This window comes from Sporolactobacillus sp. STSJ-5 (assembly GCF_024385605.1).
Taxonomy (GTDB): domain Bacteria; phylum Bacillota; class Bacilli; order Bacillales; family Sporolactobacillaceae; genus Sporolactobacillus.
Genome location: NZ_JANFOJ010000023.1, coordinates 1 through 42032, shown reverse-complemented (window position 1 = coordinate 42032; position 42032 = coordinate 1). Strand labels below are relative to the sequence as shown.

The 42032-nt window shown below is 44.9% G+C and carries 38 protein-coding genes and 1 pseudogene; 32 read left to right on the top strand and 7 right to left on the bottom strand.

The features are described 5' to 3' along the window. The first annotated feature begins 233 nt into the window (after positions 1 to 233). Positions 234 to 494, top strand: coding sequence for a type II toxin-antitoxin system death-on-curing family toxin (locus NOM01_RS17330; RefSeq protein WP_370646169.1), 261 nt, complete (start codon positions 234 to 236; stop codon positions 492 to 494). Positions 495 to 1103: 609 nt separating this feature from the next. Here the strand turns inward: NOM01_RS17330 and NOM01_RS15615 are convergent. Further along, on the bottom strand, positions 1104 to 1535 hold the full coding sequence (locus NOM01_RS15615) for a GNAT family N-acetyltransferase (protein WP_255749482.1): 432 nt from the start codon (positions 1533 to 1535) through the stop codon (positions 1104 to 1106). Between the two features lie 12 nt (positions 1536 to 1547). After that, positions 1548 to 2012 carry a GNAT family N-acetyltransferase gene (locus tag NOM01_RS15610; protein ID WP_255749480.1) on the bottom strand — a complete coding sequence of 155 codons (465 nt, stop codon included), beginning with the start codon at positions 2010 to 2012 and terminating at the stop codon, positions 1548 to 1550. A 202-nt stretch (positions 2013 to 2214) separates the two neighbouring features. On the opposite strand from NOM01_RS15610, the gene NOM01_RS17325 reads away from it, so the two are divergent. Then, the gene (locus tag NOM01_RS17325; RefSeq protein WP_255749478.1) at positions 2215 to 3195 is read left to right on the top strand and encodes an L-lactate dehydrogenase; all 981 of its coding nucleotides are present in this window, start codon (positions 2215 to 2217) and stop codon (positions 3193 to 3195) included. Between the two features lie 104 nt (positions 3196 to 3299). Here the strand turns inward: NOM01_RS17325 and NOM01_RS15600 are convergent, their stop codons facing one another. Next, on the bottom strand, positions 3300 to 3863 hold the full coding sequence (locus tag NOM01_RS15600; protein WP_255749476.1) for an HAD-IA family hydrolase: 564 nt from the start codon (positions 3861 to 3863) through the stop codon (positions 3300 to 3302). 353 nt (positions 3864 to 4216) lie between these two features. Between NOM01_RS15600 and NOM01_RS15595 the strand changes: the two genes are divergently transcribed. The 22 genes and pseudogenes from NOM01_RS15595 to NOM01_RS15490 all read left to right on the top strand — a co-directional run bounded on the left by NOM01_RS15595 (position 4217) and on the right by NOM01_RS15490 (position 28226). Then, the gene (locus NOM01_RS15595; RefSeq protein ID WP_255749474.1) at positions 4217 to 4504 is read left to right on the top strand and encodes a YerC/YecD family TrpR-related protein; all 288 of its coding nucleotides are present in this window, start codon (positions 4217 to 4219) and stop codon (positions 4502 to 4504) included. Between the two features lie 146 nt (positions 4505 to 4650). After that, complete coding sequence (gene pcrA / locus NOM01_RS15590) at positions 4651 to 6876, top strand: DNA helicase PcrA (protein ID WP_255749473.1); 2226 nt, start codon at positions 4651 to 4653, stop codon at positions 6874 to 6876. 356 nt (positions 6877 to 7232) lie between these two features. After that, complete coding sequence (gene ligA / locus NOM01_RS15585) at positions 7233 to 9236, top strand: NAD-dependent DNA ligase LigA (RefSeq protein ID WP_255749472.1); 2004 nt, start codon at positions 7233 to 7235, stop codon at positions 9234 to 9236. 12 nt (positions 9237 to 9248) lie between these two features. Continuing rightward, on the top strand, positions 9249 to 10496 hold the full coding sequence (locus tag NOM01_RS15580; protein ID WP_255749471.1) for a CamS family sex pheromone protein: 1248 nt from the start codon (positions 9249 to 9251) through the stop codon (positions 10494 to 10496). A gap of 159 nt (positions 10497 to 10655) precedes the next feature. After that, positions 10656 to 11117: an Lrp/AsnC family transcriptional regulator gene (locus NOM01_RS15575; RefSeq protein ID WP_255749469.1), complete on the top strand. Its 462-nt coding sequence runs from the start codon at positions 10656 to 10658 to the stop codon at positions 11115 to 11117. Between the two features lie 40 nt (positions 11118 to 11157). Continuing rightward, a complete protein-coding gene (locus NOM01_RS15570) occupies positions 11158 to 11748 on the top strand; it encodes a LysE family translocator (protein ID WP_370646166.1) in 591 nt (196 codons plus the stop codon). Between the two features lie 133 nt (positions 11749 to 11881). Then, positions 11882 to 12178: an Asp-tRNA(Asn)/Glu-tRNA(Gln) amidotransferase subunit GatC gene (gatC, locus tag NOM01_RS15565; protein ID WP_255749468.1), complete on the top strand. Its 297-nt coding sequence runs from the start codon at positions 11882 to 11884 to the stop codon at positions 12176 to 12178. A 25-nt stretch (positions 12179 to 12203) separates the two neighbouring features. Next, a complete protein-coding gene (gatA, locus tag NOM01_RS15560) occupies positions 12204 to 13664 on the top strand; it encodes an Asp-tRNA(Asn)/Glu-tRNA(Gln) amidotransferase subunit GatA (protein ID WP_255749467.1) in 1461 nt (486 codons plus the stop codon). Continuing rightward, positions 13661 to 15097 (top strand): Asp-tRNA(Asn)/Glu-tRNA(Gln) amidotransferase subunit GatB, encoded by a 1437-nt coding sequence (gatB, locus tag NOM01_RS15555; protein WP_255749466.1) that lies wholly within the window; start codon positions 13661 to 13663, stop codon positions 15095 to 15097. Before gatA ends, gatB begins: the two co-directional genes overlap by 4 nt. Positions 15098 to 15756: 659 nt before the next feature. Continuing rightward, on the top strand, positions 15757 to 16695 hold the full coding sequence (locus tag NOM01_RS15550; protein ID WP_255749465.1) for a diacylglycerol kinase: 939 nt from the start codon (positions 15757 to 15759) through the stop codon (positions 16693 to 16695). Positions 16696 to 16755: 60 nt separating this feature from the next. Next, positions 16756 to 16926: a hypothetical protein gene (locus tag NOM01_RS15545; protein WP_255749463.1), complete on the top strand. Its 171-nt coding sequence runs from the start codon at positions 16756 to 16758 to the stop codon at positions 16924 to 16926. 24 nt (positions 16927 to 16950) lie between these two features. Beyond that, the gene (rlmD, locus tag NOM01_RS15540; RefSeq protein WP_255749461.1) at positions 16951 to 18330 is read left to right on the top strand and encodes a 23S rRNA (uracil(1939)-C(5))-methyltransferase RlmD; all 1380 of its coding nucleotides are present in this window, start codon (positions 16951 to 16953) and stop codon (positions 18328 to 18330) included. Between the two features lie 393 nt (positions 18331 to 18723). Then, positions 18724 to 18927, top strand: a complete 204-nt coding sequence (locus NOM01_RS15535; protein ID WP_255749485.1) for a helix-turn-helix domain-containing protein — start codon at positions 18724 to 18726, stop codon at positions 18925 to 18927. 251 nt (positions 18928 to 19178) lie between these two features. Next, complete coding sequence (locus NOM01_RS15530; protein WP_255749459.1) at positions 19179 to 20414, top strand: DNA-methyltransferase; 1236 nt, start codon at positions 19179 to 19181, stop codon at positions 20412 to 20414. Further along, positions 20411 to 20962 (top strand): hypothetical protein, encoded by a 552-nt coding sequence (locus NOM01_RS15525; protein WP_255749457.1) that lies wholly within the window; start codon positions 20411 to 20413, stop codon positions 20960 to 20962. The genes NOM01_RS15530 and NOM01_RS15525 overlap by 4 nt, the downstream gene beginning before the upstream one ends. Then, positions 20943 to 23078, top strand: coding sequence for a DEAD/DEAH box helicase family protein (locus tag NOM01_RS15520; protein ID WP_255749455.1), 2136 nt, complete (start codon positions 20943 to 20945; stop codon positions 23076 to 23078). Before NOM01_RS15525 ends, NOM01_RS15520 begins: the two co-directional genes overlap by 20 nt. Beyond that, positions 23053 to 23256 carry a DNA modification system-associated small protein gene (locus NOM01_RS15515; protein ID WP_255749453.1) on the top strand — a complete coding sequence of 68 codons (204 nt, stop codon included), beginning with the start codon at positions 23053 to 23055 and terminating at the stop codon, positions 23254 to 23256. Before NOM01_RS15520 ends, NOM01_RS15515 begins: the two co-directional genes overlap by 26 nt. Continuing rightward, entirely contained in the window at positions 23257 to 25251 is a 1995-nt protein-coding gene (locus NOM01_RS15510) for an AAA family ATPase (RefSeq protein ID WP_255749451.1), read from the top strand. Between the two features lie 12 nt (positions 25252 to 25263). Continuing rightward, positions 25264 to 25641, top strand: a complete 378-nt coding sequence (locus NOM01_RS15505; protein WP_255749449.1) for a hypothetical protein — start codon at positions 25264 to 25266, stop codon at positions 25639 to 25641. 10 nt (positions 25642 to 25651) lie between these two features. Continuing rightward, the gene (locus tag NOM01_RS15500; RefSeq protein ID WP_255749447.1) at positions 25652 to 27355 is read left to right on the top strand and encodes a sigma-70 family RNA polymerase sigma factor; all 1704 of its coding nucleotides are present in this window, start codon (positions 25652 to 25654) and stop codon (positions 27353 to 27355) included. Positions 27356 to 27421: 66 nt separating this feature from the next. Beyond that, positions 27422 to 27712, top strand: a pseudogene (locus NOM01_RS17320) (transposase); the annotation flags it as partial. 22 nt (positions 27713 to 27734) lie between these two features. Then, positions 27735 to 28226: a hypothetical protein gene (locus NOM01_RS15490; RefSeq protein WP_255749444.1), complete on the top strand. Its 492-nt coding sequence runs from the start codon at positions 27735 to 27737 to the stop codon at positions 28224 to 28226. A 106-nt stretch (positions 28227 to 28332) separates the two neighbouring features. Here NOM01_RS15490 and NOM01_RS15485 read toward each other — a convergent pair whose 3' ends face one another. Beyond that, the gene (locus NOM01_RS15485; protein ID WP_255749442.1) at positions 28333 to 29277 is read right to left on the bottom strand and encodes an NAD(P)-dependent oxidoreductase; all 945 of its coding nucleotides are present in this window, start codon (positions 29275 to 29277) and stop codon (positions 28333 to 28335) included. Positions 29278 to 29717: 440 nt separating this feature from the next. Here NOM01_RS15485 and NOM01_RS15480 point away from each other — a divergent pair, with 440 nt between their 5' ends. Together NOM01_RS15480 and NOM01_RS15475 are read left to right on the top strand one after the other, a co-directional pair. Next, positions 29718 to 30068, top strand: coding sequence for a DUF2200 domain-containing protein (locus NOM01_RS15480; RefSeq protein WP_255749440.1), 351 nt, complete (start codon positions 29718 to 29720; stop codon positions 30066 to 30068). Between the two features lie 142 nt (positions 30069 to 30210). After that, on the top strand, positions 30211 to 31170 hold the full coding sequence (locus NOM01_RS15475; RefSeq protein ID WP_255749438.1) for a tRNA dihydrouridine synthase: 960 nt from the start codon (positions 30211 to 30213) through the stop codon (positions 31168 to 31170). A 154-nt stretch (positions 31171 to 31324) separates the two neighbouring features. On the opposite strand, the gene NOM01_RS15470 is transcribed toward NOM01_RS15475, so the two are convergent. The 3 genes from NOM01_RS15470 to NOM01_RS15460 form a co-directional block, all read right to left on the bottom strand. Further along, on the bottom strand, positions 31325 to 31642 hold the full coding sequence (locus NOM01_RS15470) for a type II toxin-antitoxin system RelE/ParE family toxin (protein WP_255749436.1): 318 nt from the start codon (positions 31640 to 31642) through the stop codon (positions 31325 to 31327). After that, the gene (locus NOM01_RS15465) at positions 31639 to 31944 is read right to left on the bottom strand and encodes a type II toxin-antitoxin system RelB/DinJ family antitoxin (protein WP_255749434.1); all 306 of its coding nucleotides are present in this window, start codon (positions 31942 to 31944) and stop codon (positions 31639 to 31641) included. Before NOM01_RS15465 ends, NOM01_RS15470 begins: the two co-directional genes overlap by 4 nt. Positions 31945 to 32285: 341 nt before the next feature. Further along, positions 32286 to 33713 carry an IS5 family transposase gene (locus tag NOM01_RS15460; RefSeq protein ID WP_255749432.1) on the bottom strand — a complete coding sequence of 476 codons (1428 nt, stop codon included), beginning with the start codon at positions 33711 to 33713 and terminating at the stop codon, positions 32286 to 32288. 271 nt (positions 33714 to 33984) lie between these two features. Here NOM01_RS15460 and NOM01_RS15455 point away from each other — a divergent pair, with 271 nt between their 5' ends. The 6 genes from NOM01_RS15455 to NOM01_RS15430 all read left to right on the top strand — a co-directional run bounded on the left by NOM01_RS15455 (position 33985) and on the right by NOM01_RS15430 (position 41949). Further along, positions 33985 to 34428, top strand: coding sequence for a MarR family winged helix-turn-helix transcriptional regulator (locus tag NOM01_RS15455; RefSeq protein WP_255749431.1), 444 nt, complete (start codon positions 33985 to 33987; stop codon positions 34426 to 34428). Positions 34429 to 34442: 14 nt separating this feature from the next. Further along, positions 34443 to 35351 (top strand): cation transporter, encoded by a 909-nt coding sequence (locus NOM01_RS15450; protein ID WP_255749429.1) that lies wholly within the window; start codon positions 34443 to 34445, stop codon positions 35349 to 35351. A gap of 41 nt (positions 35352 to 35392) precedes the next feature. Continuing rightward, positions 35393 to 36340 carry a dimethylarginine dimethylaminohydrolase family protein gene (locus NOM01_RS15445; RefSeq protein WP_255749427.1) on the top strand — a complete coding sequence of 316 codons (948 nt, stop codon included), beginning with the start codon at positions 35393 to 35395 and terminating at the stop codon, positions 36338 to 36340. Positions 36341 to 36676: 336 nt separating this feature from the next. Further along, entirely contained in the window at positions 36677 to 39289 is a 2613-nt protein-coding gene (gene ppsA, locus NOM01_RS15440; RefSeq protein ID WP_255749425.1) for a phosphoenolpyruvate synthase, read from the top strand. A 265-nt stretch (positions 39290 to 39554) separates the two neighbouring features. Then, complete coding sequence (locus NOM01_RS15435) at positions 39555 to 41306, top strand: copper resistance CopC/CopD family protein (RefSeq protein WP_255749423.1); 1752 nt, start codon at positions 39555 to 39557, stop codon at positions 41304 to 41306. Between the two features lie 31 nt (positions 41307 to 41337). Next, complete coding sequence (locus tag NOM01_RS15430) at positions 41338 to 41949, top strand: YcnI family copper-binding membrane protein (RefSeq protein WP_255749421.1); 612 nt, start codon at positions 41338 to 41340, stop codon at positions 41947 to 41949. The last annotated feature ends 83 nt before the right edge of the window (positions 41950 to 42032 follow it).

Sequence of the window (42032 nt, the reverse complement as noted above, 5' to 3'; positions counted from 1 at the left end):
GTAACAACCAATCACCAACGCTTTCCCGAACAAATCGGCACGATCAAACGGATTCATCCTAGTGACTTCTACGAACAACTAAGTAATCCCTAATGCTTTAAAAAGAATCATCCCCTATCTGATTCAGATTAACATATCGTTGATTAAGCGGTATAACCCATTGGAACAACTTGGTGTGATGGAACTTTATTAAACAGTGCAGTAAATCGGCCCAAAATCAGTCTTAGGACAAGATTGCTTGTACAAAAATTTATGAGAAAGTTGCGGGACTCTTTCAAAGTATCGTTCAAAACTATGCGTTCTATAATACAAATAAGCGGACAGACTTTGTAGGCTTAGTAACTTTGCTCAGAAAAAACGCAATTGACTTCTATGCGGAAAAAGATGATATTGGCTTCTTCATGGTTAAAATCTCAGATCAACAGAACAAAATGAGCATTGATGAAATCAGTAAATGGATCGAGAACCACTCTAGACGATCAACGAAGTATTAAAACCATGACAAGAAAAAAATCAAGGTAAAGGTGCGTAGTAACGTTTATTTACTTTTGGTGGATTCGTTATGATTTTTGATTCTTTCGTTACAAGTCCGGACTTCCGCAAACCTTACGGATTATTTCGCAGTATTCGTCTATTACGTAGTAATTACGCACTGCGCAGTATGCAGTGAAGTTAATGAGAAAAGTGGTGAAATACAAAAGTTAAAGCTAATCCGTGAAAAGTGAAAGCTAATGATGGAAAACTTAAAGCCAATCCTCCAAAAGTTAAAGCGAAATTATGAAATTCACAAAATGTATGAGACAATCGCGTTACTCTGCTTCATTCGGTCTAACTTTCACCAGGTTCGGTCTAACTTTTATCGGGTTCGGACTAACCTTTCACGGGTTTGGTCTAATTTTTATCGGATTCGGCCTAACTTTTTGGGCGTTCGGTCTAACTCCTTCTCTTCGGTTGAAATTTCCAGAAATTCGGTTCATCTTTTCGTTCGTTAGGTTGAACTTTAGCTGATTTAAATCAGCCCTTGCTGCACATCTTCCGTCAACCGCGAAGCATCATGATTGCTACATTAAGTGAAAGTTACTCAGATTCACAAACGTACTGTTTCAAATGTTCTTTTCATTGATGCTTAGGTTCCTGTAAATGATGTCCTCACGTTTATTAAAGCCGATCTTTTGCCAAAAGTTATTCCCTGTTTCGTTTGTTGCGAAAACAACAAGGGCGACTTTATTAATATCTTCTTCGCGCAAGGCATTAATGATGGCATCAACCAATTGTTTGCCAACCCCGCGACGACGGTAGTTGCTGTCTACTGCTGTATGATAGATGTAGCCTCTGCGGCCATCGTTTCCACACAGAATGACACCGATAATCTTATGATTTTCTTCAGCGATAAAATTTGTAGTAGGATTCCTTTTCAAAAACTTTTCGATGCCTTTAACGGAATCATCGAGGCTGCGCATGCCCATTCCATTGGTATTCGTCCAGAGTCGGTGTACTTCTGCATAATCCTCTATTTCCATTAAGCGTATTTTCATTTCACATGCTCCTCAACTAGTTCTCCTTAAATCATAATCTAAATAATTATCTTTCTGCTTGAATCCGTAACTTTTATAAAGCAGTTTCCCCATCGCTGACGCAGTAATTGTCACTTTTCCGCAGTGTCTCTGTCGTGCTTCGTCAATCACATGATTCAGTAGTTTTGTCGCGATTCCTTTTCTTCGATAGGCGCTTAAGGTGTGCATGCAAGACAGTGTACCGACATAGCCGGATGGATTTTCATAGTAGGGCGGCCTTCGGCTGAAGGACATACCGCTGGTTGCGATGATCTTATCGTCAACAAGAGCGATCCAAGAGACGAAACTTCCGTCCTCAAGACTGGTCTCAAAATAATTGGTTAACGATTTCGTCAGATCGGTTGTCGGTATTGCGCCTTCCTCAAGCAGTTGCAGTTTTCTCATGTCAACGAATTCCGGAATGTCTTCTTTGGTTAGTTCTCGAAACGCAATGGTCATTAATGTCTCCTCAATTGGAGTTCAGATTATAAAGTAATCCTAGTTTAAGTCGTATAAGTTAAATGTTCAATCATGATATTATTTAATTTGATTTAGTTCAAATAGTCGAAAAAATATTGATTCACCTCTTTGCAAGGTGTAAAATATACGTCACCCATACAGAAAAAAAGGATATATCAGAAGGCAAAAGGAGAGGATTGAAGTGAATGAAACAGTTAGAAAAGTAGGTATTGTCGGGATCGGCAATGTCGGAAAAGCGGCGGCTTCAGCCATTGTTCATGAAAATGTGGCGGATGAACTGTATATTTCCGACATTGATTCCGAACGTGCGAAGGGTGAAGCATGGGATTTTGAGGACAGCATTGAGCTGACACCGTCACGCACGCGCGTTATTGAGGTCCCGCTTGAAGGGTTGGCCGTGTGCGATGTAATTCTTGTCGCCGTAACGGAGAGGTCTCAAATTCCTCAAGGCTCACGCTTGGAACTGCTCAAAGGCACGGCAGCGATCACCTATGATATCGTGCCGAAGCTGCGCGAAGCAGGATTTAAAGGAAAATATGTGATTGCAACCAATCCTTGCGACATTATCACGTATCTGTTCTACAAGCTGTCAGGACTTCCGAAAAACCATGTGATCGGTACGGGTACCGCACTGGACAGCATGCGTCTGCGCCGTCAATTATCTCGTGTGATCGGTGATGTCGATCCGCGCAGTATCAGTGCTTTTATGGTCGGCGAACATGGAGACTCTCAAATTGCCGCATGGTCGCAGGTTACAGTCGGCGGCCAGCCGCTTGATCAATACGAAGAAGATAATTTTGATGAATTCGGCAAAATCGACCGCGATCAAGTGGAAGATACAGCCAGACATTTTGGCTGGGAAATTCATAAACGCAAGGGCAATACGCAATTTGGAATCGGCAACGAGCTGGCATTCTTTGCGAAATCAATCCTCAACAACGCACGTTGTGTCACGGCTGCATCCGTCATTCAGAACGATGAATATGGTCAGCATGACCTTGCGATTGGTGTTCCAATCATTCTAGGAAAAAACGGTGTTGAAAAGATCATTAAATACCGCTTGAACAAAAAAGAACAAGAAGGCTTCAATGCATCGGCTGAACTGATCAAGAGTTATATCAAGCAGACTCTTGAAGAACATGAAGAACCGGCTGCAAACTAAACATAGATAGAGAAAAGCCTTCCGCTCGGAGTCATCAGTGTCTCCGCGGGAGGCTTTTTTGGTTTGAAATCAGCGAAGTGCTCGATAAACGCAAGGCAGCCACTTCACAGGTGCACGCGATCAAAGAATTCATCATAGCTGTCGATATAAAAATCGGCACCGCTGACATGATTTTGAAACAAGCAGGTTTTCTTGCCCAATTTTTTTGCCGGGATGATGTCGAGCGTGCGATCGCCGATGGCAAGATCAAAACCATGGCGTTCATCCAGATAAATATAAGATGCCGGATCCGGCTTTTTAGGAAAGCCGTTATCGCTGGTTACCATATCTGTAAAGTAGCCTTCCAGACCGAATTGACGCAGTACGCGGACAAGATCCTCACGATTATTATGCGTCATAATTACATTTTTGTCCGCTGCGGCAAGCACCTTTTCCACAGAAGGGAACGGCTTGAAACCGTCTGACGGATAGCGGCGGATGAGCTGATGAAAAGTGCTGATCTGCTCAGGTGTCATGCGGAAATATGCATATGCCGTTGAAAATGAGATTTTTATTTGAGCGAAAATATCTTTTTCGTCACGATCTGAATTCAGTACTTGTTTAAAAAGCTTCGTGTATACCGGGTACGTATCACAGATCGTCCCATCGAAATCCCACAGAATGTTCACAATGCCCACGTCCTCGCTAAGTATAATCAACAAACATCTCTAGGCTAACATAATAGCAATGAAAACGTAAACATAAATAACACTATTTATAAAAAACGTTTTTTATTGGATTATATTTGAATTTCATACGGTGAAGGATGAAAACATTTGCTGCTTCGACTTTATCACTGACCGTATTTGAGGTAAGATGTTATAAGTAATGGTTTTGCGAGTTTGAAAGGAACGTACTGTGTTTATTAAAAAAAGAAAAGGTACCTGTATCCGTGTCGTTTAATCAGCACGATAGGGTGATTGTGCATACAGAAAACGTGATGAAGTTACGGATTTAACCGACGAGAAAGGAATGGACAAGGTTGCAAATTGATAAATTAAGAGGCAAAGCTCTTGACCAGCTGTTTGACGCCATCTTGACATTAAAAGATCGCGAGGAATGCTATCGTTTTTTTGACGATCTGTGCACCATGGGCGAAATTCAATCATTATCGCAGCGGCTTCAAGTGGCGAGAATGCTGATGGAGGGGCAGACCTATCATCAGATTGAAGAAGAGACCGGTGCCAGCACGGCGACTATTTCCCGTGTGAAACGATGCATCAATTTTGGTACAGATGGTTATAAGATGACGCTTGATCGACTTGGATAAGAAATCCAAGTTTTCTAATGTGAAGAAACGATGCATTGAGGCGGCGATGTTCTGGGAAGATGATCTATTCAGAATACGCCGACTTTGCATTTTGTGCGTCTTTTTATAGAGCAGATATGGATTCTATTTTTTAGGAAGTGATCATAATGGAACGACTTTCACAGGAATTATTGGAAGGACTTAATCCGGAACAATTAAAAGCAGTGAAGCACCATGAGGGACCGCTGTTGATCATGGCGGGAGCGGGAAGCGGAAAGACGCGTGTACTGACGCATCGTATGGCCTATTTGATGATCGAACGAGATATCGCGCCATGGAATATTTTGGCGATCACGTTTACCAATAAAGCTGCCAAGGAAATGAAGGAGCGGCTGGCAAAATTGGCAGGACCGCTTGTTGAGGACACTTGGGTGTCAACCTTTCATTCGATGTGCGTGCGGATTCTGCGCCGAGACATCGACCGCATGGGTCTCAGTCGCAACTTTACCATTCTGGACAGCACCGATCAGCTGTCGGTCGTGAAGCAGATTCTCAAAGAAAAGAATCTGGATCCGAAGAAATTCACACCGCGCAGTGTATTAGGTGCAATCAGCTCCGCTAAAAATGAATTAAAAACAGCCGCTGATTTTGCGAAAACAGCGCAGGGCCCCTTTGAAGAGGTTGCGCGCGATGTCTATAAAGATTATGAGAAAAAACTGCTGCAGAATCAGTCGCTCGACTTTGACGACTTGATTATGACAACGGTGCATCTGTTCCAGCGCGTCCCTGAAGTGTTGGAATTTTACCAAAAGAAATTCCAATATATTCATGTCGATGAATATCAGGATACGAACAGGTCGCAGTACTTGCTTGTTCACATGCTTGCCGACCGATTTAAAAATTTATGTGTCGTCGGCGACTCCGATCAATCGATCTACGGATGGCGCGGCGCAGACATTCACAACATCCTCTCCTTCGAGGAAGACTATCCGAACGCACAAGTGATCAAGCTGGAGCAGAACTATCGATCAACGAAGAAGATTCTCGATGCGGCAAACCATGTCATTCAGAACAACCACGATCGCAAGCCGAAGAATCTGTGGACGGAAAATGCGGACGGTAAGGAAATTGCCTATTACCGAGCACCAACCGAACGCGAGGAAGGCTATTATGTCGCGGGGAAGATGCGCGAACTGTTCAAGGACGGCTTCAAGTATTCGGATTTTGCCGTACTGTACCGAACGAACGCTCAGTCCCGTGTCATTGAAGAAACGCTTGTCAAATCGAATATCCCGTACCGAATGGTCGGCAGTATCAAATTCTACGATCGTAAGGAAATCAAGGATGTGCTCGCTTATCTGCGTCTGATCGCTAATCCAGAAGATGAGATCAGCCTGGCACGCGTGATCAATGAACCAAAACGGGGCATCGGTGCATCCTCTATGGATAAACTGGCCGATTACGCGATTGCGGCGGATCTCTCACTCATGCAGGCGATTGGTGATGTCGAGCAAACAGGGATTGCCGCACGTACGGCAGGCAAGATGAAGGCCTTCGCTGAGATGATTCTTAATTGGTCCAAAATGCAGGAATTTCTGTCTGTGACCGAGCTTGTCGAAGAGGTACTGGATAAATCCGGTTACCGCGACGCACTCAAGGCTGAGCGAACGATTGAAGCGCAGAGCCGCCTTGAAAACTTGGAAGAATTTCTGTCTGTGACGAAAGAATTTGAAAGCGGGAATGATGATAAATCACTGATCAATTTTCTGACCGAACTTGCGCTTGACGCTGATATTGACGACCAGGACGACCAGGCACCTCAAGACGCGGTGACGCTGATGACGCTCCACTCCGCCAAGGGTCTGGAATTTCCTGTTGTTTTCCTCGTCGGCATGGAAGAGGGGATTTTTCCGCATCTGCGCGCTTTGGATGATGGCGACGAAATGGAAGAGGAACGCCGGCTTGCCTATGTCGGCATCACCCGCGCCAAACAGCAGCTTTTTCTGACCAGTGCACAGGTGCGCATGTTGTTCGGCAAAACGATTGCCAATCCCGCATCGCGTTTTATTAAAGAAATTCCGCAAGAATTAATCACAAGGGAAGATTCGGAAGAGGAACAAATCTCCGGCCGATTCTCAACGAAATCCGGCTCAGGATCGCCTTTTGAAAAACGAGTTGCTTCGACATACACGAAGCCTAAGCCTGTTCTGCAGAAGAATCATAATAATGAAGAATGGCGCTCAGGCGATAAAGTGACGCATAAAAAATGGGGTCAAGGTACGATTGTTGCCACTCGAGGAACGGGTGACAGCGTCGAACTGGATATTGTATTCCCAAGCCCAGTCGGCTTGAAACGGCTTCTTGGAGCATTTGCTCCGATTGAGAAAGTGTGACCGGGTCATAATAGAGGATGTTCAAAAAGTCCGGGAAAAATTGCTGTCGAATCTCTGTGTCAGCTTGTTTCTACGCTCCTCACGTATTACAGGTGATCTTCGACTAATTACACTCACGTCCTGTGAGTAACGTCGAAGTCACTACATCCTGTAGAAGTACGTTCCGGTGCTCGAAACTGCGCTTTCTTGATCTTCGACGCTCAGGATGAGCTAGTGTCAGGCATGCCACAGGACGAGGCATTCTGCCTGGCCTCGGCCCTTTTTGTCCTCCTTTTTGAACTGACTAGAGTAGAAAGAGACTGTGCATTCATTAAATGGAACAATGATTTACTAACGGCTTAAAGGAGTAACGAATCATGGAAGAGCGACTGCCGCAACATATTATTGATTTGCACCGACAACTGAATCAATACAGCTATGAATATTATGTGGAAGACAAACCAAGTGTGCCGGACAGCGAATACGATCGGCTGATGAACGAGCTGCTTGCATTGGAGCAGCAGCATCCTGAGTGGATCACGTCGGATTCGCCGACACAGCGTGTTGGCGGCGAACCGCTCAAAGCGTTCACCAAGGTGACGCATGATCTTCCTATGCTTAGTCTCGGCGATGTGTTCAGCGAAGAGGAACTGCTGGATTTTGACCGCCGCGTCAGGCAGGCAGTCGGCGATGACGTGACCTATGTCTGTGAATTGAAAATCGATGGATTGGCAATCTCGCTCACGTATGAAAAAGGAAAATTCGTGCTGGGCGCGACACGCGGAAATGGAACGATCGGAGAGGACATTACCCACAACTTGAAGACCGTCCGTTCCTTACCGCTCGTTCTCCCGGAACCCATTGATATCGAAGTGCGTGGCGAGGCTTACATGCCGAAGAAATCCTTTGAAAAGCTTAATGAGGAACGCAAAAGAAATGAAGAACCGCTTTTTGCCAATCCGCGTAACGCTGCGGCGGGATCACTCAGACAGCTCGATCCGAAAATATCGGCGAAGCGAAGGCTCTCGGTTTTTCTATATAGTGCCGGCCGGTTTGATCGCGATAAGATCAAAACACACTATGGTCTGCTTGAAGCCATCAAAGCGCTTGGTCTCCCCGTCAATCCGGAATCGCGACGCTGCCGGACGATGCAAGAGGTTTTTGATTATATAAAAGAATATACCGAAAAAAGAGATGCATTGCCTTATGGCATCGACGGTATTGTCGTCAAGGTTGACAATATGGTACAGCAGCAGCAACTGGGCAACACAGTCAAGTCGCCGCGTTGGATGATAGCCTATAAATTTCCCGCGGAAGAAGTCGTATCCACACTGGAAGCGATCGAGGTGAGTGTCGGCCGTACCGGAGCCGTCACACCGACAGCCGTGCTTACCCCGGTATCTGTTGCCGGAACAACGGTCAAAAGAGCCTCCCTTCATAACGAAGACTTAATTCGAGAGAAGGATTTGCGGATCGGTGATCGCGTCGTCATCCGAAAAGCAGGCGACATTATTCCTGAAGTCGTGAATGTGCTCACAGAACAAAGGACAGGCAGAGAATTGCCTTATGCAATGCCGACGCACTGCCCGGAATGCGGCAGCGAGCTCGTGCGGCTTGAAGAAGAGGTCGCACTGCGCTGCATCAATCCGAAATGCCCGGCGCTGATTCGGGAAGGATTGATTCATTTTGTCTCCCGAGGCGCGATGAATATTGACGGTTTAGGCGAAAAGGTCATTACCCAGCTATTTGAAAAGAAGCTGATTGCTGATGTTGCCGATCTCTATAAACTGAATCGCGACGACTTGATTTCCATGGAACGAATGGGCGAGAAATCAACCGACAATCTGTTGAACGCCATTGAACGGTCAAAAGAAAATTCGCTTGAGCATCTGCTCTTTGGGCTCGGCATTCGCTATATCGGATCCAAGGCAGCGAAGCTTTTGGCTCAAGCATTTAAGGACATGGATCACTTGGCATCTGCAGATATGGATGCATTGGTCGCCGTCGATGAAATCGGTGAGAAAATGGCAGACTCGTTGATCACCTATTTTTCAAAACCTGAGGTAAGTGCGCTGATTAATGAATTGAAAAGTGCCGGTGTGAACATGGCCTATCTCGGACCGGATCCGGAGGTTGCCGCTCAATCGGATTCGCCGTTTAACGGGAAAACAGTGGTGCTGACCGGTAAATTGACGTTGATGACACGAAATGAAGCGAAAGAAGAGATCGAGCGGCGCGGCGGTAAAGTAACCGGCAGTGTCAGTGCCAGCACCGATCTCGTCGTTGCCGGAGAGGCAGCAGGATCAAAACTTAAAAAAGCGCAGGAGCTGCAGATCGAAGTCTGGGATGAAGCGCGCTTTGCGGAAACGCTCAAGGAATAGGGGATGCTCCAAATGAAATGGAAAAAAACGGCGGCGGTTTGTTCCGTCATGCTCGCCTTGCAACTAGTGCTTTCCGGATGCTGGTTTAACAATTCGGACAACAGTACGGTTAAGAACAGCAGCGGCAAGACAGAGAATGCGAGCTTGATTCCGAGTACGAATGATTCGGATTATCAAATGCTGCGCCCGAAATCCGGCAGCACAACGCGCGGCTATATTCAATACGGACCGAAAAACCGAGTGGATATGGATCAATTGGAAACCGGTTTGATGGATTTGTCCAAAGATGTATTCAGTCCCAATGATTATGTATTCCAAATGGGACAGTATATGAAAAATACGGATATTAACAGCATACTTTACAGAAACGGATCGGAACCGCAGCGTGCTGCGAATAAAAGTCTTTCAAAAGATCAGCAGAAGACGGTTGTTCCCGGCATTAATCCAGCACTTGGAAAAGGAAAAAATATTGTTGAACAGTCGAAAAACAGTCCGAAGTATATCAATTACGTTCTTGAACAGGACTATATGAAGAAAAACAGCAAGGGACAATACAAGATTGCCGGCATGTCCGTTGCTGTCTCACTGAATTCGGTTTATGCGGATAATATCAATTATAATGGCAAGATCTATCCGATCTCTGAAAAATTGAATCGTGCGAAAGTCGTAGCATGGGCCAAGGCGCATGCCCAGCAAATCGTTCAGCGGATACGAAACATTGGAAAGGACAATAAGGATTCAAATGATAATACCTATGAAGATCTGCAGAATATTCCGATCTTCTTAACCTTATACACTACTGCGGAGCCGCAGTCCTATGTTCCGGGCGATTTTGTTGCAAAGACGGAAATTTCCGCCGGATCCAGTTCCATTGGCAAATGGACGAGTATTGACGAGCATCATGTTCTGTTTCCTTCCGACAACGCTACGAACAGCTATAAAGGTGATCTGGATAAATTTAATCAAATCAAGAACGATGTGCAGAAATACTATCCGAACTATGTGGGAGTCATCGGCAAAGCATTCTATCGGAATAAGGACCTAAGTGATTTGACTTTAACGATTAACTTTAATAAATTCGTCGATGAGTCGGAAATGATCGGCTTTACGAACTACGTGACATCGCTTGTGGATAAACGCTTTCCGTTTGAGCGAAGTATTCCGATTCACATTTATATTACAACAGGCGATATACCTGAGGCACTCATTGAGCGAACGGAATCTATGGATCAACCCTATGTTCATATTTTTCAGCATTAAATCAGTCATGAAGTGAAACTGCTTAGCGGCGGTTTCATTTTTTTGTTTTCAGGAAATTTGCTCCTTTAATAAATTTAAAATAATATGGAAAATATCATAAATACAATGTATATTAATTAATATAAAGATAAAAATTAAAATAATAAAGGAGATGAGCCGTTGGACAAGCTTGATTTAAAGATGCTGCGCATATTGATGACGCAGGGGCGTGCGACATGGTCTGATCTGGCCGGTGAAATTGATATGTCGTCTCCGGCAGTAGCGGAACGTGTTCGCCGATTGGAGGAAAAAGGGGTTATCAAGGCGTATGGGGCGATGATTGATCCGGAGCTTGTAGGCAATACATGCACAGCTTTTGTCGCAGTCACGCTTGAAAAGACTGAGCAGCGCGCAGCATTTCTCGAGTTGATCCATGAGCTCGTTGAAGTGCAAGAATGCCATCATATTGCGGGGGATTACGATTATTTGCTCAAGGTGCGTGCCAAGGATACTAAGGATTTGGATCGCGTCATCAGCAGTGAATTGAAAAAGCTTCCGGGCGTAAAAACACGAACCACGATTGTCATGAATTCGCTAAAAGAAACGGCACAGCTCCCGATTCATGCTGACCGCTTTTCGTAAGTTAATTATGGATTTCTTCTTTTTGTTGAAAGGATTCCTTTTGGGCCTCGCAATCGCGGCTCCGGTCGGTCCGATCGGGATACTCTGCATCCGCAGAACCCTTGTTTTTGGCCGGCTTCATGGTCTATTGTCCGGCATTGGCGCAGCGAGTGCAGATGCCATTTATGGTGCCATCGCCGCCTTTGGACTGACGATTGTTGCTCATTTTTTGCTTGATCAGCAGATTTGGCTGCATGTGATCGGTGGTGTTTTTCTCTGCTTTCTCGGCGCGAAGACGTGGCGGTCAAAGGTATCCGACAAATCGGCGAGCCCTGCAGGCAGCAGGCAGCTCTTCAGTGCCTACACAACCACATTTGCTCTGACACTGACCAATCCGATGACCATTCTCTCGTTTGTCAGCATTTTTGCGGGTATTGGACTTGCTTCCGGCGAGGTACAATCATCACTTTTTCTGGTTATTGGTGTTTTTAGCGGTTCTGCTGCCTGGTGGCTGCTCCTCTGCGTATGTGTCGGTCATTTTCGGGAAAAGATGGACAGAAAGATGCTGATCTGGGTGAATCGTTTCTCTGCCGGCATCACTCTTGGTTTTGGAATCATTTCATTATGGCAGGCCATAGGTGATTTGCCTTAGGTAAACTTTTGCCAAATCGCATCGTTTCAGCGCTGCGGTTATTGCATAGTGTCAATGGTATTTGATATGATTAAGGCATTGTTGGAATTTGCCAAGAGGTGGCAAATAAAGCCGATTGGCGGAGGTGAAAAAGATGAGCAGGATCAACGAAGAACAGGTAAAATACGTGGCAAACTTGGCACGTCTGTCTTTTACTGATCAGGAAATTAAGACATTCACAACGCAGTTGGATGATATCATTGGTTTCGCCGAACAGCTGAATGAGCTGGATACGCAAGGCGTCGAGCCGACGACCCACGTGCTGGATATGTACAATGTAATGCGCGAGGATGTTGTTGAACCATCGCTGCCGCGTGAGGAAGCACTCAAGAACGCACCGGTTCAGGAAGACGGACAAGTTAAAGTGCCGCTGATTATGGAAGCGGATTGATGGAAGCAGAAGGAGGATAACAGAGATGCCACTTTTTGAAGAAGGCCTTGTGTCTTTGTCTCAAAAGTTACATAGCAAGGAAATTAAGGCATCCGATCTTGTCGACGAAGCGTTCGCACGTATTCATGAAGTCGATGGAGACGTGAAGGCGTTTCTGACCTTGAATGAAGAGGCTGCCCGCAGCGAAGCGAAGGCGCTTGACGAGAACGGTACGGCGGAAGAAGCCATTATTTCCGGAATGCCGATCGGAATTAAAGACAACATGGTCACAAAAGGTTTGAAAACAACCTGTGCCAGCCATATTCTTGAAAACTACGATCCGCTCTATGATGCTACCGTAGTTGACAAGGTTAAGGCACAAAAAGCAATTACGATTGGAAAATTAAACATGGACGAGTTTGCGATGGGTTCATCCACCGAAACATCGTCCTTCGCGATCACGAAAAATCCTTGGGATTTGGAACGCGTTCCTGGCGGTTCCAGCGGCGGTTCTGCTGCAGCAGTTGCTGCGGGCGAAGTCCTGTTCGCGCTTGGAACAGATACCGGCGGTTCCATTCGCCAGCCGTCCGCATTTTGCGGCGTGGTCGGCATGAAACCAACCTACGGACGTGTGTCGCGTTACGGCCTAGTGGCGTTTGCTTCGTCACTGGATCAGGCCGGACCGATCACGCGTACCGTTGAAGACAATGCCTATCTGCTTGAAACGATTGCCGGGCTTGACCGCCATGATTCGACGAGCGCTGATGTACCGGTTCCGCACTATGCTGCGGCACTGACCGGCGACATCAAGGGTCTCCGCGTTGCAGTACCAAAAGAATACTTGGGTGCCGGTATTGACGAATCCGTTAAAGAGAAGATTCGTGCGGCAATCAAACAGCTTGAATCACTTGGCGCGGTTGTTGACGAAGTTTCCCTGCCGCATTCGAAGTATGCGGTTCCTGCCTATTATATTATCGCTTCCTCCGAGGCATCGGCAAACCTCGCTCGTTTTGACGGCGTACGCTATGGCGTGCGTGCGGAAACGAATGACTTGATCGACATGTATAAGAAGTCGAGAAGCGAAGGCTTCGGCGATGAAGTGAAACGCCGGATCATGCTCGGAACCTTCGCGCTCAGCTCAGGCTACTATGATGCTTACTATAAAAAAGCGCAGCAAGTGCGCACACTGATCAAGCAAGATTTTGAAAAAGTGTTCCAGAATCATGACATCATTGTCGGACCGACAACGCCGACACCTGCATTTAAGGTCGGCGAAAACATCGATGATCCATTAACGATGTATGCAAACGACCTTCTGACAATCCCGGTTAACCTTGCAGGCATTCCGGCAATCAGTTTGCCATGCGGTCTTGCAGACGGACTTCCGGTCGGTTTGCAGATGATCGGCCGTCCATTCGGTGAAGAGACACTGTATCGCGCCGCGCATGCTTATGAGCAAACAGCCGGATTCACATTAACGCCTGCCAAAGGGGCGATGAATAAATGAGTAATTTTGAGACAGTCATCGGACTTGAAGTCCATGTCGAATTGAAAACGAAAACGAAAGCATTCTGCGGCTGCGCCAACCAGTTCGGCGCTGAACCGAATACGAATACATGCCCGATCTGCCTCGGACATCCGGGCGTGCTGCCGATTCTGAATCATGAAGCGGTTGATTATGCAATTAAGGCCGCACTGGCACTGAATTGCGAGGTTGCCCGAGAGACGAAATTCGATCGGAAAAACTATTTCTACCCGGACAATCCGAAAGCGTACCAGATTTCTCAGTTTGATCAGCCGATCGGACGCAACGGGTACATCGAGATTGAAGTCGAAGGCAAAAAGAAACGGATTGGTGTACACCGTCTGCATCTTGAAGAAGACGCCGGAAAGCTGAGCCACTTGGAAGACGGATCAGGATCTCTCGTCGACTTCAACCGTGTCGGTACACCGCTGATCGAAATCGTGTCGGAAGCAGATATGCGTGATCCTAAAGAAGCGTATGCTTATTTGGAAAAGCTGAAAGCGATCATGCAGTACATTGATGTGTCCGACGTTAAGATGGAGGAAGGCTCACTCCGCTGTGACGCCAACATCTCCATCCGCCCGTTCGGTCAGACAACATTTGGCACAAAGACCGAGCTTAAGAACCTCAACTCGTTCACTTTTGTTGAAAAAGGTCTGGCTTACGAAGAAATGCGTCAGGAACGCGTGCTGCTTTCCGGCGGCGAAGTTGTACAGGAAACGCGTCGTTATAATGACGCGACGAAGACGACGACCGTCATGCGTGGAAAAGAAGGCTCCGACGACTACCGTTACTTCCCAGAACCGGATATTATCAAGCTGAAGATCGACCAGGAGTGGATCGATCGTATTCAAGCGGAAATTCCCGAACTACCGGATGCTCGTCAGAAGCGCTACGTCGAAGAACTTGGCCTGCCGGAATATGACGCAATGGTGCTCACTCAGACGAAGACGATGTCCGACTTCTTCCAGGCTGCAGTTGCTGAAGGCGCTGATGCTAAGCTTGTCTCCAACTGGCTGATGGGCGAAGTATCCGCCTACTTGAACAGCAATTACAAGACCATTGACCAAGTGCCAATGACGGCGCAAGGCTTGGCCAAGCTTGTCCAGCTGATTGAGAAGGGCACGATTTCCAGCAAGATCGCCAAGAAGGTCTTCAAGGATCTGATCGAAAAAGGCGGCGATCCGGAAGAAATCGTTAAAGCCAAGGGACTCGTTCAAATCTCTGATGAAGGCGCGCTGCGCGACATGCTTGCACCGATTCTTGAAGCCAACAAGCAATCCATGATTGACTACAAGAACGGCAAGGACCGCGCACTCGGCTTCCTTGTCGGCCAAGTCATGAAACAAACACACGGCAAAGCCAATCCGAAAATGGTCAACAAGATCATTCTTGATGAAGTTAACAAACTGTAAAAAAAAGTAGTGAAAGCGGGATTCCTGATTGATGGGAATCCCGCTTTTTTTTCAGAGAGACCGCGTCGAATATGTGGTCAAGAACGGATTAAGTCCACTGAAGACCGGAAAAATACTCGATAAATTTGTGAAAGTGCTCGATAAAATCAGAAGTTTATCAAAATCGGTATTTGCCACTGCAAATGCTCTCCGATTTTAATTCCTGAGGCTGTTTGTGTAGGAATTTTTTCACAGGATCGATTTTGATTTTAAAAATCGTTTACAATATAATAAAATAAGAATGCTGAGCGCTGGGTCTTAAGCAGCGCCAGTTTACGTAAACGCATCCAAACACGATCAGACGATGGTTGATTAGTGATCATTTGGATCGGACACAATGAATGAAGAATGATCGTAGATGAGTCAATAGAAATCATTCATACGGCATAAGAACTGAGCCGACATGAGAAGGCCCCTTTTGTACTATAAGTATATAAAATTCAAGGAAAATAGTATAAGCGGTCCGGCAAAACGCCGCGTCCTGCGGCTCACCGGACACTAGGCCATCCATGGCCGTCGCAACTAAGACTTCGCCTTTGTCAGAGGTTTGGCGAAGCCAAGTTTTCTAATGTTTCTGTTCAATGGAAAATCTTCATATAGAGATTGATTGGGTGATAATCATGAAAAAGGCAAGAATCATTTATAATCCTACATCAGGTCGAGAGCTGGCGAAAAAGAACATTGCCTATATCCTTGACCGGCTTGAAGATGCGGGATATGAAGCGTCTGCCTACGCGACCAAACGGGAGGAAGATGCAACCAAGGCTGCGCGTAAAGCGGTCAAACGAAAATTTGATCTCGTTGTCGCGGCTGGCGGCGACGGCACCATTAATGAAGTGATCAGCGGACTTGCGGAAAAGGAATACCGTCCGAAGCTCGGAATCCTGCCCTTGGGAACAACCAACGATTTTGCACGAGCCATCGGTATTCCGCGCGATATCGTCAAAGCCTGCGACGTGCTGTGCAATGGCCATGAAATGCCGATTGATATCGGGAAAGTCAACGATCGCTATTTCGTGAACATCGCCGGCGGCGGCAGGTTGACAGAATTGACCTATGACGTACCGAGCAAACTGAAAACAATGATTGGTCAATTAGCCTATTTTATTAAAGGAATTGAGATGCTTCCATCAATCCGACCGATAAAAGTGAAAATTGATTATGACGACCGGACCTTTGAAGGCGACATCATGCTCTTCCTCGTTTCCAACAGTAATTCAGTCGGCGGATTTGAAAAATTAGCGCCTAATGCCAAGCTGAATGACGGACTCTTTGATCTGATTATTTTGAAGGCGGCGAATCTCGCGGAATTTATCCGCCTTGCATCTATGGCGATTCGCGGCGAGCACATGAAAGATCCGAAAGTTATTTACGCACAGGCAAGCCGAATCAAAATCGAATCAGAAGAAAAGATGCAGCTCAATATCGACGGCGAATACGGCGGCGACCTTCCCGGCGAGATCGTCAATCTTTATCACCATCTCCATTTGATGGTGCCAAAAGAAACTGAGGATGCGCACCTCCTCGAAACTGAGCAGGAAATCAAGCAACTTCAATAAAACAGGAGCCATGAACTGTTCAAGGTTCATGGCATTTTTTAATTTTAAAGCGGTGTTCCTGTGTTTTCCCATAAGGAACTAGGCAAACCAGTCGATAAAACTGCAAAAGTGACCGATAAAATCGGAGAAGTGACCGATAAAATTGCAAAAGTGACCGATAAAATCGGAGAAGTGACCGATAAAATTGCAAAAGTGACTGATAAAATCATAAAACTGACCGATAAACTATAGATCATAACAAGTAGGAGTTTGCAAATGTCCGAATCCAACGTACCAGTAGCGAAAAATCAACAACTTGAGGTAACCTTCACCGACCTAACCCAAGATGGGTCCGGCGTTGCCAAGGTTGACGGTTATACTTTGTTCATTCCCGGCGGATTGCCAGGTGAAAAAGCAAAGATTCAAGTGATCAAAACGAAAAAAGGCTACGGTTACGGCCGATTGCTCGAACTGACCGAGACCAGTGACCGCCGTGCCGAACCACCATGCCCCTATTATGATCAATGCGGCGGCTGTGCGATTCAGCACATCAGCGCGGAAGGCCAGCTCGCTTACAAACGAGAGATCGTCCAGAACGCACTGGAACGGATCGGCGGTTTGAGCGACATCACCGTCGAGCCAACGCTAGGCATGGACGAGCCGTGGAGCTACCGCAACAAGATACAGGTTCCGGTCGCCCAGCAAAATGGGAAATTTGCCTTTGGTTTTTACAAGAAACGCAGCCACGATATCGTCACCATGGATCATTGCATGATCACCGATCCGCTTATCGATGAAATCGTACAAACTGCCCGCCAAGTTGCTGAAGAAAACGGACTTACACCGTATGATGAAGTGAAAAATCGCGGTGTGCTGCGCCACGTGATGGCTCGCGTTGGCAAGAAAACCGGCGAGATCATGGTTGTCTTTGTCACGCGCACGGACGAATTGCCATTCCGCAAACTGTTAATCAAAGCCTTGACCGAGTGTTACCCGCAAATAAAGTCAATTGCGCAGAACATCAATTCAAGGCGTACCAACGCGATTTTTGGCAACACAACCAAAACACTCTGGGGACGCGACGTCATCTATGACCAAATCGGCGACGTCACCTTCGCCATTTCGGCGCGATCATTTTTCCAAGTCAACCCGAGCCAGACCGAAGTGCTCTACGGCAAAGCATTGGAATACGCCGAACTGACCGGAAAAGAAACGGTGATTGATGCCTACTGCGGCATCGGCACGATTTCTCTTTTCCTTGCCAAACAAGCGAAGCATGTCTACGGCGTTGAAATTGTTCCTGAAGCTATCGAAGATGCAAAAAAGAACGCAGAGCTTAATAAGATCACCAACGCCACATTCGAAGTTGGTAAATCGGAAGATGTGATTCCTGCATGGCGCGATCAAGGTATTGAGCCGGATGTTATTGTTGTTGATCCGCCACGCAAAGGCTGCGATGCGTCACTAATCGACACCATGATCGCCATGCAGCCGGAGCGGATCGTCTACGTTTCATGCAACCCTGCGACACTCGCGCGTGATCTTAAGCTGCTCACTGCAGGCGAGTATAAGGTTAAAAAAGTGCAGCCCGTTGATATGTTCCCGCAGACGATGCATGTGGAGTGCGTGGTATTGCTACAACGAGCAGATATGTAGAAATCCTTGATTTCAAGCACGCTTTTTCAAGCATTTTGTCTTTACGGATGAGGGCGATAATATGCGGAATAAAATGATAAAAAACCATATCAAGGTTTCGGCGGTTGTTCCTCTGGAGTGTGGAGAATACAAGAGAATAGAATTTATGAAGAAAAGTACTGATTGAAAGCGATTTCGTCTTCATGTTCAGAAGTGAGCTTCTATTTGAGGAAGTCCCAGGCGACATCCTCGAGCTGGTCGCCATGCCTGTCCGTTTCAAAAATATCAAACATATAAAAATCGAGATTTCTCATCAAAAAATCATGCGTATGTAAAGAAAAAAGTTTATTTACGTCGGATATATATGGTATAATATTATCCGATGCAAACTCTATATGGCAGGAGTAGGTGAAAATGGCGATTAGCTATAAAAAATTATGGAAACTTTTAATTGACAAAGATATGAAAAAAAAGGATCTGCAGAAAGCCGCCGGAATCAGTTCCGCATCGATTACAAAACTCGCAAAAAACGAGAATGTTAACACAGAAATATTACAAAAAATTTGCATGGCTTTGGATTGCGATATAGCGGATATTATGGAGATGATAACTGATTGATATGGAAGATTTAGTAGGGAACACTCTATCCCAAGACTGAAAAAAGGCGTAAGGGGTCTGAATGTTAAACTTACAACGCTGGTTTATGAGCGACTTGAAAAATTTTGTAGTAGTAGGTCAGGAGTATCGAAAACTGTTGCTGCCGAGAAAATCTTCTCGCAGTTTTTTGATACATATTTTGACATGCTAGAGTCCAAACGGAAAATCTTTCAGGATTCCAAGGAAGACTGATAGAAGGGATAATCAGATTTATGGGTGAATTTATTCGCGGAGAATGTTTGGAAGAAATGAAAAAGATGCCGGATGAAAGCATTGATTTCATCTTTACATCTCCGCCGTATGCAGATCAGATAAAAGATTACGGTGCGACAGGGGCAAAAATTAAACCAGAACAGTTTGATAACTGGTTCATTCCACGCGCTAAGGAAATGCTTCGTATCCTGAAGCCGATAGGCGGCTTCGTCTTGAATATAAATGATAAGCTTGACGGCAAGTTCCAGAGTACATTTGTGTTTAAGCTGGTTGTGCTGCTGGTGGAACAGGTGGGTTTTCATCTGGTCAGGGATTATATCTGGTATAATCCTGCTACCCCACCGAACGTATTTTCCAGGGGTACGATGGGGAGGACAAAAAAGTCACATGAGTACTGCCTTTGGTTCAGTAAGTCAGATACGTGGACATTTAATATGGATGCGATCCGTAAGCCATACAGTGATCGTATGATGAATTTATTCCGAGCAGAACCGATGGGTGACAGGAATGCAAATTTCAGGCCGAGTAGACACAGCTTTGATTTAAGTCATACGTGGAAAGACAACGGCGGTGCCGATCCGGGTACAGTTCTGACGATTAGCAATACAAGCAGTAACGATACTTTTCATCGTTTGTGCAAGCAGTTCGGTATCGGTCATCCAGCTCGGTTCCCTGAGGCTTTGGTGGATTTCTTTGTCAAGGCAGGCACAAATGAGGGTGATGTTGTCCTCGATCCATTTGCTGGCTCTGGTACGACTGCTGTCGTTGCAGAAAGACTCGGACGGAATTTCAAGTGTATTGAAATTAATCCGGATTATTGTGATATGGCCAAGAAATGGTATGAGGTAGAATTCTCCTGCGACGATATATACAAGAAAAACATGGAACGTTTCTGTGGTGAGATGTTGCCGAAATGCCATTGGAACCTGTTGCCGTTCGGATTCCTTTATGATTTGTATGAAGCATGGTTCCCTACCGTAGGTTTGTACGAAAAGCCTCAGTCCAAGAAAGCATTTATTGAACGCATCGTTTCGTTTCTGGGGGATAAGGGTGGATGGTCTGTTGAAGATCGATATCTAAATGTCGATGAAAGTAACATGCCGATGCCGGAACCGCTGATTGCAAAGTATCATCTGAAGAGTTGGATGAATAAGGATTATCAGGGTGATAATCTTGATAATATCTGTAGTCCTGTGGTCCAGACCAAGTATAAGGGGATATTAAGGGAGACATGAGTAGACGACTGACGCAACGGGAACTGCATCTGTTGTTTCTGCATGATATCGGTGAATGTGCACGGGATGTTAAGGATAATGGAGGAAAACCGCTCAGCTTGCGGCTTTCCTATCCATTCAACCGGGATTTAAATGTGTATATTTTCAACTGCACCGCTCCGCCGGGGGGAAGATCGATCGATGAGTTCAAGGTCCAACTGATCCTGGATGGACAGAAGCGCGGCGTCCGGGGCAAGTTTGATACTTCCGATGGCAGGACAACCCTGATTGTTGGCTATGCCACCCCGTTCACGGATATGGACGAAGGTATTTGGGTGTTGTTTGAACTGGATAAACACATGGAATTTGCATATTCCACAAACATCCAGGTATATTTAAGGCAGATGCTATGCGCTTTGGAAGAAAATGTATATGTCTGCCAGAAGCATAACAACGAAATTCTGATTCTTTCACAAAGGCAACACCTGATAGAGGCTCTGCAGAAGCGGTTTGATATTGATCTACAAATCATGCTTGAGAAGGCTGAACATGGGATTAAGGGAACATAATTTCAGACCAGATTTCAATAAGAACGACCATGACATTGCGGAGGAGTTCTATCTTCCGGCCATGCGGAGTAGCGTCCGGTATGATCGAATCTCTGGATATTTCGGAAGCACCATTTATATTCTCGCATGGTCGACTTTACAGGAGTTCGTTACAAATGGCGGAAAGATGAGGATTATCTGCTCCCCATGCATTTCGGATGCTGATAAAGAGGCGATGACGGAAGGATATTCTGCAAAGAACGACTCAATTATACAAGAGTCGCTTTCGAAGGAGCTGAACCAACTGTTTGCTTTGGATTCGCTGTCGAAACCAGCAAGAGCTTTAGCTGGGCTTATAGCAGAGGGCATTCTTGATATTAAGATTGCCGTGCCTAAGAGCGGCATGGAGGCGGATTTGGAACGGTTGTTTCATGACAAGGTAGGCATTTTCACAGATGAACAGGGGGATGCTGTCGGTTTTCGGGGCTCCATGAATGAAACGTTCCAGGGGTTGTCTGATGGGGGAAACCTAGAATCAATAGACGTATTTCCAAGCTGGGTTGATTCACGAGACTCGTTTCGTGTACAGAGCGCTTCGGAGTATTTTGAGCGGTTATGGAACGAATCCGAATGTCATGTTTTTGTGTACAAGTTTCCTGAAGCACTCCGAAGGAAGCTGATTGAAAAAAGCAATGGTTATGACTGGAAAATACTGTCAAGCGAAATTTCAACCAGTATTTCTCTTGCCAAGAAATGGTCTCCGAATAAGCGTAATGCGTCGAGGTCTCCGAGGCCGCATCAATTGGAGGCGCTGGAAAATTGGGTAAAGCATAATCGTGTCGGCATTTTGGAGCATGCTACCGGCAGTGGAAAAACATTTACAGCTATCTGTGCTATCCGTGATGCATTAGACAGGGGGAAGTCTGTGCTTGTGCTTGTTCCGTCTAAGGAGTTGCTTTGCCAGTGGAAAACGGAGATTGAGAATTCTATACAGGATATGCATGTGAGTTATCTTCTGTGCGGCGACGGTTTCAATTCCTGGAAGGACAACAATACACTACAGCTATGGACCCGTCCAAGCGACACGCTGAAAAAGATTACTATTGCAATCATAGATACAGCGTGCAACGATCAGTTTGTCCACAGTGTTGTATCGGGAAATCATTTACTTCTGGTAGCTGATGAAGTGCACCGCATAGGAAGCCCGGCCAGACAGAACATATTGAATATCAATGCAAAGGAAAGACTGGGACTTTCCGCAACGCCGATCCGTTCCGGAGATCCAAAAGGCACGTATGCAATTTTTACTTACTTTGGAGGAATTGTGCCGCCAGTGTTTTCACTGGAAGACGCAATAAAATCAAATGTTCTAACAAAATACTACTATCATCCGCTGCAGGTGCATTTGTCTCCGGATGAGCAGAAACACTGGCAGTCACTAACGAAGCAAATCAATAAGATGATAGCTATGTACGGTAAACCGGGGCAGTCTGTAGGAAGTATTATCTCTGCGCATCCCCGCTTGCAGATGAAGATTCTGGAACGAGCGCGTGTTGTGAAGCAGGCTGAAAACAAGATTTCACTTGCAGTAAGGGTGGTCAAACAATATTATGATCCGGGGCAGAGGTGGATTATTTATTGTGATAACCAGGCTCAGCTCGGCAGCGTTCTGTCCGCTCTTCTGTGCCATGGATATGATGCATATGAGTACCATTCCGATATGGACGGTGACCGTACGGAGACACTGAAGTATTTTGGCTTGAACGGAGGAATACTGGTGTCAATCCGATGTCTTGATGAAGGTGTAGATATTCCTTCAACAACACATGCGCTGATACTTGCTTCATCGAAGAACCCGAGGGAATTTATTCAGCGCCGTGGGCGTATCCTCAGAAAATTTCCGGGAAAGCATTTTGCACAGCTTTATGATGCTATCGTTGTGCCGGATAGGTTGTATAATGATAACAGCGGTTCTATTGTGGAGGCAGAACTGTCACGTGCTATTCAGTTCGGTGAATGGGCTGAAAATCCGTCCTGTGTGTCGGATCTTCGGATTATTGCACGCAGGTATGGCATCAATTATCAGAAATTTAAAGACGGAGGAATTGAAGATGACGACGAGACAGAGTCTGAATGAGTTGCTGGCGGTCTTGGAAGAAATACGCAGCAATGATTATCCAGATGTGCCAAAGGAACTGATTGAGAAGATTGCCATGTCTCAGTACGATAATCAAGATGCTCGCAATAAAGCTAGGTCGGAAACGATGTCGATTCTTGCGGATTACGTCAACAGAACTGGCGGATTGGAGGCATAAATGTTACATTTCGATAAGATGACATTGCGGGATTTCGGCCCGTATAAAGGTGAACAGACGATAGACTTTTCTGACAGGAGTGGTGTCAGTATCATTTGGGGCAACAATGGTCGCGGTAAGACGACATTGCTTAATGCGCTCCGCTATGGTTTGTTCGGTGTGATTCAGCGTAGGAACGGTATCCTTAAAAATCTGAGTGAAATGGGAAATAAGGAAGCTGTTCAGGAAGGAAGGTACGGCTTCACGGTTATCCTCGACATGACAAATGACGGGGATACATATAAGCTGACCCGGCAGTTGAAACTTCGTCCCGGGATTGTGAAACCGTCTGGTGAAGAGGATTATGAAAAGGTTCTGTTTCTGGAAAGAGATGGGTCTATCCTCTCCCCGGAAGACCGGAATCATGAGCTGAATGTCATTATGCCTGAGCAGGTAGCAAGATTTTTCCTGTTCGACGCAGAACTCCTGCAGGAGTATGAGGAACTGCTTGAGACGAATACATCCGATGGAGAGCAGATAAAGAATTCGATTGAAAAGATCCTTGGTGTGCCTGTCCTTCAGAACGGTGTAGTAGATGTTGAGGACTGCCTGTCAAACTATGAGAAGCAAAAATCGCGTGCTGCCCGTGCTGATGATAAGACGGTGCAACTTGGTCAGGAAATGGAGAACCTGACTGCAAATATCGAAGAACATCAGAATATCATCAAAGAAAAACAGGCTGAGCTGAGTGACCTAATCCGTAAGAAAAGTGTCTTGGAAGGTCGAATGGCTGATACGGATAAGCTGCGCAACTGGATTGTGCAGAGGAACGAAGCACAGAAGAGTCAGGAAAAACATGAAGATGAACTGGAAACCGTTCAGTCTAAAATCCGGGATTTGATGAAAAATGCATGGAGGGGCATGTTGTTGACAACAGTCAGGGATCTTCGTGAGAAGATTGAAGCTGAAGAATATGCTCTCGATGCAAAGAAACAAAAACGCACTGTTGCAGATCGGTTCATTATGGAGATGAAGAAGGCGATCAGTGAAAGAACATGCCCTATCTGCGGGCAGGAGGTTTCCGGTGATATCGTCGAGCATCTCCGAGCAAAGATCAATGAGTCAACGAATGAGTATGTCGGTCTGTCAGAGGAAGAACGGCAGAGGCTTTATGACCTGCAAAACCAGATGCTTGCTATCCGGCAGCTATCTGCTGATGTCTCTGACGTGAGACAGGGCGTAGCACATCTAGAGAACCGCAGGGATGAGCTGCAGATTGCCATCAGTGAATGCCGTCAGCAGATCGAAGAACTGCATGATAACATCAAGCGTTACGGTGAAGACGCCGAGGAAGCAGATGTCCTTAGTATTTCTAGAGAACACTCTGATGTGGAACAGACAATTCGTGATGTGCGCCGTGGTATTGAGGATGAAAATAAGAAACTCACAGAGCTGAAAATGAATAAAGAGCGGGTTGCTGCGACGATTGATAAAATGGCAGGCGGCACGGATTATCGCTTGGCAAGCAGAAAATACGAGCTGTGTGAGCATGTGTTTCGTATATTTGAAAAGAGCAAAACCCGCTACCGTGAGCGCCTGAAAGAGAACGTTGAAAAGGATGCCACTGCTCTGTTTGTGCAACTGACGGGGGATAAGGATTATATTGGTCTGAAAATCAATGATAATTACGGCCTTGAGATTATCCATAAGTCAGGACGCACCGTTCCAAGCCGATCTTCCGGCTATGAGCATATTGTTGCTTTGTCGCTGATCGGAGCGCTTCATAAGAATGCACCGCTGCGTGGACCGATTATCATGGACTCTCCGTTTGGCCGGCTGGATCCAACTCATAAGGCGAACATCGTCCGGACGCTTCCGGGCATGGCAGAACAGTCCATGTTACTGGCATATATAGGAGAAATTGATGAGCAGGTTGCACGGTTTGAACTTGGTAGCCATCTCATTCACGAGTATAAGCTAGAACGTGTATCTTCCATGCATACAGAGATTGTGTAAGGAGGTAGGAACATGGCAGAAAGTATAAAAACTATAGTTTTATCTGGTCAGGCACAGGCGGTAGCGAAACAGATGAACGACAGCGGGACTTTTCCCGATTCCCTCTCCGCTGCAAAATTCGGTATGGCTTATGCCATCAAATATTATTGGGACGCCGTGAATACTTCAGATAAGCTGAATCATTTGAATGGTGTATATGATTCCAAGGGAAGTACTTACAACATCGGTTCGCTTGATCCAGATAATTATGTTCTGCAATTGATGGAAGCTCTTTATCCCGACAGCGATACTCCGTACACATTCACACGCGTATTGATATGTTTCGGTTTGAACAAACTTGGTGATTTGCTGGAGGAAGGAAGGCTTTTTCCTATAAACAAAGTGATGTGAGGTAAGTAGCATGTCAGAAGTTTCGTACGCTCTGCGCGAGGATTCAAGCTCTATATATCTTTTGGAAGATGCTGGTCGGTGCTACGGGCGCTATTGCCAGGTAACTGTGTTCGGAAGAAACCTTGTGAGGCCAGAGTTCTTCCGCCAATATCTATTCTTCGCTTCATATACCGGAAATAATGGTAAATACCGTGGAACCGTGACAAAGGTCCAGATGTCTTTGGAGGATAATGAGCGGGGTCCGGCGTATGATTATGTGGCAATGATAGATTCAGAGGTGGAGTTTAAGATAGCCCCATCGGTGATACGGCAGCTCAGCCGAGATCATATGCCTGCCTGGGGCGTGAAATCCTATCTAGATTATTTTTCGGATCGGAAAAGTGGGATACTACTTTTCCTACGTGTCTATAAGGTTAATCAGGCGGTGGATCCGTCGTATCTTGAAAAAGGCAGTAAGGGAAGCTCCCAAATTCTAAAAATATACGACTCGTATGAAAATGAAGTGTCATTGAGAGTGGACGGCATGGCTCCCGTCATTTCCGACAACAAGTTTTCTTATATCAAGGATGAAATTATTCATCTTCTGAAGGTAGAGAACGCATTTATTGCCGAGTACGACAGTACGGATAGTGGACTTCAGAGCCTTCGGGAACGTGTTGAGGCAGATAGGCTGATTCATGGTACACATCAGCGATGGGAAAATAGGCATCTACAGTGGACTGAGGAAGGTTATGATGTCTACGGCGATTTCGATATGGCACAGCTCGATTATGAAAAGATTTATCGGGAAGTGCTGGAAATTTGTCCAGGCATGGAACCGGTCATTGACTATGTGAGGAATATCCAGGCGGCTCGGCTCGGTGAATATGATTATTTGCTGAAAGATGTGCATGAGCATAATGAGAACGAGCAGGCATCTGCGCTACGTATTTTTAATATGAGTGTCCGGGCTGCCGTGAAGAATGCCCTGTATTATTATCAAAAACAAGGTCTAGATTTGGAGGATGCATTCCAGGTCGCCTGTATAGGTATTATCACAGCAATACAAAAGCATAGTGACAGTGTTAAAGGATTGTTCCCTTCGTATGCGTCCATGTGGATGATCCAGACAATGGGCAGAGAGATGCCTATCTATCAGCATAACTTTCGACTTCCAGTACATTATAAGGACTATGTTGCTCAGACCTTGCGACAGTTAGAGGCACAGATCGGAGAGTCCGATGTCATGGAGATGGATTTTGAAGAGATATACCGTCTTTTGCTCGCATATACAGAGTGTGATGAGGATAAGGCAGTTCAAATGGCATCCGTTCTAGTGCCTGCTGAGAGTGTCGAAAACATGATTAATGATTCCCAAAAGAAAATATATTTGGTTGATGATAGTGATTATATCAGCGAGATGGAGCAAGATTTTGCATTGGAACCAGTAAGGGACAGCTTTAAAATTCTTTCTGAGCGTGAGAAGAATGTCATTATTCATAGGTTTGGTTTTGATGGCTTCCCTGAGGTATCGTTAGAAGAAATTGGGAATATGTACGGCATTACAAGGGAACGCGTACGGCAGATTGAGTTCAAAGCAGAGTGGAAAATCTTGTCACATTTGATGCGGATACATTATGTAACAAGGGTACAGTACAATACGCTTTTAGATAATAGGTTCGAAAAAATGAAACAAAAAATGGAACGTAAATCTAGAAAAACGATGCCATCATAAAGTTCAGAAGAAGTCGAGCGCTGCGCCAAGATTTGGAAATGGTTGCAAACGAGCGGCGTCAGCAGCATGGACGACATCCAGAACCCCTTCAAGGAAACCATTGCCGAGTTCATGGAAAACGGTCTATGCGGAACTCGGGTACAAGCAAGTAGACTACCCCGGAACAAAAATACGGAAAACAGCCAGAACGGGCACAGCGGCAGGACGTTGCGCATCAGCTTCAGCAACGTGGACGTAGCCGTACCCGGGGACAGCGGTGAGCAGTTCGAACCGCAGCTTTTGAAAAGGAACCAGATCAGCGTCAGTCAGGATATCGAAGAAAAAATCTTGTCCATGTACGCCAAAGGGATGACCAACGGGGACATCGAAGCCCATATCCGTGATATCTTGGCTTGGAAGTCTCCGACACCACGGTCAACATCACCGATGGGATCTGCCCATCGCAAAGGTATGGCAGCAGACCCCACTGGAGAGCGTCTACGCGGTGGTATTTCTGGACGTCATCCACTACCACATTCGCAGCGAGGGACAGATCGTTAAGAAAGCCGGTTCTAAATTTAAATTGAAAATGCTTGGCGAGGCATTGGCATGGGAGTATCTTCGCAATGTCGGCATTGATGGTGCAAAACCAGATGTCCATTTATGTAGATTTCTTTCTGGAAGCAGAATGGGAAACGGTAATCACACACCAGCAACCACAAAAGAGGTGTATGATTCTGTTCTTGAACTTTCAAAGGCCACAAAACTATCAATGACTGCAATAGATAATTACATATGGAGTTACTGTGCAGACGGATATGGTGAGGTTTGTACATCGGAGACACACTGCAGTATTTGCGAGATAAGACAGCATTGCAATTATATAAAATAAGTTGATGAAATGGCACACCTCTCAGTTATGGCATCATCGGAATCCGCAAAAATATCCGTGCGATACCCTAAAAGTAATTATAATGGAAAAAACCTGTTCTTATTTATTATAACTGATTGAGCTTGCTTACAGGCTCTTCACCATTCGCTACACGTTGTATATTATTCACGAAGAAATCATATCTTTTTTTGTGGAATTTGAGGCCGTCAGGCATGCCTGCAGTATGGGGAGTAAGGATCACATTACTCAGATTCCGGAGCTCACTGTCCATTGGAAGCGGTTCGGACTCAAATACATCCAGGCATGCGCCTGAAATGTCCCTGTTTTTTAATGCATCTGTCAAGTCCCGTTCATTGACAATTCCGCCGCGGGCCGTATTGATAAATAGTGCGGTATTCTTCATTTTCTTGAATACCGCTTTGTTGATCAGCTGTTTGGTTTGCTGATTCAGGGGCATATGGACACTTACAATGTCCGATGCGCTTACAAGATGATCGAAATCCGTCATTTTCACAAAACCGTCAGAGTGTGCAGCGGCATGTCTAGCATAAGCAAGCACATTCATATCAAAAACTCTGCAAAACTCAGCTACTTTTTTACCGACGGCGCCAAAGCCGATAATCCCAATTGTTTTGCCCTTTAATTCACTACCTGTATAGTCCAATTGATGCTCATCCATCCTATTTTTCATGAAAGCGTCAAGGAACGGTATGTTTTTATAATAAGACAATATCAGTGCCATTACGTGCTCCGCCACTGCCTGTGCATTCACTCCTGCAGCATTGGCCGCCCAAATGCCGAACTGTGTGCAGGCATCGATATCTACGTTATCAAACCCTGCACCCGTCTGTACCAATTTTAATTTTTTTGCTCTAGAAAGCAGGGCGTGATCCACTTTAATATGTTCAGGTATGATCACCTGACAATCTTCAATATGATGCAGCATCTCTTTTCCGGGTGGGACAATGACAATATCCCAGTCTTTTGGAAAATGTCTTGCAATCGTTGATTTTGAGGCCTCGGCAAAATCGCCGACGATGAGAATCTTCATTTTTAAATCACCTTTCATGCTCAATATCATGCTTCGAAGAAAACACAGTTGATGCTTGAAATGACAAGCTCGGCATCCTTCTCCATCCTATACTCAGAGAGCAATCTCGGAATTTTTTTATATTTTGCTATACTATACTTAGTTCTTCTTATTGCCGAATATTTTTGCTGGAGTTTCTACACTTTTGCCTTAAATGCAGCACTTAAATTTTCTTAGTTCATAGGTAATAAACTCTCTATTTCTTGTGAATTAATTATATCAGGTTAAATATCTTTTCACCAAATCGTATTCGTTCAATATTTATGAATGCCTAATATGCCAATGAATGATTCAAATGAATATTTTTTAATAGAGGCATGTACGCCTTACTGTTCAAGGTTAAGGTTCGTATCACCTGCATAATGCAGTATGAAACAACCAGCAAAAAGGAGTGACACTTTATGAAAAATGAGCGTGTGTATAAGATGGCGTTTTCGAGAGTTTATCCGCTGCTCGTCCAAAAGGCGGAGCGTAAAGGGCGCACCAAATCTGAGGTTGATGCTGTGATTTGTTGGCTTACGGGTTATGATGATTCCGGCCTGCAAGCACAACTTGTGAAGAATAACGATTACGAAACCTTCTTTAGTGAAGCCCCGCAGATAAATCCGAACGCCGCCAAAATAACTGGTGTAATTTGCGGGCACCGCGTCGAGGAAATCGAAGAGCCACTTATGCAGAAAATCAGGTGGCTTGACAAACTGGTGGACGAATTGGCAAAAGGCAAACGCATGGAGAAGATCTTGAAAAGTTGAAAGTGAATGGCTAAAAAACTTTGCAAAATGCTTGGTGACAAAGATAAGTTTGATTTAAACTAATTAAGCATGCAAAAAAGCAATTTTGGGGATAAAGTTTTTTGATTTGGTATCCCATAATGAAAGGATTTGAATTTTAACGATGATTGATAATTTTTGGCGTGATTTACCACGTCCTTTTTTTATATTGGCACCGATGGAAGAGGTTACGGATGTTGTTTTCCGCCATGTAGTGAGTGCGGCTGCCAAGCCTGATGTGTTTTTTACAGAGTTTACAAACACAGATAGTTATTGCCACCCAGAGGGAATCCAAAGTGTGCGGGGACGTTTAACTTTTACGGAGGATGAACAGCCGCTTGTTGCCCAAATATGGGGGGATAAGCCAGAACATTTTCAGCAAATGAGTATGGGTCTAGCGAAGCAAGGATTTCGTGGTGTGGATATCAATATGGGTTGCCCAGTGCCTAATGTGACGGCGAATGGAAAGGGAAGCGGCCTGATCCTGCGCCCCGAAGTTGCAGCAGATATCATCCAAGCAACAAAGGCAGGGGGCTTACCCGTAAGCGTGAAGACAAGGCTCGGTTACTCGGATGTTGACGAATGGCACGACTGGCTGACACACATATTGAAACAAGACATTGCTAATCTGACCATTCATCTGCGTACAAGAAAGGAAATGAGCAAAGTAGATGCCCATTGGGAACTAATCCCGGAGATCAAGAAACTTCGTGACCAGTTGGCACCGGATACGCTTTTGACGATCAATGGCGACGTCCATGACCGGCAAACCGGCTTAAAGCTCGCTGATCAATATGGCATTGATGGGCTGATGATTGGGCGCGGTATTTTTGCGAATCCATTTGCCTTTGAAAAAGAGCAGAAAGATCATAACAGTAAGGAGCTGCTTGATCTCTTAAGGCTGCATCTCGATCTCCATGATCGCTATTCGGAAGCATTAGAGTTGCGTCCGTTTACAGCGCTTCATCGCTTTTTTAAGATCTATGTCCGTGGTTTTCGCGGGGCAAGTGAATTAAGAAATCAACTGATGAGCACAAAGTCAACAGATGAAGCTCGTGCATTGCTTGATCGCTTTGATCAGTAATAAGACACATTAGTTTAATTTAGGGTTGGGTAGAAGATTTGTTCGGATCATCGTGGTATCTAGAGAACGAAAAGCGTAGATAATTACGGTGAAAGGCTTTCATATGCTCACGGCTTATCCATTTGATCTCCGTTTCACCGTTATTTTCTTTTACTTACCGTAGCTGTGTCTCATAATCACGCCCGCTATACATGATACGAATGATAACCACGGTTTTCAGCGGTTCCACTGTCAGATAAAAGACAAGATATTTATCCACGGGTAGGACGCGAAGACCTTTACTATGCCATGGCTCCTTATCATAAAGGGAAAAACGAAACGGCATCTCATTCAGTTTAGAAGCTGCGTGCATTATACGTTGAGTTTGTTCTTTCGCAATTTCCGGATTCAGCAATGAGAGGGCGATATACTTATAAATGCTGTCTAGGTCTCGTTCCGCATGCTCGGTATATACAATCTTCCACAGATTCATTTGTCATAATCCTGCCGCATCCTCTCGGCGACGCGGTTAGCCGGTGTAATTCTCCCGGCTGTCAGATCGGCTAAACCTTTTTCAATTTCATCGTTGAATGTCTTTTCATTGAGAGATCCGAAAGTGAGTGGCTTGTTTTCGGACAGCTTTATATCGAAGGGAATTCCGCGCTGTAGCACGACCTGACGCAGGAAAAGACTGATCGCGTTAGACATGGGAATACCGAGCTGCTTCAAAACCTGCTCAGCCTGCTCCTTAATTTCAGGTTCAACGCGTGCGAAAATATTTGATGTTCTTGTCATTCGAAACACCTCCTATACCAAAATTATATTCGATTGTATTGCGATGTGCAATCATAGTGCAAATGTCGCTGCTGCTATTTGCTGTATCAACGAGGTATTGCCGTCTATGTCGAAAAGGGAAAGTAAAGATTTGCTTTTCCCATTTGTTTTGCAATAACAGCCATTCTATATCCGTTTTCTCGAATGGCAATTAACGAAGTGGTTATTCGACCGACGGATCAAGCCTGACATTGGCAAAATTTTAACAGTTTGCTCCAGAGCCCTATTAATCAGGTTCTGGAGCTTTTTCGTTCTTTTAAGATAAGCAGGCAAATCTTAGACCCTACCTAGTGGGTGCTGAATTAGGTGAGTAAAAATTCGGCGTCTTCGCTTGATTTATAGCGAATCGTTAGGTATGTATCCTTGATTTGTACGACAAGTAAAAGGGCAAAAGAAAAAAGGCGTAAGACCGTATCGATGTTTGCCATCGTAATGCCCATATCAATGGTGACGGCAATGGTATCCTTTGTTTTGGCGCGCACTAAGCCAAGGCTGCACTTTTGTTTGATAAAAGCAAAGCTGCGCTCAATTTGCCCGCGGCGATTCTCCGCATCACGCGCTGCTGCGTTCTCGGCGCGTCGTTGCTTTTCGTCGACGTTCTTGGGTTTGCGCCCGAGTTTGGGTCCTATAATCGTCATGCCTCGCTCTTTGGCAAACGCGATGTTTTCCCGATTGCGGTACAGCTTGTCGGCCAGCACTTCGTCGGGGTAATAACCGTGCTGCTCTTTATACCGCTCAACGGCCTTTTGAAAGTCGGTACTTTCATTAAACGCGTTGAAATCGACCCGTTCGATGTCGAGGATCCCATCCTGAATGGAGACATCGATTTTGGGACCAAACTCGGTATTTTGTTTCGCCTTGCCTCGTTTGATCGGGCGCACATACGGCTGGGCCAGACTGACAATCCGATGGTCCACTCGGTGGGTCTTCGTCCGATACATGAACTCCTGTTGCGTAAACAGTTCCTGGATGGTAACCAGTCGGCTCAGTTGCTTCTCTGTCAATTGTCCCCCTTGTGCCTGAAGCTCGCCGACATAACGCAAATCACGTCGCACGTACTGCAGTTGCGCTTTGATTTGTTGGCGCGTTTCCTTAGCCGTGCGACGCGGCTTCTTGGTGAACGTGACATAGGTTTTATGCGCTTCCCGTTTGTAGGTCCGCGGAATGGGAACGTGGAGCTGATGCGCTAGTTCCGTAATGAACGTTTCAAGGAACGTGCGCGCCTGGTTGAGTAAGGAATAGTCTTGTGGAAAGCGGATATGAACGGGCGTGACCGTAGCGTCAAGGATCATCGTCTTCTGCTCGTCGCCCAGGCTGTCTTGAAGCTGGATTTTACACCAGCCTCCGATCATCGTACGCAACCGAGAACTGATCGGTGCGATCCGTTTCCGGAAATGCGTGAGGGCGGACGGATTGAACGGCACTTTGACTGTGTACGTGGGACACCCCATGAAGTACTGATAGGCCGGAGTATCCCGAATGGCCTTGACCAAATCAGCGTCGGAAAGACCGGTGGATTGCTTAATGAGCTGTGCCCCATAAAAAAGTCGGAAGGGTTTGCCCGCTCGGCCAAGTGGAGACGGAAAAACTTCACGATAGATAGTCTCCATCTCGGTCCACGGCAGTTGATCTGCAAGTTGCACCCATTTATTGTCCGGACTTAAAGAGACACCTAGCCCCTGTCCGAAAGATTCTATAGAAAGTTGAACTGTTTTCGTCCGATAAACCATCCCAAGCACCTCATTCATTGAAAAATGCACGGGAAATCGCGTCAGAGTGCGTGATCCCATGCATTTATTATACACTAAATGTGTGTGTAATTGTTTACTGTAAGGTGTTTTAGAATTACTAAGTATCCACTACCTAAGACTTGCCTGCTTATTTCTCTTTTTACTAATAGATCAGTTTATTGATCTAATGAGAGTATTATGCTAATATAGTTATGCAATTATAATTATATAATTATAACTATAATTGCCTAATTAAAAGGATGTGATAAACGTGGGACTTTCTCAGGCAATTGACCGATTATACTATAACGTTGTGTTAAATGAGCTGGACATGATGAACGGGTCATCGCAATTTCCCAACATTACGTACAATAGCTTGCTTTATCTGGATTTAATCTCGATGACAGAAAACTGTACCGTCAGCCACCTCGCAAACATTCTGCACGTTGCAAAGTCGTCTGTAACCTTGAAGGTCAATGAATTGATGAAGCAGGGACTGGTACAAAAAAGGCAAAGCCAAGAGGACCGGCGTATTCACTATTTGAGTGTTTCTCCTGAGATTTACGAAGAGTATAAGCATTTTGACCGGGTAACACAGTTGGCAATCCAAAAGCTGGAGGCAGAATATTCACCGGAAGAAATCCGTCTTCTTAGCAAGATGCTGCACAAATTCAGTGACTTTTATGCCAATGAGCAGGAACCTGGCGGAAAGTAGGTGATTCACAAGAAATGAATACTAAAGCAAAAGAACAAAAAGCTCTGATTGTAGGTGCTATCACCTATTCCATTATGGGCTTGAGCAGCTTGGCGGTCTATTACATGACTAAAATTGAAGCGATGTTTCTTGATGCGTCATTTGTTTTACTTACAGTAGTGTCGACGATTTGCGCGACGCTTATTTCAAAGTATAGCGTTAAAAAAAGTGATCGCTTTCCTCTGGGTTTGTTTGTTCTGGAGCCGATTTATGCTCTCATTAGATCACTGTTGATTCTTTCTCTTACTGTTTTTGCATGCATCAATGTAAGCCAGTCAGCATGGAACTATTTCATTTATGGAAAGGGCAAAGTCATCAATGTTCTTCCAATCATTCCCTATGAAATTTTAGCCGTTGTCCTCTGTGGTTTTTTATATTTCTTTTACATGAGAAAAAACAGACAGCTCAATAATGTCAGCACCATGTTGAGTGCAGAGTCAAAGACTACTCTATTGGATGGAACGATGTGTGCCGGTATTGGTCTGCTTGCCGTGTTGCTCTCTTTTATTGATAAAAACAGCCCATTGTCATTTTTACTCTATACCGGGGATTTCTTTATAACTATTACTTTATCTCTGGCCGTGGTGAAAGCGCCGTTTAAGGTATTAAAACTAAGCTTTATTGAAATTGCGAATGGGACGATTGCAGATCAGGCGCTCAAGAACAAAATCGAAAGAACGATCCAAACCTATTTGCCGCAGGAAGTTTCTAAAGATACACGCTGTCTCATTTTTAAAGTTGGCATGAGCTTTCGTGTTAGGATTGCAGTCAATGCTCAGAACATGGAAATTGACAGGCAGGTGCTGTTACAAAGTGCGAAACGCATTCAACAGATCCTTTCAGAGGAATATGGCCATGCAGATGTCCAATTAATCGATCCATAATGTAAACAATGTCCAATCATTTAAAAATAGGAGGTTTTTTTATGCCGAACATACATATCGTCAATGAATATGATCCATTAAAAACCGTTGTTTTAGGAATTGCCGATAAGCTGTATTTTCCGGGAACGCATGATATTGAGATGGAGGATGAAAGTGCATGGTGGAAAAAACTGCTGAACGTTTTGATTTATCGCAATTTGGAGCGAAAGCGGGTTCCGTCTTTTCTTGAGAAAAAGTTCCAAAAAGAACTAAGAAATTTTGAACAGGTACTTAAAACCCAAGGAATTGAGGTCATCCATTTGGACGAAGTCGTTCCGTTGGAAAACGAGTCATCTGGTTTAGGACAAATGTATGCTCGGGATGCGGTGTTCTGCGTTGGGGAAAACATGATTGCAGGAAATCTACAAATTGAAATGAGAAAAAAGGAACGTCGCGGCTTTGAATCGATCTTTTCAAAGTATGATGACGGCACTCATGTGCAGAAGCTTGATCCACAAGGTTCCGCTTTTTTGGAAGGCGGGGATGTTATGGTCGATTATCCTTACGTATATGTCGGCATTGGAAAGTACGCCAGCAATATGGAGGGAGCAGAGTGGCTCCAGAAATTCTTGGGCAGCGAAGTCAAGGTGGTTCCAGTACATTTGAAAAATGAGGGGATCTTGCATTTGGATTGCTGCATGACGATCATTGGAGAGAAAACCGGTATTATCCATCGTCCTTCTCTGGAAGACCCACTACCCTATCCTTTGAATACCTACGATTTTATTGAGGTAGACAGCAAGGTGCGTCACGAGATGGGGACAAACGTCCTTGTCCTGGCGCCGGATCAGGTTGTGGTTCAAAAACGCCATAAAGACTTGCAAAAAGAATTGCAGGACAGAGGATATGAGGTTTTTCCACTGGATTTCACGTGGCATACGCGCTTGGACGGAGCATTTCGCTGCACCACCTGTCCTGTTGTCAGAGAAAATACACCAAAACAAAAATAAACAGAGGTCGTTAACCGCTGAAACCATTATTTGATAGAAGCATCGTTTTCATTACAAAGAAGAGCGCTTTGGTTGTTTCGTTTCACCAAAGCGCTCTTTTTTACTTTTTATACTATAAGCAAGTTCAAAATTCAGTGGAGTATAGATAGTGCAACCTTTGCAACGGTTAGTGCTTTTAATGTCGATCTCCCCACAATAATTATAACATATAAAAAATCGTAAATGCAGACTGTTTGTTCGCATTTTCCAATGCTATAATGCAATAGCTCGTTACGGTGACGGGCTTTGAGGCATGATCACGGAGTGTAAAAAAGCATTTCCAAGGGAGGAAAGTGCATGAACTCTTATGTACTCAGGTTTAGGGAGATTGACAGAACAAAACTCATGGTTGTTGGTGGTAAAGGTGCTAATCTTGGTGAACTTTTCAAGATTGAAGGGATACGTGTACCTGATGGTTTTTGTATTTCTACTGAAGCCTTTAAAAGAATCATTGAGGGAACAATGTCGATTAACGAGTTGCTTGATCAGTTATCGCTTCTAAAGATAGAAGACCGAGATAAAATCGGTGAACTGAGCAGTGAGATTCGCAACGCCATCGAGGAGACAGCCATACCTGAAGTCATTGATGAAGAGATCACCCGTCTCCTTTTAAAACTTGGAGAAAGAAATGCCTATGCCGTACGATCCAGCGCAACGGCAGAGGATTTACCGACCGCGTCCTTTGCCGGTCAGCAAGATACGTATTTGAACGTGATGGGAAAGCAGGAAATCCTAAGAGCGATCAGCAAGTGCTGGGCATCGCTATTTACTGAGAGGGCAATAACGTACCGCCTTCAAAACGGTTTTGACCATCGTAAAGTCCACCTGTCTGTGGTTGTTCAGAAGATGGTCTTCCCGCTGGCTTCAGGAATTTTGTTTACCGCTGATCCTGTCACTTCTAATAGGAACGTGCTGTCCATTGATGCCAGTTTCGGACTTGGTGAGGCTTTGGTTTCCGGCCTGGTGAATGCTGATCACTATAAAGTGCGTAACAGCAAGGTTATTGATAAGAAGATATCCGCCAAGAAGCTGGCTATGTATGCCTTAAAGGACGGTGGGACGAAAGAACGGGAGATCCCGCCGGAACGGCAGAATAGACAAGTACTGACGGATGAACAGATTTTGCAGCTTGAGCGCATGGGCAGAACGATTGAAGAACATTTCGAACGCCCTCAGGACATTGAATGGTGCTTGGCTGACCATACATTTTATGTTGTCCAGAGTCGGCCGATCACGACATTATACCCGATCCCTGAAGTAAATGATCAGGAAAATCATGTCTATGTATCGGTTGGGCATCAACAAATGATGACCGATGCCATGAAACCATTGGGCTTGTCTTTTTACCTGCTCATTACTCCTGCACCGATGCGTAAAGCCGGTGGGAGATTGTTTGTTGATGTCACACAAATGCTGGCATCGCCTGACAGCAGAAAAGGACTGCTCGATTCCATGGGACAACATGATCCGCTTATGAAAGACGCACTTATGACCATAATTGAGCGGGGAGATTTTATAAAATCGTTACCGAATGATAACAAAGAGCAGAACCCAAGTAAAAGCAATAAGAAGACATCCGCGGATGCTCAAGCACCAGTCGCAATTGATCCGAGAATCGTTTCTGATTTGATTAAGGCTAGCCAAAAATCCGTAGAGGATTTAAAGCAAAACATCCAAACACAATCAGGATTAGGTTTACTTGATTTTATTCGAGAAGATATCCAAGAGCTGAAGAAGATCTTATTTGACCCACAAAGTACAGCTGTGTTTATGGCTGCTATAAATGCTTCATCATGGATCAATGAAAAAATGAACACGTGGCTAGGTGAAAAAAACGCAGCAGATCCGCTTTCGCAATCGGTACCAAACAATATTACTTCGGAAATGGGTCTGGCGCTATTGGATGTCGCCGATGTGATTCGTCCTTATCCAGAAGTCATTGATTATTTACACCATGTCAAAAATGATTATTTTTTGGATGAACTGGTTACGGTTGATGGCGGGAAAAAAGCCAAGGACGCGATCTGCGCTTTTCTTAAAAAATATGGTATGAGATGCAGCGGAGAGATCGATATTACGAGAGTGCGTTGGAGTGAAAAGCCAACGACACTTGTCCCGATGATTCTCAGTAACATCAAAAACTTTGAGCCTAATGCCGGTAATCAAAAATTTGAGCAAGGGCGGCGCGCTGCTTTAAAAAAAGAACACGAGTTATTAAATCAGTTGAAGCAATTACCGGATGGTGAACAAAAAGCCAAAGAAACAAAACGAAAGATTGATCTAATCCGAAATTTCATCGGGTATCGTGAATATCCAAAATATGGTATTGTTAATCGTTACTTCGTTTATAAGCAGGCTTTACTAAAAGAAGCCGAACAACTCGTAAAAACTGGCATTATTCATGAAAAAGAAGATATATTCTACCTCACTTTTGAAGAGCTTCACGACGCTGTACGTTCAGATACATTGGATGACCAAATCATCAACAAACGAAAAGCCGAGTACACGTTCTACGAAAAACTAACACCTCCGCGTGTAATCACGTCTGATGGTGAAATAGTTACTGGCGCATACAAACGAGAAAATCTTCCAGCCGAAGCGATCGCAGGTCTGCCTGTTTCTTCCGGAGTTATCGAAGGGCGTGCGCGTGTCATCTTAAATATGAAAGATGCGAATCTAGAGGACGGGGATATATTAGTCACTTCTTTTACGGACCCTAGCTGGACACCATTATTTGTATCTATAAAAGGCTTGGTCACCGAAGTAGGCGGATTGATGACCCACGGCGCAGTGATCGCACGTGAATACGGCTTACCTGCGGTTGTCGGCGTAGAAAACGCAACCGAACGGATCAAAGATGGAGAACGAATTCGTGTGAATGGAACAGAAGGGTATGTGGAAATTCTATAGACGGACGGGTAAGCCCTTGTGAACAAAAATCAAGAGTAATAGAAGAACTTTTGGAGTGGCACTGATTAAAAACGGTGTCCTTTTTTATGTTCAGATGTGTAGAAATGATTTAAATATCCTGCAAGAAAAAGTACGTTGCTAAATACCAAGTAAAATGCTATGATTACTTTAAATTTTATTGTGAGGTCCATCACTCGACTGTTTATTTGCTAATGCATGAACCTTGGAGGACATCATTAATTTTCAATGAATGGATGGTTAAATGATGATGAAGCAAAACATTTGTGCTTTTATTGCTATTATTCTTTTTTCGCTGCTTTTCGCTCAGTTTTCGTCTGCACATGCCTATGTGATTAAGTCAAATCCGGGTCAGAACCAGCAGGCGAGTGCTGATTTTAAAACTGTTTCAATTCAATTCAGTGAGGAAATACAGCAGACCTTTTTGACCTTGCAGATTCTTGATAAAGATGGTCATCGTGTTGACACAAATCAAGCACATATCGATAAAAAGAATCCTGCTGTGCTCGTCAATAACGTGAAGAAAAAGCTTGCGGTCGGTTATTACACGATCAAGTGGAAGGTAATCTCTGCAGATGGTCATGCGGTTAACGGAACGATCGGTTTCAAGGTCGGTCAGCCTGCAAACCGTTCAACCGTTCCACAGACAGACAAAACGGGCAACGATTTACCCGGTGCGGATAATCTTGTGATAAGATGGCTGATTTATGGTGGCCTATCCTTTTACTTTGGATTCGTTGTCTTCCTTAAATTCCTTTATCCGGCACGTAGTCCGCTTATTTACAAGCGGAAATCAACACGTATTGCGCTGTGGATCTCCGGAGGAATTTTGCTTCTTGGTGTTTTCCTTGCCTTGCCGTTGCAGGTGACGAGTAACGCAGGTGTCAATTGGCTGCACGCATTTAATGGAGAAGCGCTGAGGACAACACTAGTTGCGACTTCGTTTGGACCGATATGGTTTCTGATGCTCGGTACCCTGCTTGCAAGTTTTGTGCTTCAATATGGGGTATCTCGAACGAGATCAGAGCAAACGGCAGACTACCTAATATGGGCACAGATTATCTTGCTGTTTTTGTTTTCTTTGTCAAAAGCTTTTCTGGGTCATGCGGGAGGGGTCCAGAATCAGGAGACAAGGCTGCTGGCTGTATTTGCTGATTTTCTGCATTTATCCGCCGCCGCGATCTGGCTCGGCTCATTATTCAGCCTTCTGTTCTTTTTACCGAGAGCAGTAAAAAAAGATTATCTGCCTGAACAGCAGAAAACTGCATACTGGCAAACGGTTCATCGCTTTTCACCTTTTGCAATCATTTTGGTTGGGGGGATCTTTTTGACCGGACTTATCGGCAGTCTGATTCACCTGCCGACATTCAGTGCTCTCTATACGTCCGCCTACGGCTGGATCATTCTCATTAAAGCCGTTCTGCTGGTGATCATGCTGCTGTTTGCCTTGTATTCCTATTTGCGCGGACAAAAACAGGGTGAATTTCTGAAAAAAAGTGTGTTGGGTGAGTTATTGATCGGTCTGGTTGTATTATTTGCTGCAGCAGTATTAGCCAATGTTTCTCCGCCTGTTCCTAAACAAGCCAAAGCTGACAGTACGTTCGAAGGGTTCAGCGCGAAGTTCAATCATGGAAAATCGACGAAAAACGAAAATCCGCCAACACAATTGACCGACCCAAATAAAACAACACGCGTGAAGGAAAAGAACTATGAGCTCACGCTGAGGGTCGAGCCCCTTAAACTCGGACCCAATACGCTTTATCTAGATGTTCTTGAAAATGGAAAACGTGCACGCAATCTGCAGCAGGCTGTCATAAAAATTCGTTGCATCGACATGGATATGGGAGAAACGAAAATCCAAGTTCCATTATCGAAGCTTGGAAAGGGTATCGTTGTCAAAGATGCGCTCGACATGAAGCACCGTTTTCTCATCAATGTCCATGTCCTCGACAAGAATTATCAGGTGATAGAGAGAAATTTCATTGCCAGTATTAAGTAATCGGATAATCAAAAACGGGGAGATATAAATAATGAAAAAGTTGACCAAAATCGTATCTGCATTCGTGTTGTCTCTTACACTTCTATTTGTTTTTCAAACGAACGCATCAGCGCACGTATCCGTTAAACCGTTTCAGTCGGTCGCAGGATCAAGCGAAACCTATACGGTAACCGTACCCACTGAAAAAAACATTCCGACTACAAAAGTGGCTGTGCGCATCCCGAATCATGTTGAATTTTTCAGCTATCAACCGGTGCCGGGCTGGACTACTGAAGTATCAAAGAATTCAAATGGACGCGTACAGACGGTCACTTGGACGACCAATGGTACGGGGATTGCACCCGGAGCGTTCCAGCAATTTCAATTCCGGGCACTGAATCCTAAAAAAGTCGGCAATTTAGCTTGGAATGCCTATCAAACCTATAAGGACGGCAGTATTGTTGAATGGACAGGCAGTGAAAGTACGGAAACGCCTCATGCGATCACAAAGATTATTCAGACCGCGGATGCAGCACAAGACGGCAGCGGTCAGACACTTCCGATCATTGCCATAGTACTTTCTGCAATTGCAATCGTTCTTTCCGTCTTTACACTCGTTACAATTCGAACGAAAAAAGACAAAATATCTTCTGATGCAAAGTAATTGACGAGTGCAGGTGCAGACCATAGAAAATGAATCTGCAACAAATAAAATCAGATTACATAGCCGCCTTCAACTGAAGGCGG

Excerpts from the sequence above, each read along its gene's own strand:
- NOM01_RS15550 (WP_255749465.1), top strand. The coding sequence starts at position 15,757 with ATGAAAAAGGCAAGAATCATTTATAATCCTACATCAGGTCGAGAGCTG.
- rlmD (WP_255749461.1), top strand. The coding sequence starts at position 16,951 with ATGTCCGAATCCAACGTACCAGTAGCGAAAAATCAACAACTTGAGGTA.
- NOM01_RS15525 (WP_255749457.1), top strand. The coding sequence starts at position 20,411 with ATGAGTAGACGACTGACGCAACGGGAACTGCATCTGTTGTTTCTGCAT.
- NOM01_RS15530 (WP_255749459.1), top strand. The coding sequence starts at position 19,179 with ATGGGTGAATTTATTCGCGGAGAATGTTTGGAAGAAATGAAAAAGATG.
- pcrA (WP_255749473.1), top strand. The coding sequence starts at position 4,651 with ATGGAACGACTTTCACAGGAATTATTGGAAGGACTTAATCCGGAACAA.
- NOM01_RS15480 (WP_255749440.1), top strand. The coding sequence starts at position 29,718 with ATGAAAAATGAGCGTGTGTATAAGATGGCGTTTTCGAGAGTTTATCCG.
- NOM01_RS15435 (WP_255749423.1), top strand. The coding sequence starts at position 39,555 with ATGATGAAGCAAAACATTTGTGCTTTTATTGCTATTATTCTTTTTTCG.
- ppsA (WP_255749425.1), top strand. The coding sequence starts at position 36,677 with ATGAACTCTTATGTACTCAGGTTTAGGGAGATTGACAGAACAAAACTC.
- NOM01_RS15460 (WP_255749432.1), bottom strand. The coding sequence starts at position 33,713 with ATGGTTTATCGGACGAAAACAGTTCAACTTTCTATAGAATCTTTCGGA.
- gatB (WP_255749466.1), top strand. The coding sequence starts at position 13,661 with ATGAGTAATTTTGAGACAGTCATCGGACTTGAAGTCCATGTCGAATTG.
- NOM01_RS15470 (WP_255749436.1), bottom strand. The coding sequence starts at position 31,642 with ATGAATCTGTGGAAGATTGTATATACCGAGCATGCGGAACGAGACCTA.
- NOM01_RS15465 (WP_255749434.1), bottom strand. The coding sequence starts at position 31,944 with ATGACAAGAACATCAAATATTTTCGCACGCGTTGAACCTGAAATTAAG.
- NOM01_RS15450 (WP_255749429.1), top strand. The coding sequence starts at position 34,443 with ATGAATACTAAAGCAAAAGAACAAAAAGCTCTGATTGTAGGTGCTATC.
- NOM01_RS15535 (WP_255749485.1), top strand. The coding sequence starts at position 18,724 with ATGGCGATTAGCTATAAAAAATTATGGAAACTTTTAATTGACAAAGAT.
- gatC (WP_255749468.1), top strand. The coding sequence starts at position 11,882 with ATGAGCAGGATCAACGAAGAACAGGTAAAATACGTGGCAAACTTGGCA.
- NOM01_RS15500 (WP_255749447.1), top strand. The coding sequence starts at position 25,652 with ATGTCAGAAGTTTCGTACGCTCTGCGCGAGGATTCAAGCTCTATATAT.
- NOM01_RS15505 (WP_255749449.1), top strand. The coding sequence starts at position 25,264 with ATGGCAGAAAGTATAAAAACTATAGTTTTATCTGGTCAGGCACAGGCG.
- NOM01_RS15515 (WP_255749453.1), top strand. The coding sequence starts at position 23,053 with ATGACGACGAGACAGAGTCTGAATGAGTTGCTGGCGGTCTTGGAAGAA.
- NOM01_RS15475 (WP_255749438.1), top strand. The coding sequence starts at position 30,211 with ATGATTGATAATTTTTGGCGTGATTTACCACGTCCTTTTTTTATATTG.
- gatA (WP_255749467.1), top strand. The coding sequence starts at position 12,204 with ATGCCACTTTTTGAAGAAGGCCTTGTGTCTTTGTCTCAAAAGTTACAT.
- NOM01_RS15485 (WP_255749442.1), bottom strand. The coding sequence starts at position 29,277 with ATGAAGATTCTCATCGTCGGCGATTTTGCCGAGGCCTCAAAATCAACG.
- NOM01_RS15445 (WP_255749427.1), top strand. The coding sequence starts at position 35,393 with ATGCCGAACATACATATCGTCAATGAATATGATCCATTAAAAACCGTT.
- NOM01_RS15580 (WP_255749471.1), top strand. The coding sequence starts at position 9,249 with ATGAAATGGAAAAAAACGGCGGCGGTTTGTTCCGTCATGCTCGCCTTG.
- NOM01_RS15520 (WP_255749455.1), top strand. The coding sequence starts at position 20,943 with ATGGGATTAAGGGAACATAATTTCAGACCAGATTTCAATAAGAACGAC.
- NOM01_RS15610 (WP_255749480.1), bottom strand. The coding sequence starts at position 2,012 with ATGACCATTGCGTTTCGAGAACTAACCAAAGAAGACATTCCGGAATTC.
- NOM01_RS15430 (WP_255749421.1), top strand. The coding sequence starts at position 41,338 with ATGAAAAAGTTGACCAAAATCGTATCTGCATTCGTGTTGTCTCTTACA.
- NOM01_RS15615 (WP_255749482.1), bottom strand. The coding sequence starts at position 1,535 with ATGAAAATACGCTTAATGGAAATAGAGGATTATGCAGAAGTACACCGA.
- ligA (WP_255749472.1), top strand. The coding sequence starts at position 7,233 with ATGGAAGAGCGACTGCCGCAACATATTATTGATTTGCACCGACAACTG.
- NOM01_RS15510 (WP_255749451.1), top strand. The coding sequence starts at position 23,257 with ATGTTACATTTCGATAAGATGACATTGCGGGATTTCGGCCCGTATAAA.